This is a genomic window from Thioalkalivibrio sp. AKL9 (genome assembly GCF_000377825.1).
Lineage (GTDB): Bacteria > Pseudomonadota > Gammaproteobacteria > Ectothiorhodospirales > Ectothiorhodospiraceae > Thioalkalivibrio > Thioalkalivibrio versutus.
Genome location: NZ_KB905115.1, coordinates 1 through 57,169 on the forward strand (window position 1 = coordinate 1; position 57,169 = coordinate 57,169).

Here is a 57,169-nt window from a genome sequence, read left to right on the forward strand (position 1 = left end):
ACTCAAGAGACTGTGGTTCCAGCGCAGCCCCGAGCGGACGCACCAGGCGTGGCGGCAATGGGTGCAGCAAGCGCACGAGAGCGGAATCCAGGCCCTGCAGCGCTTCGCACGCCTGCTGGAGCCCTACCTGCCCGGCATCGTCTCGCGCTGCCGCCACCGGCTGAACACCAGCGTCGTCGAGGGCATTAACAACACGATCAAGGTCATCAAGCGTCGGGCCTATGGCTATCGCGACCAGGAATACTTCTTCCTCAAAATCCGCGCAGCCTTCCCCGGTAATGCTCGATGAACCTTATTTTTCGAGGCCGATCTCGGCGGCGCCCAGGCCGACCGTGTTGTAGCCGGAGTCGACGTACATCACTTCGCCGGTGATCCCGGAGGCAAGATCGGAGCAGAGGAAGGCGCCGGCGTTGCCGACCTGATCCGTGGTGACGTTCCGGCGCAGCGGTGCGTTGGCCTGGACGTGATCCAGGATGCGCTTGAAGTCGCCGATGCCGGAGGCCGCCAGGGTGCGGATCGGACCCGCGGAGATCGCGTTCACCCGGGTGCTTTCCGGCCCCAGGGTGTAGGCCAGGTAACGCACATTGGCCTCCAGGCTCGCCTTGGCCAGGCCCATCACGTTGTAGTTGGGCATCGAGCGCTCGGCGCCCAGATAGCTGAGGGTGAGGATGGAGGCGTCGCGGTCCTTCATCATGCCGCGCCCGGCCTTGGCCAGCGCGGCCAGGCTGTAGGAGCTGACATCGTGCGCGATGCGGAAGCCGTCGCGGGTCATGTTGTCGAGGAAGTCCCCCTCCAGCTGCTCCTTGGGCGCGAAAGCGACCGAGTGCACCAGGATGTCGACCCCGTCCCAGTAATTGTCCAGGTGCTCGAAGACCTGTTCGATCTCGCGATCGTCCTCGACGTTACAGGGCACGAGGATGTCGGAGTCGAAATCCGCAACCAGCTTCTCGACGCGATCGCGCAGGCGTTCGTTCTGGTAGGTGAAGGCGAGTTCGGCGCCCTCGCGATGCATGGCCGCGGCAATGCCGTAGGCGATGGAGCGGTTGCTGGCCACGCCGACGATCAGTGCGCGTTTGCCCTTGAGAAAACCCATGTAAAACTCCTTGATTCTGATCCGTGCCGACGCACCCGGGCGGGTCGTCTCGACGGCGCCCGACCGCGAGCGGAACCGGGGACGGACGCGACTGTCTTCGGGATCATACCGATGTGCCGCAAGTGCGGCCAGCATCCGATGAGCCGCAGGGAATGGCTTGCTATAGTGCGAACACTTGCGGTCTTCAGGGCCGCCCACCCGGCGTCCCGGAATCGGGCCTGCCGGACTGCCACCGCAGCAACCCGGAGGCCTTGTGAGTCGTCATTTTGGTTGGATCGTGACCCTGATCGTGCTGGGTATCCTGCTGTTGCTGGTGATGGTCCAGATCGACCGCCAGTGGCAACGCATGGCCTCCATGCAGAACACCATGACCGAGCAGGCCCGGGACCTCCGTGCATTGCGGCGCAGCCTGCAGGGCCTGGAATCCGACCTGGCCTCCGGGCGCTTCGCCGGGATGGATGGCGAGCGTGCCGCGCGGGCGGACGACGTTCCCTCGGCGTTCCGGCGAGCGGCGCGCGCGGCCGAGCAGGAGGACTACGCCGAGGGTGACTGGCTGGTGCAGGCCTTTGGCACGGGGCTGGCGACCATCACGCCGTATGTCTCCTCCGATGCCTATGCCTCCGAGGTGCAGAACTACGTGCTGGAGTCGCTCGTGGTGCGCGACCCGGAGACGCTGGAGTGGCAGGGGTTGCTGGCCGAATCCTGGGAGTTCGACGATACCGGTACCGAGCTGACCTTCCGCCTGCGCCCGGGGCTGCAGTTCTCCGATGGGGAGCCGCTGACGGCCGAGGATATCCGCTTCACCTTCGATTTCCTGATGACCGACGCCATCGCGGTGCCGCGGGCGAGGGCCTTCCTTGAGAAGATCGAGGCGGTCGAGGCCGTCGACGCGCGCACGGTGCGGTTCGTATTCGAGGAGCCATACTTCGACGCCATGCGGGTGGCGGGCGGCCTAGATGTCCTGCCGGAACACTTCTATGGGCGCTACCTGGAGGATCCGGAGACCTTCAACGAGTCGCGCGGCATCCTGCTGGGGTCGGGACCCTACCGCATGGAGGATCCGACCGGCTGGACCCCGGATGCCGGCCGTATCGAACTGGAGCGCAACCCGCGTTACTGGGGACCGGTGGAGCCGTCGCTGGATCGGCTGGTGTGGCGGGTCATCCAGAATGACAGTGCGCGCCTGACCACCTTCCGCAATCGCGATATCGACGTGTACGGGGCGCGTCCACGCGAATACGCCCGGCTGCGCGACGACGAGGCCCTGCGCGAGCGCGCGGATACCCACGAGTACATGAGCCCCACGGCCGGCTATTCCTACATTGCCTGGAACCAGCAGCGCGATGGCGAGCCGACGCGTTTCGCCGACCCGCGGGTGCGCAAGGCGATGAGCTACCTGACCGACGTTGACCGGCTGATCGAGGAGGTCATGCTGGGGTATGCCGAGCGCGCGATCTCTCCGTTTTCGCCGCGCAGCGATCAGCACAATCCGGATATCGATCCGATCCCCTATGATGTCGAGCGTGCCCTGGAACTGCTGGCCGAGGCCGGCTTCCGCGAACGCAATCGCGATGGCGTGCTGGTCAACGAGGACGGCGAGCCGTTCTCCTTCGAGTTGTCGTATTTCCAGGACAACGAGGACACCCGCCGCATCGCGCTGTTCCTGCGCGACCTCTTTGCGCGGGCCGGGATCGAGATGCGCCCGTCGCCGACCGAGTGGTCGGTGATGCTGGAACAAATCACCCGCCAGGATTTCGATGCCATCACCCTGGGCTGGACCAGCGGTGTGGAGGTGGATATTTACCAGATGTTCCACTCCAGTCAGGTGGTTTCCGGTGGCGACAACTTCATCCACTACCAGAATCCCGAGCTGGATGCGGTGATCGAGGCGGCGCGTGGCGAGGTGGACGAGCCCGCGCGCATGGAGCTTTGGCGCGAGGCCGAGCGCATCCTGCACGAGGACCAGCCGTATACCTTCCTGATGCGGCGCCAGACCCTGGCCTTCATCGACCGACGCATCCAGAACCTGGAGCAGACCGCGCTGGGGCTCAACCTGGGGGCGGTGCCGCTGGAGATCTACGTCCCGTTCGAATCGCAGCGGTACGGGCAGTAGCCGGCGATGCCCATGGAAGCTGAAGCGGCAGGGGAGCGCCGCACGCGATGCTGACCTACATCCTGCGCCGCATGCTCCTGATGGTGCCGACCCTGTTCGGGATCACCGTGGTCGTGTTTGCGGTGATGGCGGCCGCGCCCGGTGGGATCAGCGCCCTGACGCTGGTCGAAGGGCAGGGCCTGGAGCCCCAGGCACAGAAGGCGATGGAGGACTACTACAACCAGCTCTACGGGCTGGATCAGCCGGCCCCGGTGCAGTTCGGGCGCTGGCTGAACAACATCTCGCCGATCGGATTTGCCCAGGACGCGGACGGCTCGCTCACCGGCTGGCCACACTTCAAGGTCCCCAATCTGGGCACCAGTTTCCGCTATGGCCGGCCGGTGATCGATCTGGTGGCCGAACGCTTGCCGATCACGTTGCTGCTGAACGTACTCTCCATCCCGCTGATCTACATCGTTGCGGTTGCGGTGGGGGTTCGCGCGGCCACCCAGCATGGCCAGGCCTTCGATTCGCAGTCTGGCGTCGTGCTGCTGGCCCTGTGGTCGGTGCCCACCATGCTGGCCGGCGTGTTGCTGATCGGCTTCTTTGCCTCCGACCAGTTCTGGCAGTGGTTCCCCACCGGGGGGCTCAGCCAGCGCGCGGCGCTGGACATGACGTTCCTGCCCACGGTGGAGGTGGTCTGGGCGTTGCCGTTGTTGCTGATCCTGCCGTTTCTGGGGGTGGCGCTGGGGATCTACCTTGCGCGCTACCTGCCCGCCCGTATCCGCGGCGGAGTCGGGGCGGCACTCGGGGCCGTCTGCGGCTGGCTGATGTTCCGCGATCTGGCACCGGCCGGGATGGTCAGTACCGCAGTGGCCGTGCTTCTCGGGGGCGGAGTGGGCTGGATGATGGCGCACAGTGATTGGGGCGTCCTGCGCGGGTTTTATCTGGGCACCCTGGGGCTGGGTGCCGGGCTGGCGCTGGCGCTGGGTCTGGCGCCGGGCCATATGGTGCCGGGCTTCCTGCTGGACCGGGCCTGGCACCTGGTATTGCCAGTGCTGTGCCTGTCCTACGGCGGGCTGGCATTCCTGGCCAAGCTTTCGCGTTCGGCGGTGCTGGAGAACCTGACCTCGGATTACGCGCGTACGGCGCGCGCCAAGGGGGTGGCCGAGCACGACGTGCTGTGGCGTCACGTGTTCCGCAATTCCCTGCTGCCACTGATCACCGTGTCGGCCACGCTGCTGCCCTCGCTGCTGGCCGGCTCGGTGATCGTGGAGGCGATCTTCTCCATTGATGGCATGGGCAAGCTGGCGGTGGAAGCCGTGCAGACGCGCGACCGCGAGCTGGTGCTGTCGATCACCCTGATCTCGGGCGTGCTGACCCTGGTGGGCTATCTGCTGGCGGATCTGGCCTACGCCATCGTCGATCCGCGGGTGAGCTATGACTGAGACCGCGCACAACGCGCAGCAGGCGGAGCGCCGCAGCCGTTCCTGGGCCCGGCGCGTGGTGGGCGAGATCCTGCTGCGCTGGGGCGCCCGCCTCGGGATTGGCTGGATCGCGCTGCTGACCTTGGTCGCGGTCCTCGCGCCGGTGCTGGCGAATTCCCACCCGCTGCTGGTGCAGACTGCCGACGGCGCGTGGGCGCTGCCGTTTCTGCGCTACCTGACGGCGGCGGACGTCACCCTGTTTGGTTTGCTGGTGCTGGCACTGATCTTCTGGCGTCTGCCCGGGCGGCCATGGCGGCGCTTCGGTCTCTGGGCGGTGCTGGGCGCGGTGCTGGGCGTGGTGGCCTGGCAGACGGTGTCGCCGCCGTCGCTGGTGATTCACGAGCAGTACCGCGAGGCCGAGGTGATGGGCGAGTATCAGCGGGTAATCCGCGCGCCGATCCCGTACTCGCCGCGCGACTACCTGCGCGATTACGCCGATACCGGGCTGGAGGCCCCGCGCGAGTCCCCGGATCGGGTGCACTGGTTCGGTACGGACGATACCGGCGCCGACGTGCTCTCGCGCATGATCCACGCCACGCGCATCGCGCTCTCCATTGGCTTCATCGCGACCGGGATTGCGCTGGGGATCGGGGTGATCCTGGGTGGGCTGATGGGCTATTTCTCGGGGATCGTGGACATGATCGGGATGCGCCTGGTGGAGATCTTCGAGGCCATCCCGACGCTGTTCCTGCTGTTGACCTTCGTCGCCTTCTTCGGCCGTTCGCTGTACCTGATGATGCTGATCATCGGCCTGACCTCATGGTCCGGCTACGCCCGCTATGTGCGTGCCGAGTTCCTGCGCCTGCGTCAGCAGGACTTCGTGCAGGGGGCCATCGCCTCGGGGCTGTCGCTGCCGTCTATCCTGTTCCGGCACATGCTGCCGAACGGCATCGCCCCGATCCTGGTCGCGGCCAGTTTTGGCGTCGCCTCCGCGATCCTCGCCGAGGCGACCCTGTCGTTCCTCGGCCTCGGACTGGTGGATGACCCCTCCTGGGGCCAGATGCTGAACCAGGCGGTGCAGAGCTCCACCTTCAACTGGTGGATGGCGGCCTTCCCCGGGGGCGCGATCTTCCTGACCGTGTTTGCCTACAACCTCATCGGCGAGGCCCTGCGTGACGCAGTGGACCCGCATGCCCGCTCCGCGGCGCGCACCGCCAATCGCGATGATGGTGCGCGCCCGGCGGCCGGGGCCACCAGCGCCACCAGTGGCGGGGTGCGCTGACCATGCTGGAGGTGCGCAATCTGCAGATTCGCCACCGCGACGGCGAGGCGGCGCTGGTGGAGGATGTGAGCTTCGCCATCCGCGAGGGCGAGCTGTTTGCCCTGGTCGGGGAGTCGGGCTCCGGCAAGTCGATCACGGCGCTGGCCATCATGCGTCTGCTGGATGCGGGCTTCGAAAGGCCCTCGGGCGAGGCCTGGCTGGCCGGACGCGAAGGCCGCCAGGAGTTGCTGGGGCTTCCCAGCGCGGTGATGCAGCACGTGCGCGGCGACCGCGTCGGCATGATCTTCCAGGAGCCGATGACCTCCCTGAACCCGGTGCTGAAGGTGGGCGATCAGATCGAGGAGGTGCTGCGCCTGCATCGCCCGCAGATGAGTTCGGAGCAGCGTGCGGCGCGCACCCTCGAGGTCTTGAGCGAGGTGCAGTTGCCGAACCCCGAACAGCGCCGCGACGAGTACCCGCACAAGCTCTCCGGCGGCCAGCGCCAGCGGGTGATGATTGCCATGGCCCTGGTTGCCGAGCCGGACCTGCTGATCGCGGACGAGCCGACCACCGCGCTGGACGTCACCATTCAGGCCGAGATCCTGAAGCTGATCGACCACCTGCGCGAGAAGAACGGCATGGCGGTCCTGCTGATCACCCACGACTTCGGCGTGGTGGCCTCGGTGGCCGACCGCGTGGCGGTGATGCGCCAGGGGCGCCTGGTGGAGCAGGGGGAGTGCCTGCCGCTGTTGCGCGCTCCGCAGGACGCCTACACCCGCAAGCTGATCCAGGCGCTGCCGGAGAACCTGCCCCCGCTGCCGCCGGTGCCGGGCGCGGGGCGCGAAGCACTGTTGCAGGTGTCCGGCCTGCAGGTGCACTTCCCGGTGCTGAAGGGCCTGATGCGTCGCCAGGTGGATGTGGTGCGGGCGGTGGATGACGTCAGTTTCGAGCTGGAGAATGGCGAGGTGCTGGCGGTAGTGGGGGAGTCCGGCTGTGGCAAGACCACCCTGGGCCGCGCGATCCTGCGCCTGATCGAGCCGACCGGTGGCGAGATCCGCTACCGGGGCGAGTCGTTGACCCACATGGCACGCAAGCCGTTGCGCCGGCTGCGGCGGCACCTGCAGGTGGTGTTCCAGGACCCGGCCTCGTCGCTGAACCCGCGCCTGAACGTGCTGACGCTGCTGACCGAGCCGATGGCGGTGCACGGCATCGGCGCCAATCAGGATGAGCGGATTGCGCTGGCCGGGAAGGTGCTGGATCAGGTGGCGTTGCCGGAGGACACCCTGTGGCGCTATCCGCACGAGTTCTCCGGTGGCCAGCGCCAGCGTATCGCCATCGCGCGGGCCCTGGTGCTGGACCCGGACGTGATCATCTGCGACGAGGTGACCAGCGCGCTGGACGTATCCGTCCAGGCAGAGGTGCTGCAGATCCTGGGCCGGCTACGCGCGGAGCGACGTCTGGCGATTATCTTCATCACCCACGACATGGGCGTGGTCGAGTACTTCTCCGACCGCATGCTGGTGATGCACGACGGGCGCATGGAGGAGATCGGCGCCACCGCTGATGTGCTGGCCAATCCGCAGGCCGACTACACCCGCCACCTGCTGGATGCCGTGCCGCGCGTCTCGCGTTATCTGTAAGGCCGCCAGCGCTGTGCGGTGCACGGCCACCGTCTGGCGGTTGCGGGTCGCTCACCGTGGCGGATCCTTTCCTGGTGTTCTCTGCGTGTGTTCCGTGGCCGGTGCGGTGAACAACGGCCTTTCCGCTCTGCTGACCCGTGTGGGGTCGATCTACTTCTGGCAGGTGGGGCAGTAGCTGCTGGCGCGCTGGCCGATGCGGCGCGTGTGCAATACCTCGGCGCAGACCGGGCAAGGCTCGCCGGCCCGGCCGTAGACGCGCAGCGACTGGCGGAAGTAGCCGTGGGTACCGTCCTCGTGCAGGAAGTCGCGCAGGGTGGTCCCGCCCTGTTCAATGGCCGCCGCCAGCACCGCCTTGATGTGGATTGCCAGGCGCTCGTATTCGGCACGCGTGACACGTCCAGCCGCGCGCCCGGGCCGAACGCCGGCGAGGAACAGGGCCTCGGTGGCGTAGATGTTGCCCACTCCTACCACGATCGCCTGGTCCATGATGAAGGCCTTGACCGGGCCCCGGCGGCCGCGGCTGCGGCGGAACAGGGAGTCGCCATCGAATTCCGGGTCCAGGGGTTCCGGGCCGAGGCCGGCCAGCAAGGCGTGGGGTCCGGCGCCCTCGGGGAGCGGCAGGCAACAGCCGAAGCGGCGCGGGTCGTGCAGGCGAACCTGGTAGCCGTTGTCCAGGTGCAGGGTCAGGTGATCGTGCCGGCGCAAAGGCGTCTCGGGCGTGCAGTGGCGCAGGCTCCCGGACATCCCGAGATGCAGCAGGAGGCCGGTACGATCGGTCTCCAGCAACAGGTACTTGGCGCGCCGGGTCAGGCTGCGGACCCGGGCGCCGGCCAGTTGCTGCACCAGCTCCGGCGGCACCGGCCAGCGCAGGCGCGGCTCGCGGACCTCGAAGGCCGTGATGCGGCGCCCGGCCAGCAGGGGGGCGAGCCCGCGCCGGGTGGTCTCGACCTCGGGCAGTTCAGGCATGCACGCCCTCGATTTCCAGCAGCAGCTCGCGCCGGCAGACGTCGCCGCGGACCCACTGGACGATCGGCCCCGGATGGACGTCGTGGTAGTGCTCGGCGAGGACCGCGGCGACCTTGGGCCGGTCTTCCGGATGTCGCAGGTAGACGCGCAGCCAGGTCGGGCGTGGCAGTTCGTGGCCAGCGGTGTCATGCAGGGACCGCAAGTTGGCCAGGGTCTCGCGTGCCTGGGCGACGACGTCATCGGGGTGACGGCTTTCGTGGCCGACGATGCTGGCGGTGCCGGAGAGCAGGATGAGTGGGCCGTCCGCGGTTTCCAGCCGGGTCGCGCGGGCGAAGGTCGGGCTCTTCGGGCTGTAGCGCGCCGGGTAATGATAGGCGCTGACCTGACGCGGGTTCTCCAGGGACTCGGCCGGGGTGCGAGTGGCGATCAGGTAGATGACCAGCTGGCGCTGGTCGCTCCCGATGGCCGTGGCGGCCGGCATGCTGGCCAGCGGGATCTCCAGGGTCTCAAGCGCGGTGGCGCGGCCCATGCAGAAGGCCTGATAGCGTTCCAGCCCGTCCTCCTCGGCATGGATGTCGCCAAAGTAGTTCCATACGCGTGCCAAATGCTCGAAGCCGCGCGCTCGGCAGGCGGCCAGCAGGGCGCGGTAGGCGTGTTCGGTCTGTTCCCGGAGGCCGTTATCCGGCCCGCTCCAGGTCGCGAAGAGGACGTCCTCGTGTTCCAGCAGGCGGACGGGCCCCTCGTGGATCGGCGTTGGCGTGCCGCTGGCGGTCCAGTACTCGACATAGTGATCCGGCGCCAGGGGGTGCAGGCCCGGGCGGATCTCCAGGTGGCCGGGTCCGCTGTCGACCCCGGCGGGTTCGCGCAGCCGGATGTGCATTCCCGTTTCGGGGCCGGCGGCGGCTTCCGGCATGAGCTGGCTGCGCAGGGTAAGGGGGGGCATCTAGTTCTCCGCCAGCGAGGCGAGCAAATCTTCGGTCCAGCGTACGGCCTCCAGGTAAAGGCGGCTGGAGACCGGCGCCGGGACCGGGGCATTCGTGTTGTCCAGCGGGGGTGTCGGGCCTTCGAAGGCGGCGATGGTCGCCAGCAGCGGTGCCAGCGGTCCTGTGCCTTCCGTCAGGGCCTGTTCCATTTCGGTGGACAGGCGGAGTTCTCCCAGGATGTGTCGCAGCGGTACCCCCAGCACGCGATCCATCCCGGAGAGCATGCCGAGAGTGAAGTAGCGCTCGCACTCCTCGGGGTGGAGGCCCAGGGCGCGCGCCATCAGCATGCCCATACGGGCACGGATCATGACCTGCTCGAGCCCGTGGGTGGGATTGCCGGTACCACGCAGTACCATCAGCATCGCCAGGCGTTTGATGCGCCCCTGGCCCAGGCGCAGGATCGCGTTGTAGAGCGAATCGGTCGGGCGAGAGCCGCGATAGGCCGGGCTGTTGGCGATGCGCAGCAGCTGGATGGCGAGCCCGGGCTCGGCGGCGATCAGTTCCTCCAGCTCGGCCGGCGTCGGATCCGGCGCCTGTAGCGCGCGCAGGAGGCGCAGCAGGGCCACTTCCAGGCTCTCCAGGCGCTGTCCCTCGATTACGTGGGGGAAGGACAGGTGAAAGCCCTGGAACAGGCTGAAGCCAAGGGCCTGACAGCGCGCATAGTCCTCGGCCGTTTCGACCTTTTCGGCCAGCAGTTCCACGTCGAAGGCGCCCAGGTTGGTGACTTCCTGCTCCAGGCGCTGGCCGCCCAGGGCGAGCACATCGAGCTTGACCAGGTCGGCCAGTTCGACCAGTTCGGAATGGCTCTCCTGAAACTGGTAGTCATCCAGTGCGATGCGAAAGCCCTGGGCCTTCAGTCGGCGTACCGCGGCGATGACCTCGGCGTCGATCTCGATATCCTCGAGGATCTCCAGCACGATCTGTTCCGGAGGCAGGCTGGTGATGACCTCGTGTTCGAGAAAGCCGCGGGTGAGATTGATGAAGGCCAGGTGTTCGCCGACCAGGTGTTGGAGACCGATGTCGATGAAGGCGCTGCGCAGGAGATCGGAGGTGGCCAGGTCGCCGTCGGTGACCGAGGCGGCATCCAGATGCCCGGCGCGAAACAGGAGCTCGAAGCCGATCAGATTCTCCTGATCGTCAAAGATGGGTTGCCGGCCGACAAAAATTGGTTGCATGCTTGCGCTAGGGAAACACTGATTAATGTACACGCTCGCGCTCGAGTCGCTTTGGCGTGCGAACAAGGCGCGGTGATGGCCGTGCAGTCAGTCTGCACAAGAGGGCCGCAAGGCTGTGCGTCCGCCCGTTTTCGTCAACAACGGGCGGACCAGCCTCGGTGTTCAATCGCTTGCGGGGTTGGTGTCCCGGGTTCCCCGATCCTGCGGTGCGCCGCTTGCGGGTGGCATCACTCCCCGCTGCTCGACGCGCCGGGTCGCGGAAAACCTGAGGTACCAACGCGAGCGTGTACATTAATCAGTGTTTCCCTTGGTCAAAAACGGATGGTCGGCCACGACTGCGTGCGGCAGGCCGGCTCGGGAGGGACATAAGCACCATGGATTCGATTGATGCGCCATTTGGAGAAGTCGTGGAGTTGCGCCAGATCCTGCACGACTCGGGGGTCCCGCTGCTGCGGGTCATTATCCGCGATGGCGGGCGTTATACCAAGATCGAACTGGACCCGGCGACGGCTCACCGCTGGGGCCGCGTGATGACGCGCTGGGCGGAAACCGCCGCCGAGGGTGCCGCGACGCCAGGGGATGGCGGACAGCCGGATCCGGTCTGAGCCCGCATCAACGGGGGATATGGCTGGATGCATACGCGCTCGAGGCGATCTCGAGCGCGGACCGGGCGCGCTGAGCGAGGCGTGCCCGAGCCCCGCGAGCCGATTGCAAGTGGTAAACGGTGCGCTAACGCGAATGCGTTTGCCGGTTCGTTTCTCGCTCGCGCCAACGCAAAAAGGCCCGGAACCGCGTAGGCGGGCCGGGCCTTTTTTCGCCTGCTGTCAGGCAATCGAGCCGATAGGCGCGATTACTTGATCTTGGCTTCCTTGTACATCACGTGCTTGCGGACGACGGGATCAAACTTCTTGATCTCCATCTTCTCGGGCATGTTCCGCTTGTTCTTGGACGTGGTGTAGAAGTGCCCGGTGCCGGCGGAGGACACCAGGCGGATCTTGTCGCGTGCGGACTTGGCAGCCATCGTGAAGCCTCCTTAGACCTTTTCACCGCGGGCACGGCAGTCCGCCAGGACCGCGTCGATGCCGCGCTTGTCGATAATCCGCATGCCCTTGCAGCTAAGGCGCAGGCGTACGAAGCGGTTCTCGCTCTCCACCCAGAAACGGTGGAAATGCAGATTGGGCAGGAAGCGCCGCCGCGTCTTGCGGTGAGCGTGAGAAACGTTGTTACCGGTCGCCGGGCGTTTGCCGGTCACCTGACATACTCGGGCCATCGGGGGACTCCGGAATTTGGGTCTACCAGAAAGACGGCGGACTATAGCGTAGCCCCGGGGCGGGTGCAAGGGAGGCGCTGATCAATTCGGGAACATTCGCGGCGGTTTTGGGGCAGGACGCCGTGCCCCGAAAGGCCAATCGGTTCGAGTGTGAACGTGAACGAGCCGGTTAGCGGTTGTTTGCTCGCTTGAGGGCCGCTCCCTCATCGGTCTCCGGGCACAGGCCGGGTACGAGGCCCCGGTCGTGGGCCCAGGCGATGATCGCCTCCAGTGGCATCGGGCGGGCGATGCCGAAGCCCTGAGCCGCGTTGCATCCGTAGTCGCGCAGCCACGCCAGGGTGGCCGCGTCCTCGGCCCCCTCGGCGACCACCTTGAGGCCCAGGTCCCGGGCCAGGCTGATGCTGGCGCGAGTAATCTGCTCGTCGACCGGGTGCTCCAGCATTTGCCGTACAAAGGCCTGATCGATCTTGAGAGTCGTCACCGGCATGCGTTTGAGGTAGGCCAGCGACGAATAACCGGTGCCGAAGTCGTCGATGGCGAGTTCCAGTCCGGCCTCGGTCAGGCGACGCAGGGCCCGGATCACCTCGTCCGGGTCCGCCATCAGGGCGGTCTCGGTGAATTCGAGTTCCAGGGCGCAGGGTGGAAGCCCCGAGACGCGAACCTTCTCCAGCAGGCGATCGGCAAATCCGGGGTCGAGGAAGTTGCGCGCCGAGATGTTCACGCTGACGGGCATGTCCAGGCCTTCGGCGCGCAGGCGGGCGATGTCGGCCAGTGCGAGATCAAGGACCCGGTCGGTGAGGCTGTGGATCAGTCCGGTGCGCTCGGCCGATGGGATGAACCGGTCGGGAGCGATGCGGCCGCGAACTGGGTGTTCCCAGCGTAGCAGGGCCTCCAGGCCCATCACCTGATCGCTCGCGAGATTGACCTTCGGCTGGTAGTGCAGGCTTAGCTGGCCGTCGTCCAGTGCGCTTTGCAACTCGCCCAGGAGTTCCACGGTGTACAGGCTGTGCTCGTTGCTGCGGCGGTTGTAACTGCGGTAGCGGCGCCCCGAGTGACTGGCCTCGTGCATCGCCATCCAGGCCTTGGTCAGCAGTCGGGTGGGTTCATCCTGCTCGTGAAAGGGGAAGGAGGAGACGCCCGCGTGGGCCCCGAGATAGACCGGGATCTCGAAGACCTCGAAAGGCGTTTGCAGGCATTCGATCGCGGCGCGTGTGACGGCGAGGGTCTCTTTGCGGCTGCGGTGCGGCAGGATCAGGGCGAAGTGATCGTCGTGGATGTGGAACACGGTCGCCCCGGCGGGCTCGGCCACTGCCTGCAGGCGCTCGGCAATGGATCGCAGCAGCGGACGCTCGGCGGCGAAGCCCAGGGCGCCAATGCTGTCCGGGTAGTTGTCCATCTGCAGGCTGATGACGAACACGCGGGTGGCCGCGGCTTGCGGGGCGTCGGCCTGGTGCATCAGTTGCCGGGCGTATTGTTCCAGTGACTCGCGATTCGGCAGGCCGGTAACCGGATTGTTGTAGGCCTGTTCCAGAAGCCGTTCGGAGTGGCGGCGCAGGGTGTCGAACAGCCAGCCAGAGAATCCCCCGAGGACGATGTAGATGCCGGTGCGCGTGAGCCAGTTCAATGCGGGTTGAGCCGCCCCGGTGGCGGTATCCAGGGGCATGAACGGACCCAGGAGCAGCCCCGCCAGCAGCCCGAAGGCCAGCCCGCCCCACAGCCCGAACAGGGCGGCCCCCAGCAGCACCGGGATGAGGATGAAGTTGAGGTAGGCAGTGGAGGTGCCGCCGGTCTCGTAGCGATCAGCGCGACCAGCGCCATCAGGAGCGGGACGGCAGCGGCCCCGGCGAGTCGCCAGCCTCCGGGGATCCCCTGTGAGCGGGCATGCGACCAGGCGGAAAACGGAGGCGGCGCCATTTCGCTTCCTTCGGCTTGCGCCATTGGGTTGCCGCCTCGTTTATAGACGTTACGGTCGGGTTTTGTGTATGCGGTCCGGAATCGCCGCGTCGCGAGAAGTGGTCGCTGTTGCCGGTCGCGGGGGCTTGGTAGCATTCCTCGACCAGGGTTTCCCTGATTGTCTGGAACCTTCTACTTGGCGGAGCGGCATGGCCGATCGGCGTTTGCAGGTCTTTCTTACGGTGGCACGGTTGCTGTCCTTCACCCGCGCCGCCGAGGTGCTGCACATGACGCAGCCCGCGGTCACCTTTCAGGTGCGCCAGTTGGAGGAACAGCTGGATACCCGACTGTTCGACCGCAACCACAATCGAGTCACCCTGACCGATGCCGGACGGCTGGTACAACGATATGCCGAACGCATCTTTGACACCTATGGCGAGATGGAGGCCGCGCTGCGCGAACTGAAGGGCGCGGACGGCGGGGCGCTGGTGATCGGCGCCAGTACCACGGTGGCGGAATACATGCTGCCGGCGCTGCTGGGCGCATTCCGCCGCGAGCATCCGGATATCGGCATACGCCTGCGGGTGGGCAATACCGAGAATGTCGTGGTGATGGTCGAGGAGGGCAGTGTCGATCTCGGCATCGTCGAGGCCCCGGTGACCCACCGCAGCCTGCAGGTCCAGCCCTGTCTGGTGGACCAGCTGCGGCTGATCGTGCCGCCGGAACACGAGCTGGCCCGGCGCGACACGGTGACCGTCGCCGACTTCATCGAACGCCCATTCATATGCCGCGAGGAGGGTTCCGGGACCCGCGAGGTCATCATGGAGTACCTTGGGCGCGCCGGATACGACCGCAGCAGTCTGCGCGGCTGCATGGAACTGGGCAGCCCGGAGGCAATCAAGGGCGCGGTGGTGGCCGGCATGGGGGTCTCGGTGCTGTCCGAGGCGGTGGTGGCCAAGGAACTGGCCCTTGGCGAACTGGTGGCGTTGCCGCTGTCGCCGCCGCTGGAACGGCCGATCTCGCTGGTGCATGCGCGGCAGAAGTTCCGCGTACCCACGCTGGAGGTGCTGATGCAGTTCCTGCGCGGGTACTGCACCGGTCAGCGTCCGCTCGCCCCCGCATCAGAACTCAAACAGGATTGACGTGACATGAAGAACTACTGCGTGGTGCAGCATACCTATTCCGAGTTTCTCGGCCTGATCGAGTCGCAGCTGGAGAAGCGCGACATCGGCTTCTCCTACTACCGACCGTTCGTGGGTCAGGACCTGCCGGGCTCCGCGGCCCAGTTCGACGGGCTGTGGCTGCTGGGCGGCGCCTGGCCGACGGCGGATCACGAGGAGAATCCGCAGGTCCCGGACGAGCTGTCGCTGATCGATATCTTCCGCCGCTCGAAGCGTCCGGTGGTGGGCGTCGGTATGGGCGGGCTGCTGGTGGCCGAGCAGGCCGGTGGCACGGCGCACGAGGACCCGATGTACCGCGCCCGCTTCGTGACCGCGCACAAGACCGCGGCCGGGGAAGGCGACGCACTGGCCGAGGCCCTGGATGGCCGGCGGGTGCTGCAGCTGGTCAACGGCCGCGTCGACCTGCCGGAGGACGTGCAGCCGATCCTGGTGGACGACGACGGCGACTGGCTGGCGATCCGGCCGGACGAGCTGACCTATGGCATGCTGTTCCGACCCGAGGTGAAGCCCGGGATGCTCGAGGACATCATCATGGAGGCGCGGCACAATCCGCCGCCGAACATGGGCGAGCTCCTGGGCGAGGCGCGCATGGAATGGGGCGAGATGCAGAAGGTGACCGAAGACGTGCTGGTGGCCCTGGTGAAGACGCTGGGCCTGATGCAGGAACGCCGCAAGATGCCGGTGTTCAGCCTGAAGATCGAGGACGAGGGATGATTCCACCCCTGGGCATGGGCAACGAGGGGAGCCCGTCCGGGGGCGATCTCGGGTCGGTGCTCGGCGGTGCGCGCAAGAAAGGCCGGGAAGACCCGGCCAAGGCGATCGCCGAGATCGCCGCGCGGCTGTCGACCGAGGATCAGGCCAGCCTGCTGAAATTCGCCCGCTTTCTGGAACAGGAATCGCCGGCCCCCGCGCCGGAACCGGTCCCCGAGCCGGAGCCGATCCCGCGCCCAGAGAGCGAGTCGGTGATCAAGGCGATGCGCCGGCTTTCCGCGACCTATCCCATGCTGGATCGCTCCAAACTGCTGAACGAGACCTCGGCCCTGATGGGCCAGCACGTGATGCAGGGGCGCCCGGCGGTGGAGGTGATCGACGAGCTGGAGGGGGTCTTTCGTGCCCACTACGAGAAGGCCGTCGTCCAGGATCCGGCCCGCCAGGCGAATCCCGATAACGGAGGGGAGTCGGGGGAACCCTCGCGATGATCGATATCCTGCGCCAGTGGTACCAGCGCCATTTCACCGACCCACAGGTGGTGATCCTGGCGTTTCTGCTGCTTGTGGGATTCCTGATCATCGTCTTTGCCGGGCGCATCCTGGCGCCGCTGCTGGCCTCGCTGATCATCGCCTACCTGCTGGAGGGGGCGGTGCGCAAGCTGGTCTTTTTGCACATCCCGCGCATCCTCGCGGTCACCATCGTCCTTTTGGCCTTCCTGGCGCTGACGGTGGCGGCGCTGTTCAGCGTGGTGCCGCTGATGTCGGCCCAGGTGACCCAGCTGGTACGCGAGCTGCCGGGAATGATCTCCGAGGGCCAGAACCTGCTGCTGCAGCTGCCCGAGCGCTACCCGCAACTGATCAGTGACGATCAGGTATTCGAGCTGATGGGGGCCATCCGCGCCGAGGCGACCCTGTTGGGGCAGCGCGTGGTGTCGTTCTCCCTGTCCTCGGCGCGGCATCTGGTGGATGTGGTGATCTACCTGATCGTGGTCCCGCTGATGGTGTTCTTCATGCTGAAGGACCGCGACCTGATCCTGAACTGGATCCGTGGCTTCATGCCGCAGGACACCCACTTGGCCAGCGAGGTCTGGCGCGAGGTGAACCTGAAGATCGCCAGCTACGTGCGCGGCAAATTTATCGAGATCGTGATCGTCTGGGCGGTCACCTTCCTTACCTTCAACTGGTTCGGTCTGGAATACGCCGTACTGCTGTCGTTCATGGTCGGCATCTCGGTCATCGTCCCGTACATCGGCGCGGCCGTGGTGACCATCCCGGTGGCGGCGGTCGCATACTTCCAGTTCGGCCTGAGCTCCGAGTTCGCCTGGGTACTGATTGCCTACGGGGTGATCCAGTTCATCGACGGCAACGTGCTGGTGCCGCTGCTGTTTTCGGAGGTCGTCAACCTGCACCCGGTGGCGATCATCGCCGCGGTGTTTGTGTTCGGCGGCATCTGGGGGCTTTGGGGGGTATTCTTTGCCATCCCGCTGGCGACGCTGGTGCATGCGGTGATCAAGTCCTGGCCGCGCGCCCAGCGGCCGCCGCCGGAGTCCACTGGAGAGCCGGCGGCCGCCGCGGCCGAAGCTGCCACCAAGTAGCCCGACATCCCTGATCGCCGGCCCGCCCGTGTGCGGGTTCGGCGGTCTGCCCGTGACATCAAGAACAAGAAGAACGCATGACCGGAACCGAGATCCTGATGAATGTGACGCCCCAGGAGAGCCGAGTGGCCCTGGTGGAAAATGGCGTCCTGACCGAACTGCACCTGGAGCGCGCCCGCCGCCGCGGGATCGTGGGGAACATCTACAAGGGCCGGGTGGTGCGGGTACTGCCGGGCATGGATGCGGCCTTCGTCGATATCGGGCTGGAGCGCACGGCCTTTCTGCATGCCTCCGACGTGGCCCCGGTGGAGCGCGAGGAGCTCAATGGCAACGGCCCGTCTGCCAGCGACGCCCCTGCGGCGCCCGTGGCCGGCGGCAATGGCACCGGCACGCCGGCCCCGGTGGTGCGCGAGGGTATCCGCGAGCTGCTGCGCGAGGGGCAGGAGGTCCTGGTGCAGGCAGTCAAGGACCCGCTGGGCTCCAAGGGCGCGCGGCTTACCACCTATATCACCCTGCCGTCGCGCAATCTGGTGCTGATGCCGAACCAGTCCAATGTCGGTGTGAGTACGCGCATCGAGGACGAGGGCGTGCGCGCACGGCTGCGTGCATCCATCGAGCAGTTGCGTGACGAGCTGGCGCCGCAGCACGGCTTTATCGTGCGCACGGCCGCAGAGCTGGCCGACCACGAGGCCATGTATAACGACACGGCGTTCCTGAAGAAGGTCTGGGATACCCTGCAGGAGCAGGCTGTCGGAGCCCCGCCGGGGACCGAGGTCTACGCCGATCTGCCGCTGGTGGAGCGCATCCTGCGCGACATGGTGGGGGGCGATATCGAGCGTATCCGCATCGATTCGCGCGAGACCTATCAGAAGGTCTGCGGCTTCGTCGAGCGCTACCTGCCGGAGCTGATCGGCCGGATCGAACACTATCCGGGCGAGCGCCCGATCTTCGACCTGTTCAACGTCGAGGAGGAGATCCACCGTGCCCTAGAGCGCAAGGTGGAACTGAAATCCGGTGGCTACCTGATCTTCGACCAGACCGAGGCGATGACCACGGTGGACATCAACACCGGCGGTTTCGTCGGCCATCGCAAGCTCGAAGAGACCATCTTCAAGACCAATCTGGAGGCCGCGCAGGCGATCGGTCGCCAGCTGCGCCTGCGCAATCTCGGCGGGATCATCATTATCGATTTCATCGACATGCAGGACGACGAGCACAAGCGCCAGGTGATCCGCGCGCTGGAAAAGGCCCTGGAACGCGATCATGTGAAGACCCAGACCTGCGACGTGTCGCCGCTGGGCCTGGTGGAGATGACCCGCAAGCGCACCCGCGAGAGCCTGGAGCACCAGATGTGCGAGCCCTGCCAGGTGTGCAGCGGGCGTGGCTATCTGAAGTCGGCCGAGACGGTGTGCTACGAGCTGTTCCGCGAGATCCTGCGCGAGGTGCGTCAGTACGATGCGCGCGAGCTGCGCGTGCTGGCCTCGCAGAACGTGATCGACCTGTTGCTGGACGAGGAATCCGCCAGCCTGGCCGAGTTGCAGAGCTTTGTCGGCATTCCGATCCGCTTCCAGGTGGAGACGCTGTACACCCAGGAACAGTTCGACGTGGTCTTCGTCTGATCTACAAGTAGATTAAGTAGACAGGCACCCGGTCCCCGTCTCCGTCAGGGAGGAAGAGGCGCGAAGATGAATCGCCAGTGCGGACCCAGCACGGATACGGGTCCCGGTCGGCCGGGCGGGTCGGATTGCGCCTTCCCGGTGGAGAAATGAGACGCCTGTCACAACTCCTGAGGGTGGCGCTGGGCGCCCTCCTGGCGCTGATCATCGTGATCGTGCTGCTGCGCCTGGCGCTTCCGCACTGGGATGGCCTGCACGCCTGGGTGGAGGATACCGCCAGCGAGCAGCTCGAGCGCGAGGTCACGGCCGCAGGGATCGAGCTCGGTTGGACCGGCTGGTCGCCGGCGCTGGTGGCGCGCGATGTCCGCGTGGCGATGCCGGATGGTGAACCGGTCGCCATCGACCACCTCGGGGTCGCGCTGAGCGTCGGGGCCAGTCTGCGTAGTCGCCATCCATCCTTCACAGTGCATGTTCGGGGCGTCGAGCTGCGCTTGGTACGCCACGCCGACGGACGCTTTTCCCTGCACGGTCGCGAGCTTGGCATGGGCGAGGGCCGCTTGTTCACGCTCCCCGTGGAGCAGTGGCCGGATGTCGAGGCCGAGGCCATCCGGTTGGTCTGGGACGATCGCAGCGCCGGCCTGGAGTCCGATGCGCGACTGGACCGGGCCGCCCTGCGCACCGCGCATGACGGGTCGCTGCGGATGCACCTCGAAGGGGTGCTGGATGGCGAGGCCGCGGGCGGGCACTTCGAATTGGGGCTGAAGGCCCCCGCAGCGGATTTGCGGGATGCGCGCTTCTTCCTGCGGGCCGATGCGGTCGACCTGACCGCCTGGCAGCCGTGGCTGGCCTACCTCGGCTGGCCCGCGCCCGAGGGCACGGCCGCACTGCGTCTGTGGGGCGGACTCGACGACGGGCGCATGGCCTGGCTGCGCGGGGAGCACGAAACCACCCTCAATCTGGCCGGGGAACCGGTCGGCCCGGCCATCGGACATCGTTTCGATTGGCGGGTGCAGGAGGATCGCCACCGCTCGTCCTGGAGCGGGACCCAGCCCGGTTCCGGCGATCTGCGACTCGCCTATCGCCTGGAGGGCAAGCCGGAGGGGCTGGTGGTGGACGCGGTGGAAATGGCCGCGCGCGATCTCGAAGTGGAACCCTACGCGCCGCTGCTCACGCTGCTTCAGGATGCGGCGCCCGAGTTGGCGGAGCGGATCGCGGACCTGCATCCGCGCGGCACCCTGGACTTCGCCCGGCTGGAGGCCCGCCGCGAGGATGGCCGTCTGGAGCCTGTCTGGGCGGAGGCCGACGTGCATGACCTTGGCTGGCGCGCGGGGGATCACGGGCTTGGGGTGCAGGGTGCCTCGGGCTATATGCAATGGCGCCGTGGCGGTGTGGAACTGCTGCTGGACAGCCGCGACCTGCAGATCGACCTGCCGCGTGTGCTGGCCGATCCGGTGCCGCTGGATACGGTGCGCGGACGGCTGCGTGCCGAGCGCGATGACGCCGGACACTGGCGCCTGGCGGGCGAGGGCCTGAATGCCGCCAATGCCCATGCCGCGGTTCGCGGCCGCCTGCGGGTGCTGCTGGATGGTCACGCGGCCGGACCCCGGGTGGATATTGCGATGGACATTCTGCGTGCCGACGGTGATCACACCGCGCGCTACCTGCCGCTTTACCACCTGCCGGACAACACCTACCAGTGGCTGGTGGACAGCATCGTTACGGGCACGTCCTCCGGCGGCGGCATGGCCTATCGCGGGCGCGGGAAAGACTTCCCGTTCGCCGGCGACGAGGGTGTGTTTGATCTCTGGGCGGATGTCGAGGCGGGTATCCTCGACTATCAGGAGGGCTGGCCGCAGGCCGAGGACCTCAGTGGCCGGGTCCTGTTCCACAACGCGAGCTTCCGCGCCGAGGGTGCGCGCGGGCGCATTCTGGACACCGAGGTGCGCGCCACCCGGATCGGGATCGAGGACATGGAGCATGCGGTCCTCGAACTGGAAGGCACGGCAGAGGGCGATGCGGCGGACCTTCTGGCCTACCTGCGCCAGGCCGAGCTGCTGGAAGACGCCGCCGAACTCCGTGACCAGGCGCGGCTGGACGGGCCGACCCGGCTGGGTCTGTCGCTGAACCTCCCGCTGCAGGCGGGCCGAATGGCCGAGACCCGCGTCGCCGGTGAGCTGGACCTGCGGGGTATCCGCGCCGAGGTCTCGGGCTGGCCGACCATGCTCGAGGCCGTGGAGGGACGGGTCGAGTTCGATACTGCGGATCGCGTGACGGCCGACGGGGTCACCGCGCGGGTTCACGGCGAGACGGTGACGCTGGGGGCGGACTGGCCGCTGGATGGCGAGACGGCGCGGTTGACGGCGCGCGGTCCGCAACCCCTGGCCCCGTGGCTGGAGGACTTCCCGGAGCTTGCGCCCTATCTCGACGGCTCGGCGCACTGGGATGCCCAGCTGCGCTTGGGGCCGGCGGTGGACGGGGTTCGTCTGGAGTTGCGCTCAGACCTGGTCGGGGTCGCGATCGACTGGCCGGAGCCGATCGGCAAGTCCGCGTCTGCGGCCCGCGAGCTGGAGCTGGAGCTGCCGCTCGGGCATGACGGCGCCGGCATCGGCCACCTGACGCTGGGTCAGGTGTTGCGGGCGCACTTGCGTCTGTCGCCGGCAGCCGCGCCCGAGGACCCGGCCGTACGGGGTGCCGAGCCGCGTACGGCGGCGCGCGGGATCGGTTTGCAGGCGATGGCGCTGGAGATCGGCGCGCCGTGGGCGGGTGCCCTGGCCTTGCCGGGGGAGGGGGTCTCGGTGCGGGCGCGTCTGCCGGAGTTGGCGGTCGACCCTTGGCTCAAGGCCCTGAGCGAGGCCCCCTGGGGCGGCGATGTGAATCTGGGCGCGGCCAGCCAGAATGCCGGGGAAACCGCGGGAGCGGTCGCGTTGACCCGCCTGGAACTGGATATCCGCGACCGGATCCGCTGGGGCGAGCAGGACCTTCCCGGTGTGCGCTTTCTCGGTCGACGCGGGGATGCGGGCTGGGATCTGGAGGCCACTTCCGACTGGCTGGCGGGCGAGGCACGCTGGCGCCCGATGGGTGCGGGCGGGCACGACCGCTGGGAGGCGCACGTGCGCCACCTGGTCCTGGAGGATCTTGAGTGGGACGGCGAGCCGAACCCCGATCCCGGGGTGAAGCCCGTCGCAGTCGGGGGCTTCGAGGACCCGCGCGTGTGGCCGGCCGTGGACTTGACCCTCGACAGCCTGGCGCTGGGGGATTACCGTTTCGCGGACATCGAGCTGGGGCTGGAGCCGCAGCCGAACGGTCTGGTCGTCCGGGACCTGGAGCTGCGGACCCTGGAAGGTGACCTGCACGCAGACGCCGTCGGGGTCTGGCGGGTGACCACCGGCGGTCTGCCGGAGACGCGCCTGGACGTGAGCCTCTCCGGCGGTGACTGGGGCCGGGCGCTCGAGTCGGCGGGGTTGTCGCGTGCGATGGTCGGCGGGAGCGGTGACGGTTCGCTGTCGCTGACCTGGCCGGGGCCGCTGTATGCCCCGCGCCTCGCGCAGCTGGCGGGCTCCATGGAACTCTCCCTGGAGGACGGGCGTCTGGCGGATGTCGAGCCGGGCGCCGGCCGCCTGCTCGGCCTGGTGAGCCTGGACGTGTTGCCGCGGCGGCTGCGGCTGGATTTCCGCGACGTGTTCACCGAAGGCCTGACCTTCAGCGAACTGACCGCGGAGGCGACACTGCGCGATGGTGATCTCTACGTGCCGGCCCTGCGCATGGAAGGGCCCTCGGCGCGCGTACGCCTGAGTGGTCGCACCGGGCTGGTGGCGCGCGACTACGATCACGAGATCGTGGTGGTGCCCAGCCTGCGTACCGCGCTGCCAATCGTCGGGGCGCTGGTGGGCGGGCCGGTGACCGGGGTCGTGGTGCTGCTTGCGGAACGCGTGCTGGGGATTGGGGATCAGATAGAAGAGGCGGCCCGTGTCGAATATTCGGTGACGGGCCCCTGGGACGACCCACAGGTGCGCGTGCTGGTACAACCGGCCGCGGGAGCCGATGGGGCTGACAACGACTAACGCCGGCAGGGATCGGCGTTGCGGGTGCCATAACCGGCCCCGGTAACCAGATGATCGGAGCGACATGACTCAGGTAGCGGCCATCCAGATGGCCTCCGGACCCCAGCCCCAGGCGAACCTTCTGGAGGCAAAGCGACTGCTGCAGGAGGCCGCCGACAAGGGCGCCCGATTGGCCGTCCTGCCGGAGAACTTTGCCTTCATGGGCATGCAGGACACCGACATCCTCGGGATCGCGGAGGTGGCCGATGGTGCCGGCCCGCTGCAGGCGTTCCTTGCGGAGCAGGCCCGGCGCCTAGGGTTGTGGATTGTTGGCGGGACCATCCCGCTGCAGACCCCGGACTCCGAGCGGGTGCGTTCGGCCTGTCTGGTGTTTGACGACCGCGGGCAGCAGGTGGCGCGCTACGACAAGATCCACCTGTTCGATGTGTGCCTGCCGGACAGCACCGAGGCCTATACCGAGTCCAAGGTCTTCGAGCGGGGTGACCAGGTGGTGGTCGTCGATACGCCGGTCGGCCGCATGGGCCTGGCGATCTGCTACGACCTGCGCTTCCCCGAGCTGTTCCGGGCCCTGCTGGACCAGAATGCGGAATGGGTCGCCCTGCCGGCGGCCTTCACCGCCCAGACTGGGCAGGCGCACTGGGACGTGTTGCTGCGGGCGCGCGCAATCGAGAACCAGTACTACATGCTCTCGGCGGCCCAGGGCGGCTTCCACGTGAACGGCCGCGAAACCTACGGCCACAGTGCGCTGGTAGACCCCTGGGGTCGGGTGGTCGGTCAGTTGCAGCGCAACCCCGGGGTACTGCTGGCGAACCTGGACCCGACCCAGGCCGCGCGCATCCGGAGCAGCTTCCCGGCAGTGGACCACCGCCGCCTGCCGTGCCCTAAAACCACCTGACCCCGCACCCTGGCCTGGGTCAGGGTGGCGATATACCCGCAACGGTCGCGCGCTTGAAAGCGAACGGCGTGCCCCAAGCTCCATACTGAAGGCCGACAGCTGCTCCCCCATGATGGACACGGAACAGCGGATTTACGGAACCCGAGAGGACTTCATGATCGACCGCCTTGCGCAACAGACCCTGCTCGACCCCGCCGGCCTTGGCGAAAGCGAGCTGAGCTCCCTTCTGGGCACCACCTTCGGTCACGGTATCGATGGCGGTGACTGCTACTTCCAGTTCTCCAGCCAGGAGGGCTGGTCGCTGGAGGACGGCATCGTGAAATCCGCCAGCTTCAACATCGAACGCGGCGTTGGCATCCGTGTGGTGCGCGGCGAGCAGACCGGGTTCGCCTACTCCGACGACATCGCGATGCCGGCCATGCTGGAGGCCGCGAAGACCGCGCGCAGCATTGCCAGTGCCGGGCAGAGCGGGCGCATTGCGGTTGCCTCGCGCGCGTCCTCGCGGCCGGCGCTGTACGCCCCCGACAATCCGCTCGATTCGCTGGGCGAGCAGGCCAAGATCGACCTCCTGAAGGAGGTGGATGCCGTCGCCCGCGCCGACGATTCCCGCGTGACCCAGGTGATGTGTTCGCTGGCCGGGGTGCACGAGGTGGTGCTGGTACTGAATGCCCGCGGCGAGATGACCACCGACGTGCGCCCGCTGGTGCGCCTGAACGTCCAGGTGATCGTCGAGCAGGGCGGGCGCCGCGAATCCGGCACCTCCGGAGGCGGCGGTCGTCACGGCTACCAGTACTTCCGCGAGGATGGCCGCGCCGCCGGTTATGCCCGCGAGGCGGTGCGCCAGGCCCTGGTGAATCTCGATGCGCGCGACGCGCCGGCCGGCAGCATGAAGGTGGTGCTCGGGCCCGGTTGGCCGGGCATCCTGTTGCACGAGGCGATCGGCCATGGGTTGGAGGGCGACTTCAACCGCAAGGGGACCTCGGCCTTCTCCGGACGCATCGGCGAGCAGGTGGCGGCCAAGGGCATCACCATCGTCGACGACGGCACCCTGGAGGGCCGCCGCGGCTCGTTGAACGTGGACGACGAAGGCAATCCGACTCAGCAGACCGTGCTGATCGAGGACGGCGTGCTGCGCGGCTACATGCAGGACGAGATGAATGCCCGCCTGATGGGTACGCAGTCCACCGGCAATGGCCGCCGCGAGTCCTACGCCCGGCTGCCGATGCCGCGCATGACCAATACCTACATGCTGGGCGGCGACGCCGATCCGGAAGAGATCCTGGCCTCGGTGGACGACGGCCTGTATGCGGTCAACTTCGGTGGTGGGCAGGTGGATATCACCTCCGGCAAGTTCGTGTTCTCCGCCTCGGAGGCCTACCGGGTGGAGAAGGGCAAGGTGACGTACCCGGTCAAGGGTGCGACCCTGATTGGCAATGGCCCGGATGTCCTGACCCGGGTGTCGATGATCGGGAACGACATGAAGCTCGATTCCGGCGTCGGCACCTGCGGCAAGGAGGGCCAGGGCGTGCCGGTCGGCGTGGGACAGCCCACGCTGCGTATTGACGGCATGACCGTGGGCGGTACCCAGGCAGCCTGAGGGCTGCGGGGCCGATGCAACCAAGGAGGCACAGATGAATCTCGATTTTCTCGAACAGGAACGTTCCCTGCCGGAAGGGCATGGCCACGACAAGATCGTCCAGTGGCATGTCTTTCGCGCGCGCGACAAGGCCGAGCAGTTCGCCCACCACGTGGAGCTGAGCGAAGGCCAGGACTTGGTGGGTGGCTGGACGCGTGACAGCGTCGGCATGCTCTACTGGGTCGGTGTGCACGTCGACGACCTGGAGCGCTGGGGTAACGCCGGCGCGGTCCACAAGCACGGCGCCCGGGTCGACTAGTCATCCCTTCCCCGGGCCATCCGGCCCGGGGTGTCCTTGTATCGCCCCCAGATCAGTCATCGAGTAGCGGAACCCTGCATGAGTACATCTCCCGAACGCGCCATCCCGGAACCCGTGTCCCAGGAAGACGGGGTCCAGGCCCTGTCCCATTCGCCGGACTCCCTGCAGACGAGGGTTCAGCGCACGCTGGAGGCCGCGCGCGAGCGCGGTGCCTCGGACGTCCAGGCCGTGGTCAGTCACAGCGTCGGGCTGGAGTTGGGGGTGCGCAAGGGCGAGATCGAAACCCTGGAGCACGAGCGTGACCAGAGTCTTTCGCTGATCGTCTATTTCGGCCAGTCCAAGGGGGCCGCCTCTACCACCGATTTCAGTGACCAGGCCCTGATCGACACCGTCGAGGCGGCCTGTCGCATCGCCCGCTACACCGAGCCGGACCCGTACGCCGGGATGCCCGATCCCGCGTTCAAGGCGAGCGAGTGGGACGACCTTGACCTGGATCACCCCTGGGGCTGCAGCGCCGCCGAGGCGACCGAGTTGGCCCGTACCATCGAGGCCGCCGGCTTCGCGGCGGATGAACGGATCGAGAACTCCGAGGGTGCCAGCGTCAGCACGCGGCGGGCCATTGCGTTTCTCGGCGACAGCCAGGGGTTCATGGGCGGCTATCGCAGCACTCGGCACTCCCTGTCCTGCGCGCTGGTGGCGCGCGACGCAGCAGGCATGCAGCGCGACTACGCCTATACCGTCGCACGCCACGCGGAGGATCTGACCGCCGCCGAGCAGGTCGGGCGCGAGGCCGCCGAGCGCACCGTGCGCCGGCTGGGCGGGCGCAAGCTGTCGACCCGCAACTGCCCGGTGCTGTTTGCCCCGGAGATGGCGCGCACCCTGATTGGCAGTTTCACCCGTGCGATCGCCGGTCCGTCCCAGTACCGCGAGAGCTCGTTCCTGCTGAACGCCATCGGCGAGAACGTGTTCCCCGCGTGGATGCAGATCGAGGAACGCCCGCAGACGCCGCGCGCGCTGGGTAGCGCCCCGTTCGACGGGGAGGGCGTGCGCACCCGCAACCGCCCGCTGATCGCCGACGGCGTGCTGCAGAGCTATACCCTCGACAGCTACGCCGCGCGGCGTCTGGGCCTCGAGGCCACTGGCAACGCCGGGGGTGCGCGCAACGTGACCGTGGCCCCGGGCGACAAGGACTTCGCGGCCCTGCTGGCCGAGATGGGGACCGGTTTCCTGGTCACCGAGCTGATTGGCCAGGGCGTGAATCCGGTGACCGGCGACTATTCCCGCGGGGCCGCCGGCTTCTGGGTGGAAAACGGCGAGCTGCAGTTCCCGGTGGAGGAGATCACCATCGCCGGCAACCTGAAGGACATGTTTCAGCGGATGGCGGCCGTGGGCACCGACGTCGACCGCCGCGGCAACATCCACACCGGTTCCATCCTGATCGAATCCATGACGGTGGCCGGCGACTGATCCTGGGCGGTGAGTCCAGGTTCGGGACCATTTCCGGCTGGCCGTGCCGGGCAGGGTGGGGGTCCCCCGGCAGGGTTTTGCAAACGGGGCTTGCCCTGCGGGCCCAGGCAACCGCCGGGGGTGCGGCGGGGGATCCCCTGGCCTGGCACCGGGCCCTGTATATCGGCGCTTTTTTTGTGATTAACTAGGCATCCTCACGCGTCTGGGCGCCTTGTTGAAGCTTCTTTCGCTATTTCATCCACGTGCCCATGCAAGCGGCCGGTATTCGTTCGCCGCCCTGGTGCTCATGCTGGGCGTGCTGCTGTCGCTGCTGGCGGCGGTGCAGGTCAAGCAGTTGCTGGATGGCGAGGCGGTCGATCGGTTTGCCTTCGCCGCCGATCAGGTCACGATCCGCATCGAGGAACGCCTGGATGCCTATGCCCTGGTTCTGCGCGGGGCGGCCGGGCTGTTCGATGCCTCCGACGCGGTCACGCGGACGGAATGGCGCGATTACGTGCGCAAGTTGCGCGTCTCCGACACCCTTGAAAGGGTGCTGGGGATCGGCTTTACACGCCTCCTGCGGCCCGACGAGCTCGAGTCCCATATCGCAGAGATTCGCGCCGAAGGGTATCCGGATTACACCGTGCATCCCCCGGGCCCGCGCGATATCTACACCTCCATCGTGTTTCTCGAACCGTTTGATGCCCGTAATCAGCGGGCCTTCGGCTATGACATGTTCTCCGAGTCAGTGCGCCGCGAGGCGATGATTCAGGCCCGCGACACCGGTCGCGCCGCGTTGTCCGGTCGGGTGCAGTTGTTGCAGGAGACCGGGGACGATGTGCAGGCCGGAACCCTGATGTATGTACCGGTCTATCGCGTGGAGATGCCGACCAGCACGCGGGCGCAGCGTGCGGAGGCCCTGAAAGGCTGGACCTACAGTCCCTACCGCATGACGGATCTGATGACCGGCATCCTCGGCGACTGGGAGGTGATGAAAGGCGAGGCCGTGGGGTTGCGCATCTATGACGGCCCCGAGGTGGATTCGGAGGGGTTGCTATTCAGCAACAGCGAGATCGACTCCGGGGCGCCCAGCCGGTTTGCCCAGTCCCGGGAGGTCAAATTCAACGGGCGCATCTGGTCCCTGCAGTTCGATCATCAGAGTTCGCAGGAAGCGGTGGCCTATACCACCGCCTGGGCGACGCTGGGCGCGGGGCTGTTGCTGAGCGGCCTGCTGTTCGGATTGATCCTGTCCATCTCCGGCACCCGGGTGCGGGCGGAGCAGATTGCTGCCCGCCTGACCGAAGAACTCAGGGAGCAGGGAGAGCAGCTGCGCCAGAGCGAATACCGCTGGCGCTTTGCCATCGCGGGCTCCGGCGGTGGCCTCTGGGACTGGGACATCGCACAGGACACGATGTACTTCTCCCCCCGCTGGGCGGAGATCATGGGGGTGGAAGAGTCCGCCCTCGGGACCTCCCTGGACGAGTGGGAAAGACGCGTCCATCCGGATGATCGTGTGGCTGCGACGTCTGCATTGCGGGACTATCTCGAGGGTCGCCGGGCGCGTTACGTGAACGAGTACCGGATGCAGCACGAGGATGGCCGCTGGATCTGGGTTCAGGACCGTGGAATCGTCGTCAGCCGTGCCGAGGATGGGCGTCCGTTGCGCATGATCGGTACCGATACCGACATCACCGAGCGCAAGAATGACGAACTGGCGCTGCGAGCCGCGCACGCCGAATCCCAGCGTTTCCGCGCCGCACTGGATTACGTGTCCTCCTACATCTACATGAAGGACACAGAGGGCCGCTACACCTTTGCCAACCACGCCGGCCTGGAGCTGTTCGGTGTGACCCCGGAGGATCTGCCCGGCAGTGACGACAACCGGTTCTTTCCCCCGGAAACCGTGCGCCGGTTGCACAAGATCGACCGCCGGGTGCTCTCCGGTGAGCAGACGACCGAGGAGGTCGAAGTCGTCGATCCTGCCGGTCAACGCCGGGTTTACCTGGAGATCAAGGCCCCGATTCGGGACGAGATCGATCCGGAACGGATCGTCGGGCTGCTGGGCATCTCGACCGATATCACCACCCTCAAGGATCACGAGCGACAGCTGGAACGGATCGCGCATTACGATCCGTTGACCGGCCTGCCCAATCGCGTACTCCTGGCGGATCGTCTGCATCAGGCCATGGCACATTCGCAACGCCATGGCGAGCGCCTGGCGGTGGTCTACCTGGACCTGGACGGATTCAAGGCCATCAACGACACCCATGGGCACGCCGCCGGGGACCGCATGCTGGTGGAGCTTGCGGCGCGCATGAAGGGCGTGATGCGCGCCGAGGACACGCTTTCACGCCTGGGGGGTGACGAGTTCGTCGCGGTCCTGGTGGATGTGGACAGTGTCTACGCCTGCGGGCCCTTGCTGAAACGTCTGCTCGGGGCTGCCTCGGAGCCGGTACGCATCGACGACGACCGGCTTCAGGTGTCCGCCAGTCTGGGGGTGACCTTCTACCCCGAGGCCGGCCAGGACCTGGAGGCCGACCAGTTGTTGCGCCAGGCCGATCAGGCAATGTATCAGGCCAAGCTGGCCGGCAAGGGGCGTTTTCACGTGTTCGATGCCGAGCGCGACCGGACGGCCCGCAGCCATCACGAGACCATCGAGGACATCCGTCGCGCCCTGGGGGACGAGGAGTTCGTGCTGCACTATCAGCCCAAGGTGAACATGCGCACGGGCGAGGTGATCGGGGTCGAGGCCCTGATCCGCTGGCAGCACCCCGAGCATGGCCTGTTGCCGCCTGCCCGCTTCCTGCCCGAAATCGAGAATCACCCCCTGTCCGTCGAGCTGGGGGAGTGGGTCATCGAGCGGGCCCTGAAACAGATGGAAGAGTGGGGGGCCGAGGACGGCCCGGCCCTGGAGGTCAGTGTCAACGTGGCGGCCTTCCAGCTGCGCCAGAGTGACTTTGTCGAACGCCTGCAGCTGCTCCTGGAGGCGCATCCGGAAATCGCGCCCCGGCGTCTCGAGCTGGAGGTCCTGGAGACCAGTGCACTGGGCGACATGGTCGAGGTGACCCGGCGTCTCGAGGGCTGCCGTGCATTGGGTGTCGCCGTGTCGCTGGACGATTTTGGTACCGGCTACGCCTCGCTGACCTACCTCAAGCGTCTGCCTGCGGGGACCGTGAAGGTCGATCAGAGCTTCGTGCGCGATATCCTGGAGGACCCGGAGGATCTGGCCATCCTGAACGGGGTGATGAGTCTGGCCGAGGCCTTCGGACGCCGGGTCATCGCCGAGGGTGTCGAGACCCTTGAGCATGGCGACATGCTGCTGTACCTCGGCTGTGACCTGGCCCAGGGCTACGGTATTGCTCGTCCTATGCCGGCGGATCGGATCCCGGGCTGGGTGAGCGACTGGCGGCCGGCGGCGCACTGGGCAGGGCTCTCCCGCATTGGTCGCGAGGACATGCCGCTGATGTATGCCTCTGTTGCCCATCGCGCCTGGGTCATGCGGGTGGAGGCCTACCTTCGCGGCCAGAGCCCGCAACCACCGCCGCTCGCCGAGGACCGGGAGGGATTGGTACACAGCCTGGAGCATTCAGGGCTGCTTTCCCCGGCCGACCTCGCGACCCTGTTCCAGCGGCATCAGGAGATCCACGAACTGGTCGGGGAGCTGGTGCGACTCCGCGAACGGGGTCAAGGGGAACGCGCGCTTGTTCGGTTGGACGAGCTGCATGCGCAGCGTGATGGTTTGCTGGATACGCTCTCGGGGCACCTGGGTTCGGCGCGTACATCGTAGCCCCGGGTGCTGGGTGCTGGCGGCGGGCTGGCCGGCAGAAAAGGTCGACCACGGAGCGGCTCGCCCGGCGGCCAATGGCGGGCTTACAGTGAGGGAGCAAGAGCGTGGCAGGCAGGAGGGGGATGGATCATTCAGGCGCATCCAGGGGGGCGGAGCGAGGGTCGCGCGGCGCTTGCTGGAATGTTGAGCCGCAAGCGTCGGGCTGCGCGGAGCGTAGCCCTGTGGGAGTACAGCGGTGAACTTCTTCGCGCAGCAGGAGCAGACGCAGCGCAGGACCCGCTGGTTGCTGGCGCTGTTTGCCCTGGCCGTGCTGGTGATCGTCGGGGCTCTGGGCTTGATCGTCTGGGCCATGGGGGGCGGCACCGCGGCCATGGCCTGGGCCATGGGGATCACCGCGGGGCTGATCGTCCTTGCGAGCCTCTACCGCGCCTGGCGGCTGCGTGATGGCGGTGGCCGCCTGATCGCGCTGGAAATGGGGGGCGTCCGGGTTGAAGGCCATCCCGCGGACCCGCAACAGCGGCAGCTGCGCAACGTGGTCGAGGAGATGGCCATTGCTTCCGGGGTGCCGGTACCCGAGATCTACGTGCTGGAGCAGGATCTGGGCATCAACGCCTTCGCCGCCGGCTTTGCGTCGAACGATGCGGTGATCGCCGTGACCCGCGGTGCGCTGGACAGCCTGGAGCGCGCCGAGCTGAAGGGTGTGGTCGCGCACGAATTCGGGCATATCCTCAATGGGGACATGCGTCTCAACATGCGCCTGATCGGAATCCTCTACGGGATCGAGATCCTGGCGCTGCTGGGGCAGGGCGGGCTGGCGCGGCGCCGGCGTCGACACAGGGGCGATATGGCCGACACCGGGGTGGGCGTGCTCAGCGTGACCCTGATCGTGGTGGGCTATGTCGGGCTGGCCCTGGCGCGCTGGATCCGGGCCGGCATCTCGCGCCAGCGCGAATACCTCGCGGATGCCCATGCCGTGCAGTTCACCCGCGAGCCGGACGGCCTGGCCGGTGCGCTGAAGAAGGTCGCGGCCCGCTATGCCGGGTTGAACGGCAATACCGAGGAGATCACTCACATGCTGTTCGCTAGCGACGCGATCGGCCAGATCTTCGAGACCCATCCACCCCTGCTGGATCGTATCCGCACCTTGCAGCCGCATTTCGAGCCCCGGGATCTTCAGCGCCTGCGCGATCAGCTGAATGCCCGGGTGCGGCAGCGGGTGCACGAGCGCGCCGTGGACGGCATGCAGCGCGAACGCGAGGGGCGCCTGCCGGGTGCCGAGGCCGTGGGGGATGCCCTCGGCGGCCACCCGGCACTGACCCATATTCTCGGTGCCGGCATGTTGCTTGCTGCGATTCCGGGGCCGCTGGCCTGGGCCGCGCGCTCGGATGCGCGGGCGATCGAGGTGGTCTTGTATCTCCTGTTGCATGCGGACCTGGATGTGCGCGAGCGGCAGCTGATGATGATTGCCGAGGCGTTGGGGGAGGCGCGCGGAGAGGCCGTTCGTCGTTTGCAGACAGCGGAACCTGCGCTGCGCGAGGACCTGCGCCTGCCGCTTCTGGAGCTGGGATTCCCGATGCTGCGGCGGCTTTCAGCCGAGGAGCGCACGCGCCTGCAGGGGCTGGTCGAGCGGCTGATTCATGCCGATGGCCGGGTGGCAGTATTCGAGTATGCCCTTGGGCGCATGCTGAGCCGCCAGCTGCGGGATGTGCAGGATCCTGCCGCGGCGGCCCGCCCCAGGACTGCCACGCTGGACGCCCACAAGGAGAGCGCGCATTACCTGCTGGCGGTGCTGGCCCACCATGGCCATCCGGACGACCCGGCGGCGGCGCGGGCCGCGCTGACCGCCGGGATTGGCAGCCTGGACGGGGCGCTGCCGCTGGCGGTGGAGATCCCCGAGGCCCTGACCGGGGCGGCCGGTGCGCGCGCATGGGCGAATGTGCTGGACCGCGTGCTGGAACAGCTGGATACCCTGCGCATGCGCGACAAGGACTCGCTGATACGGGCGATGGTGACCACCGTCAGCCATGGCGGTCAGGTGGTGCCGGCCGAGGTCGAGCTGCTGCGAGTGATGGCGGCGTCGCTGCACGTCCCGCTGCCGCTGGAAACGGAGGGGGTGTTTGATGGTTTGGCGTAGGGGGCGGCCTGCGCATGAGGGTGCGGCCGGTGTCCCCCGAGGCGCGTTGGTTCTGGCCGAAAATGCCTTGAAACCGCTTCCACGTGGGAAATAAGAACCTGAATCCAAATTAAAATCCGACTCAAGCGGCGGATAACAAACGATTTTCCGGGCGCACATCAAGAAAATCCGAAAAAACACTTTCAATCGAGAGTGGTTTGGGAGGACAATGGCCGCGAGGTAACGGTAACAGGCTCCATGCAGCACCAGGCGACACCCCCAAAAGGGGCGTTAAGATTCGCAGTTCCGGTCCCGGTTGGTTTGGGGCCGCGTAGAATCACGATCAAGTTCCATCGTCGTTCGGTTGCCCTCCAGTCTCTCCTCCCCTCGAAAACCCAATCTATTATGAACAAGCAGAGGTAACCGAAATGGCTACAGGTACAGTGAAGTGGTTTAGCGACGAAAAAGGCTTTGGCTTTATTACCCCGTCTGATGGCTCCAAGGACGTCTTCGTCCATCACAGCGCCATCCAGGGTAGCGGCTTCAAGTCGCTGGCAGAAGGCCAGAGCGTCTCGTTTGACGTCGAGCAGGGCCAGAAGGGCCCGGCCGCCGCGAACGTCGAAGCTCAGTAAGACAACCCCGGCGCGCAAGCGCCAGGTTGAGAGAGCCCCGCCTAGTGCGGGGCTTTTTTTGTGGTGCGCCAGGCATGGCGCGTAGCGTCGTTTAGGCGCTATCCGGCTAGCCGTGGTGGCTGGCTGGATGACTCGGGGTGAGAGTCCCCTATGGACCCTGATAGTGGGAACCGCTAGCTGAACAGCTAGGGTGTCCGCCGCGAGGAACGGTATGGCGGGTCGGAAGCCCAAAGACTGTCGAAGCGCTCACAGCACACAGGCGGCGGGGGAATTCATTGGAGCGAAGCTCAACCCAATAATGGGAGGCAAGAACCGCTGTGGTACGGATCCGTTTGCCCGGTGGTGTGAGAGGACGCGGGAGGCAACTCCCCCTCCTGCTCGATTGCGATCAGGGCGCGCGGAGCGGGATGTCCCCTGCGGTTCCAAATCGCGAGTGAGCGTGCACCTTATACGCCGTTTGGCGTGACGAAGCCCCCGTGACGTGGTTCCGAGACGCCGATGAATGCAAGCGATCGTGTTGGCTCCCGGATCAGAAGATCATCTCGATCCCGAGGCCCAGGGCCCAGGCCTTGCGCCGGTCCGGATCGCGATCGCCGCGGGGCCAGAAATGCCCGAGTATGACCTCGCCGATCAGCCAGTCGCGGTAGACGGGCTGGCGATAGATCCCGCGCAGGCCATATTCACGCACCTTCACCGGTCGGGCGGTTTCGCCATTCGCCAGCACCTCCAGCGAGATCTCCCGCTCCGGTCCGAAGGTCTGGAACACCCCCATGGCGGTGGACCAGGCCGCTCCACGTGTCTCCGAGCTGACGGTCGCGGAATTGCGCCAGCGAAACGCGCGGCGCTCGGTGAGTGCATGGGCCAGGTCGAGCGAGCTGGTTGCCCCGATACCGTCGCCGGTGGACACGAACAGGGTCTCGCGAAAATCCAGCGTGGTGGCGTCGGTCGGCCAGAAGATCCGGCGATAACGGGCCTGGGCATACGGCTTGTAGCCGCCGCGGATGCCGAGACGCAGGTCGACATGTTCGCGTAGGTGATAGCCGAGCCCGCCGAAATAGGTCTGGTCCGCGTCACGGTCCTCCGGCAGCAGGAGCTGCGCGCGCGAGAAAGTCTCCGGCTGGTCCTGCACCAGTTCGTCCTCCGCGCCGCGGCCGACGAACAGATAGACCCGTTCGTTCACGTTGGGCATGGTCACGTCCAGCCGGAACCGCGTGGAGGCCTTGAACCCCTTGTCCTCGCGGTGGAGCCCGCCGATCTGGATGCGACCACCCGCCTCGCCGCCGCTGTCGTCGAACGGCTTGTCACCGAACCAGCCATCCACGTTGCGGACCAGCCAGTAGGTCAGGTCGCGCGTGCCCTCGCGTGTCTGGTGCAGCCACTGCTGACCGGATTCCCCGGCGCCGATGTCCTCGCTGGCGTGTGCCGTCACGCAGAGCAGAAGTATCAGGACTAGGACCAGGACCGGAGATCGGCGCATGCGGTAAACGTCGGCTTGAAGGGTAGGGACGAGGGCGCTCGGGTATTGGACCGCGCGCAGCATTGCCGATCATTCTACGACCAATCCGCGCCCTGGTTGGCATGCATGGACCGCGGTGGATGGGGAGAATGGCCTGGGAGTGCGCGCCGTACGATCACTCCATGGGGCGGTTGGAGTGATGTTGTGTTCCGAGGCGGCGTCGCTGCGTGGATGCAAGACCGATTCGGCTGGCCGGTCCGATGGCCACTGTGCACGCCGAAGAGGCGCCCTCGCGAGCACCTTTCCGGGCACGAGACGCCGATAACGCTGGAACGCGGGCTGGCGTGATCGACTATCGCATCTGCCCGGCCGGCGCCGCTCGTCGCGGCTACGCCCCGGAGGACTTCCACGGCTTCGCGAGCGTCGTCCCGATGGCCGATGCCGAAATCGTCCGTCTGCAACAGCAGGAGGGCTACGGGTACATGCGTTAGGGCGACGCTGGCCCTTGTCCACGCCCGCGTCGGCGCTCCATGTGTTGCGCAGGGTGGACGCGGTTCTTCCGGCCGGTTGCCACCCGTGGTGCGTAACTCCGGATCGATGAACGCGGGGCATCAACCCCGCAAGTCGTTGAATGCCCGGCTTCGGCCAATGTTCCCACTGACGTCGCTGCGGTTCGCGACGAAAGCTCGGCTACACTGAGCTCACCACGCCTTGTCAGCACGACAGATCGATTCGAGGGCGACCGCGGATGTGGGGCCGCGTGTCCCCGGCGTACCAGAAGGGTATTCGATGACGGACGATAGAACGGCGAGGGAAGGATTTCTGCACGAGTTGGCGCAGACCAGCGTGCTCGCGGAGATCTGGCAGCATTTTCCGGAGAACATGTTCCTGATTCGGGTCGAAGGCCCGGATTTCGTGGTCGAGGCATCCAACGCGAAGATGCAACAGCTGTTCGCGCAGGATTGTACCGGCCGGCGCCTGCACGACATCCTGCCGTGGCCGGTCGCAGAGCAGGTGGTCGCACATTACCGCGACTGCCTGCGCCAGGATGCGCCCCTGCGCTACGAGGAACATGCGGCCTTTCGCGGTGGCGATGGCGTCGAAAAGGAAGGGCGCTGGCTCACCCTGCTGTTGCCCGTGCATGACACGCAGGGTGCGATCACGCACTTGTTCGGAATCTCCCAGGATGTCACCGAGTTGCGCCTGGCGCGTGAGGATCTGGAGCGCTACAGCCACAACCTGGAGGCCGTGGTCGAGGAGCGCACGCAGGCCCTGAACCAGGCCAACCGCGAGTTCGAGGAGGCCAATCGGCGGCTGGAAAAGCTCGCGTCCTGCGACCCCCTCACCGGGGTTGGCAATCGCCGGCACTTTCAGGCACGGGCCGAGAGCGAGATGGAGCGCGCCCGCCGCCACGGCAGTCCCCTATCGCTGTTGATGTTCGATCTCGACGGCTTCAAGCGGATCAACGATGAAGTGGGACACGCGGCCGGCGACGCCATGCTGAAGCGGGTCACCGCCACCGCGCAGGCAACCCTGCGCGACGCGGACCTGCTCGGACGCTATGGCGGGGACGAATTCGTCGTCCTGCTCCCGGACACCCGCCTGGCAGACGCCCGGCGGATGGCCGAGCGCCTGCAGGCGCGGGTGCAGGAACAGGCAGACATCTCCATCAGTGTCGGCGCGGCCGGCTTTCTCGCCGACGACACCCATCTCGAGCACCTCGTCCAGCGTGCGGATACCGAGCTCCTGGCCGCCAAGCGTACCCGGGCTGAACGCTAGCCCAGGACTACAGGGTGGCTTCAGGCCAGGTCAGAGACCGAAGATTTCGGACTTGAGGTTCCACTTGGAGGCGAGGGTCTCGGTCGCGTTGAGGAACTCCTCGGCGCGGGCCGGGTGGTTCCATTGGCCCTTGGCGATCCAGGCTAGGGCGGTGTCGCGGTCGGGGGCCAGCGACAGGATGTGGATCAGTTCGCCAGCGTCGGCGCCGATCACCTCGCCGCCCAGCAGGGCCCCGGTGTCCATGTCGCCGATCAGGCGCACGAAGCCCTCGGGCTCGTCCTGGCCCAGGGCGCGTGGGGAGGTCTCGAAGGCGGCAAAGCCGACCGCCGGCTCCAGTTCATCGTCCTCGGCATCGTCCTCGTCCATGCCCAGACGCGCCATCTCGACGGCGGAGTAGATCGCGATCGGGACGAAGCGCTCGTCCTGTTCGCGGGTGTTGCCGTTCTGGATGTTCTCGACCGCGATGGTCGCGTCGGCCAGGGCGTGGTTGGCGGTCTGCCACTCGCTGGCGACATCGCCGATGACGTAGATGTTGTCGACGTCGGTCTGCAGGGTGGGGCGGCGCTGGACGAAGCCGCGGCGGTCGGTCTTCACCCCGATCGCATCCAGGTTCAGGCCTTCGGTGTGCGGGGTGCGGCCAGTGCCGAGCAGGACCCAGTCGACCTCGAAGGTGTTGCCTTCGCTGTCGGTGATGGTGACGCCGTCGTCGGACATCTCGACCTTCTCGTAGCCTTTGACGCGGGTGGGCTCGACGCCGTCCTCGGCCAGGCGTTCCTTCAGCGTGCCCAGCGCCTGGGGGCTGAATTTCTGGCCGGACAGCGGCTTCGAGCGGCTCAGCCAGGTCACGTCCTTGCCGAGGTGGTGAAAGATCCAGGCGAACTCGGTGGCGACCACGCCGGAGCCGATGATGGCGACGCGCTGGCCGGCCGGCGGCTTGTCGTCGAACAGCATGTCGGTGGTGAGGACGCGACCGGGCGCCGCCTCGAAGGGCGCGGGGACGCTGGCGGTGGCACCGGTGGCGATGATGGTGTGCCGGGCCTGCACGGTCTCGGTGCCATCGTCGGTCACGACCTCCAGGGTCTCGGCGTCGCGGAAGCTCGCGGCTCCGTGGCGGTACTGGATCTTCAGGTGCTTCATGTAGCCCAGGTAGGAGTTGCGCACCTCGGTGACCACGTCCTTCTGGTGGTCCCAGGCCTTGCCCATGTCGGCGCTGAGACTGCCGCTGATGCCGCGGCCGGCGAAGTGGCGCTGGGCGGCAACGGTGCGTGCGGTGTGGTACCAGTCCTTCTTGGGCACGCAGCCGCGGTTGAGGCAGCAGCCGCCCCAGTCGGCCTTCTCGATGATGACGACGTTCAGTCCGCGCAGGGCGCCCAGGACGGCGGCACGATAGCCCCCGGGGCCACTGCCGATGATGGCCAGGTCAAAGGTTTCGCTCATGGTGGTTACTCGTCGGTCAGATCAATGATCGGGTCGTGCCATTCCAGCTGCGTGAGGTTCAGCTCGAACACGCGGCCGTCGGCCTCGTAGTCGAAGCGCACCGGCACATGGCGCAGCTCGCGGGCGAACCAGGCGGACAGGGCGACATCGCTGTCGTCCGTGCGGCGATCGATGCGGATGGTCTCGACCCGGCCGATCGGGGAGTCCATGGTCTCGCGCCCGGCGTACTCGAAGCGGTATTCGCGCAGGCGGTCGCGTTCCAGGGCCTGGATGGTTTCGCGGTCGCCTTCGCTGGACAGGGCCCCACTCTCCAGGCGTTGCATCATCAGATACAGCGAGCCGAGGAAGTCCAGGGTCTGCGGCGGCACCTCGAGATCGAAGCGTTCGCCGTTGATGGTGCCGATCGCGCGGTTGGTCTCCCAGTCGAAGCGGGTCTCGACCTTGCGTTCGCGGCGCGGGGTGATCTGCTGGCTGCGCGATTGCACCAGCTGCAAATCGCCGCTTCGGCTGTTCATCAGGGCCTCGCGGCTCAGCTCGAAACGCCCGAGGATGCGCAGGAAACCGGAGACATGGGCGTCCATCGCCATGCGGGTCTGCACGTCTTCGTGATTGAGCGTGATGCGCGCCTTGAGCGTGTTGCCCATGGCGTTGGCCTCGTAACTGGCGGTGTACGGCGGGATCGGGCTCAGGTCACGCTCCGCGGCCGCGGGGGCGGCCAGCAGGGCCAGCAGCAGGGTGATTGCGAGTCGGAACATGGGGGTTCTAGCCGACCGGGTGCGGTGGGCGGCTCCGGGCGTCAGGGCCTGAAACATCGTGGGTGTCCTCGTCGAGTTGCAGCGGCGCCTCAAGCGGCGAGCCGTCGGCCTGCAGGATCCGCCCGGACCACTGAATTTCACCTGAACACACCCGGCGCACGGCCTCGGGGTACAGCCGGTGCTCGGCCCGTTGCACGCGGGCGGCCAGGGTGTCGGGCGTGTCGTTGGGGTCGACCGGCACGCGGGCCTGCATGATGACCGGGCCGCCGTCCAGCTCCGGGGTGACAAAGTGCACGCTGGCGCCGTGTTCGGGCTCGCCATCGGCCAGGGCGCGGGCATGGGTATCCAGACCGCGATACTTCGGCAGCAGCGACGGGTGAATGTTCAGCATCCGGCCGGTGAAGCGGTCCACAAAACCGGGGGTCAGGATGCGCATGAAGCCGGCCAGGATGACCAGGTCGGGGGCATAGTCCTCGATGGCGGTGGCCAGGTCGGCGTCAAAGGCCTCGCGCGAGGGGTAGTCGCGGTGGTTCAGTACCCGGTGCGGGATGTGATGCTGTTCGGCAAAGCCCAGCCCGGCGGCATCCGGGCGGTTGCTGATGACGCCGACGACCTGCGCCGGGATGCGGTCCTGCTCGCAGGCCTCGATCAGGGCGCCGAGGTTGCTGCCGCGCCCGGAGATCAGCACCACCAGGCGCTTCGGGGTCGCGGCCGATTGCCCGGCGGGGACGCTCATGCGGCGGCGTATGAGACGCTTGGCTGGTAGTCGTCGCGCTCCTGGATCACGCCGATCGGCCAGCTGCGGATGCCGGCTCGGGCCAGCTGCGAGCTGGCGGCCTCGACCCGGTCCTCGGGGAGGATCACGGTCATGCCGATGCCGCAATTGAAGGTGCGCAGCATCTCCTCGTCGGCGATGTCGCCGGCCTGCTGCAGCCACTGGAAAACCGGCGGGCGCGCCCAGCTGTCCGGGTCGATGCGCGCCCCCAGGGTATCCGGCAGCACGCGCGGAATATTCTCGGTCAGACCACCGCCGGTGATATGCGCCATCGCGTGCACCGGGAACTGCTGCAGCAGCTCCAGCAGCGGGCGCACGTAGATTCGGGTGGGGGCCATCAGCGCCTCGCCGAGGGTGACCCCGTCGGCGCCCGGCAACGGGGCGTCCAGGCCGGCGCCGGAGTGTTCCAGGACGCGGCGGATCAGGGAATAGCCGTTGGAGTGGGGCCCGCTGGCCTCCAGGCCCAGGACCACATCGCCCGCAGTAACCCGGCTGCCGTCGATCAGGGCGGCCTTCTCGGCGATCCCGACCGCGAAGCCGGCGACGTCGTAGTCCTCGCCCTGGTACATCCCGGGCATCTCGGCCGTCTCGCCGCCGATCAGCGCACAACCGGCCTGTTCGCAGCCCTCGGCGATGCCAGTGACCACGTCGGCGGCGATGTCCACGTCCAGGTGGCCGGTGGCGTAGTAGTCGAGGAAGAACAGCGGCTCGGCGCCCTGGACCACGATGTCGTTCACGCACATCGCGACCAGGTCGATGCCGATGCTGTCGTGACGACCGGTCTCCTGGGCCAGGCGCAGCTTGGTGCCGACGCCGTCGGTGCCGGAGACCAGAACCGGCTGCTTGTAGCGATCCATCGGCAGCTCGAACAGGGCGCCGAAGCCCCCCAGTCCGGCCATGACGCCGGGACGCCGGGTGCGCGCCGCATGCGGCTTGATGCGTTCGACCAGCTCGGCGCCGGCCTCGATGTCGACACCGGCCTCGCGGTAGGTCAGGCCTGAACGGGATTCGGACATGGGTTCCCCGATGTTTGACGACCGCGCGCCGTGGCGGTCTCGCAGAACCCGGCATGGTAGCGAGCCGGGTGCGGGCGTGCAAAGAAGACGGTCCGGCGCGGGCCGCATTGGGCCGCTTTCCTCAGGGGCTTCGGCGCGGTGGGCTGTGGTATTTTGTGGCGCTTGTCGAACAATTGAACGCAACCATGTCACTGCACCCCCGAACGCATTCGCGCCTGGCTATCCTGCTGGGTCTTTTCCTCCTCGTGCTGGCCCCGGCGGCCGCGGTCGAAGGCCCGGTGGTGGTGAAGGTCACGGCCGAGGACGAGTCCGCGGCCCTGGAGCAGGGCCTGGAACAGGCGCTGGTGCGTCTGGCCGGGCTGCGCTCGGAGCCGGTACTGGAACTGGTCGAGGCGTTGCTGGACGCGCGTGACGACGCGGGCTGGATCGCGGCCCTGGAGCGCCGGCAGCAGGTCGAGGACGATTCCTACCGCCTGGAGTTCGACCGCTTCCGTCTGCGCACCGCGCTGCGCGATGCCGGGGTGCCATCCGTGCTCGGGGAGCGTCCGGGGCTGCTGGTCTGGGCCGTCCATGAGCGGGGCGGGCAGCGCGACCTGCTCGGGGATGCCGTGGACGGTCCGGGCATTCTCTCCGCGCTGGGGGATCTGGCCGCGGCGCGTGACATGCCGCTGTTGTTCCCCCTGGGCGACCTTCAGGACCGCCGCGCGGCCCAGCCGTCCGACATCGTCGGCGGCGTGACCGAGCCGCTGGTGGAGGCGGCGCGTCGCTACGACGCCGATGGCGTCGTGCTGCTGCATGTGCGCGAGACCACGAGCGGGGCGGAGGCGCGGGCGATTGCCGTGCACGATGGCCGCGAATATCGCAGCGCGGCGAGCGGGGAGAATCCCGGTACTGCGGCGCACGACGCGGTGGCGCGAGGGCTGGATCAGGTGGCCGAACGCCTGGCGCGGGTGGCGGCCGAGCCGGAATGGCTGCGTCTGGGCTTTGCCGGGGTTCAGGGCTATGGGGCCTTCGAGCGCCTGCGCGCCGAGCTGACGCGGTTGCAGGCGGTGGAGGCCGCGCGTCTGGATTCCCTGGCCGGCGATAGCGTGGTGCTGCAGGTCCGTACTGGACTCGAGCAGGACGATCTGATCGATCTGCTGCGTGGCTCCGGCTTCGCGCGGGCCGAGACGCCCGAGGACGCCGCCGGTGCCGATGCCTGGCTGGACCGGCGCTAATCCGCGCCGGTCTCGGTTCGCGCCCACTTTCATCGAATGTTCCCTCGCCACCAGATCCCCAACGCCGTCACCATTGGAAGGATCGCGCTGATTCCGCCGATCGTGTGGTTGTTGGCGCTGGAGTACTACGTGGTGGCGGTGGTGCTGCTGACGATCGCCGGGCTGAGTGATGCCCTGGATGGCTGGCTGGTGCGGCGCTACGGCTGGCACACGCGGCTCGGGGCCTGGCTGGACCCGGCAGCGGACAAGCTGCTGATGCTGGGGGTCTACGTCGCGGTGACGCTGTCCGGGCTACTGCCGTTGTGGCTGCTGGTGCTGGTGGTCGGGCGGGATGTCTGGCTGACCGTGGGCTCCGCGCTGTACCGGGTGTTCGTGGGCCCGCTGGCCATCCGGCCGCTACTGATCAGCAAGGTGAACACCTTTTTGCAGATTACGCTGGTGCTGGTCGCCATCGTGAAGGTCGGTCTGCTGGCGCTGGATCCGATCTGGGTGCAACTGCTGGTGATCGTCGTGGCCTTCACCACCGTGGCCAGCGGGCTGGCCTATACCGTGCAATGGGGGTTTTATGCCTGGCGTCACCTGCACGGACACACGAATCCGGCAGGGACCTCGGGGAGGACGCCATGAATCCGGATACCCGCGACCATGTCTGGCCGCTTTCGGCCGCCCCGCTGGCTGCCCTGGTTGGGCTGCTGGTCCTTGGCGGAGCGCTGTACCTGCTGGCGCCCATCCTCACGCCCTTCGTCGCAGCCCTGCTGATCGGCTACCTGTTCAACCCGCTGGTGACCCGGCTGGTTGCGCGCACGGGGCGTTCGCGCACCCTGGCGACCGTCGTGATCTTCCTGCTGGTGATGCTGGGGTTGGCGGCGCTGATCCTGATCCTGATCCCGCTGGCGATCGCCCAGTTCGAGCGGCTTACGCTGGCGATGCCGCAGATCCTCGGCTGGTTCGACGATCAGGTGCGCCCGTGGCTGGAGGATCTGGCCGGGGATTCCCTGCCGCCGCTGGATGCCAGCGCGCTGCAGGGGCTGGTGGCCGACCACTGGCGCGAGGCCGGCGGGCTGGCCGGGGGCGTGCTGCAATGGATCGGCAGCTCGACCGGCGCGCTGGTGCTGGGGGTGCTCAACGTGGTGTTGATCCCGGTGGTGAGCTTCTATCTGCTGCGCGACTGGCCGCGGCTGCTGGACGGCCTGCGGGATCTACTGCCGCAGGCCTGGCGCCCGGCGGTGCTGACCTTCGCCGCGGAGTCGGACGAGACCCTGGGGGCCTTCCTGCGCGGGCAGTTGCTGGTGATGCTGGCGCTGGGCCTGTTCTACGCCGTCACCTTGACCGTGGTGGGCGTGGAGATGGGGCTGGCGATCGGCCTGATCGCGGGGCTGGTGAGCTTCATTCCCTACGTCGGCGTGATCGTTGGCGTGTTGCTGGCCACCGCCGCGGCGCTGGTGCAGGGCGACGGCTGGAGCCTGCTGCTGATCGTGCTGGTGATCTTCGCCATTGCCCAGGTGCTGGAGTCCATGGTCCTGACGCCCTGGCTGGTGGGGGACCGCACCGGGCTGCACCCGGTCGCGGTGATCTTTGCCGTGCTGGCGGGCGGCCAGCTGTTCGGGTTCTTCGGCGTGCTGCTGGCGTTGCCGGTGGCGGCGGTCCTGGCCGTGGGTGTGCGCCATACCCTGGCGCACTACCGGCGGCTGAATGCCGGGGATGCGCCCGCGGATGCGGATACAGGGGGCGGAGGCTCATGACGACGGGGCAGGGGGGCAATGCTGCGCCGCAGCGCCAGCTCCCGCTGGATTTGCGCCTGCGCGACGCCTCGCGCTTTGCCAGCTTCTATCCGGGCGGCAACCGCCTCGCGCGGGACGCGGTGGAGGCCCTCTCGATCGGGACCGGGATGACCGAGCCACAGATTCTGTTGCACGGCCCGGCGGGCCTGGGCAAGACCCATCTGCTGCAGGCCGCCTGCCATCAGGGCCACGAACGCGGCGAGCCCGTGGCCTATCTGCCGCTGGCCGAACTGGTGACCGCGCCGCCGCTGGCGGTGCTGGATGGGCTGGAGCGCGCCCGCCTGGTTGCGCTGGACGATCTCGACGCGGTGGTCGGGCAGGGCGACTGGGACGAGGCCCTGTTCGGGCTGCTGAATCGACTTCGCGATGGCGGCTGCCGGGTGCTGCTGGCAGCCGCGCACGCGCCGGACGGGCTGGACAGTCGCCTGCCGGATCTGACCTCGCGCCTCGCCTGGGGGCCGGTGTTCCGCATACAGGCGCCGGAGGAGGAGGATCTCAAACGCATCCTCGCCCAGCGCGCGGTGCTGCGCGGGCTGGAGCTGCCGGAGGCGGTGGCCGAATACCTGCTGCGCCACTACCGCCGCGACCTGGTGGCGCTACTGGAGCTGCTGGACCGCCTGGACCTGGCCGCCCTGGCCGAGCAGCGGCGCCTGACCATCCCCTTCGTCCGCGACCAGCTCGCGCGTTTGTGATCGTCACCCCGAAGCGCACGCAGAAGGGCAAGGGCGATTCACAGGCAGAAGGGACGGGCAGAAGAGCGGAATTAGTTGGTTGGAGTCGATCGCCCGGAACGCCATCGCGGTGTGCAGTGCCCCACCGATGCCCGTCATCCCGGACACCGCGCAGCGGTGATCCGGGATCTGCCCACGGTGGTTTTCCTGCGCCAGAGATCCCGGCTCTGCGCTGCGCTCCGGCCGGGATGACGGGCAACGGAGGCGGCAGCTCCGAAGGTTTTTGCGCCCGTGGCACCCCACCCAGAACCGTCCCTATTTCCTGTGACTTGCCGTTGACCTTGCCCTTCTTCGTGCGCTTCGTGGTGGATGGAAAAGTCAGGAAGCCATCTGGCGGGCGCGGCGGGCGTCCAGCTTGACGTAGAGCAGGCAGCCGGCGAACCAGGCGAGGCTGGCGGTGGTCATCAGCACACCGTAGAGCCGGGCGTCCGCCGCGGCGGCCAGCGTGATACCGAGGGTGATGTAGGCCAGCGCCAGCAGGCTGGACCAGGCGTGGGTGTAGCGGCGTCCGTGCAGCATGCCGCGCAGCGGGAACATCAGCGGCAGGACCAGCACGACCAGCGCCACGGCGATCGGAACGATCTCCGGCGGGTCGATCCAGGTCGTCCAGATCAGGATCACGCCCAGCAGGCCGAAGTAGGCGATCAGCGCCAGCGCGCGGGCCGCGAGGATCATGCGTCGTCTCCGGCCTGGAGCCGCAGGGCAATGCGGCCGACGCGTTCGCCCAGCGCGCCGGCAATGCGCTGCTCGTCGCGCGTGACCGGGTGTTCGCCCTGTCCCCCCGCGACGTGGCTAGCGCCATAGGGCGAGCCGCCGCTCGTGGTGGTGCTCAGTTCCGGCACGGTGTAGGGCACGCCCACCCACAGCATCCCCTGGTGGATGAGCGGCATGCCCATGGTCAGCAGGGTGGTCTCCTGCCCGCCATGCTGGGTAGCGGTGCTGGTGAACAGCCCGAACGGCCGATCCACCAGCCCGCCGCTCGCCCAGAGACCGCTGGTGCCATCAAGGAAGTGTTTCAGCGGCGCGGCCATGTTGCCGAAGCGGGTGGGCGACCCCATCACCAGCCCGGCGCATTCTTCGAGGTCGCGGGTCTCCGCGTAGGGCGGGCCGTCGGCGGGGACCGCCGGGGCGTCGCCGGTGATGTTAGTGCTCACCGGCGGTACGGTGCGCACGCGGGCGACCGCACCGGCGCGCTCCACGCCACTGGCCACGTGGCGGGCCAGTTCTGCCGTCGCCCCATAACGGCTGTAGTACAGCACGAGGATCTCGGGGGCGGCGCTCACGACAGGATCTCCAGGACCTGTTCCGGCGGGCGCCCGATACGGGCGTCGTCGCCGTGGACGAGGATGGGGCGCTCGATCAGTTTCGGATGCTGGACCATGGTCTGGATCAGCGCTTCGTCGTCCATCTCGGCATCCTTCAGGCCCAGCTCGCGGTATTCCGCCTCGCCGGTGCGCAGAAGGTCGCGTGGCGCAATGCCGAGCTTGTCCACGATCGCGCGCAGGGTGGCCGCGTCCGGCGGGGTCTTCAGGTATTCGACGATCTGCGGTTCCACGCCCTGTTCGCGCAGCAGCGCCAGGGTCGCACGCGACTTGCTGCAGCGCGGGTTGTGGTACAGCGTAGGGGCATCGGACATGAATCCACTCCGGAGGACAACAAATGACGGAGACCAATGATAACCATGCCCGCCGCTGGCGTGTGAGCGGCCAGGTACAGGGCGTGTTCTTCCGCGCGGCCACCCGCGACGAGGCGCAACGCCTGCACCTGACCGGTTATGCCCGCAACCAACCGGACGGCAGCGTGGAGGTGCTGGCCGTGGGTCCGCGCAATGCACTGGACGCGCTGGAGGAGTGGCTGGCGGACGGCCCGCGTATGGCGCGGGTCGACGCGGTGGAGGCCGAGGAGTTGCCGCCGCCCGACCCGGCGCCGGGAGACTTCTCCACCGGTTGACCCGATGGCGCGTCAGTAGCGCCGCAGCGGGCGGCCCGGTGGCGGAATGACCTGGACGAAGGCACGCACGTCGCGCAGCCGGTGTGGCCCGTCCGAACGAATGCGGGACTCGGCCCCCTGCATCCAGTCGCCGTCCCAGGCGACGCGTGCGGCCCCGGTGCGGGAATGGCGCGGCAGGTCGATCAGCAAGAGGCCGTCTTCATAGGCGACGTCGAGCTCGCTGCGATAGCGCTCGGCGTGGACCTCGATGCTGCGGGTCTCGCCAGTGGCAAGGGTAAAGCTTGTCGGCTCCAGCGCCCGTTCGCGCCCGCCGATACGCAGGGTCCCGCCGCGCAGGCTGACGCGGATCAGGTCCCCCGGCAGTCCCGCATCGCCGCTGCGGATCGCGGCGACCTGCGCCGCCCGTTCGGCCGCCAGCGCCGCCTCCTGCTCGGCCTCCGCCTGCAGGCGCGCCTCGCGCGCCTTCTGCACCGATTCCCAGGCGCGGATGGCCTCGACACGCTCGGCCTCGCCCATCGTGTCCCACTGTTCCTCGCTTACCCCGTAGATCCGCGGGCTGCAGGCGGCCAGAAGCAGCACCATGGATGCGGCTGCCAAGGGGAGCATTCGATGAAGGGTTTCGGCCATATCGGGTTCCGGTGCAGGGGCGCTGCCGCCAGTCTCTCCGTCCAGGCTGTATCGGGGCTGAACCGGGCTCAGAAGATCAGGTTGATCACGAGCAGCGAGACGACCATGAAGAGCACGGTCATCAGGGAGCCGGCGCGCAGGTAGTCGGCCACGCGGTAGCCGCCGGGGTCCATGATCAGGGCGTTGACCTGGTGGGTGGGCAGGATGAACGAGTTGGAGGCGGCGATCGCGACGATCAGTGCAAAGACCCGCGGATCGGCGTCGATGCCCATGCCCTGGGCGACGCTCGCGAAGCTGACCGCCAGCGGCACCAGCAGCACGGTGGCGCCGACATTCGACATCACCAGCGTGAAGAAGGTGGTCAACAGGAAGACCGCGACCTGCAATACCCAGACCGGCATCCCCTCCAGCTGCTGCATGCCGTTGGTCGCGATCCACTCCCCGGCGCCGGAGTTCTCCACCGCAAGCCCCAGCGGGATCAGCGAGGCCAGCAGAAACACCGTCTTCCAGCTGATGCCGCGATAGGCCTCGTCCATGCTGATGACGCCGCTGAAAATCATCCCCAGTGCGCCGCCCAGCAGGGCCAGCGCCAGCGGCAGGTCGGTGAACAGCACGAGCCCCAGCCCCAGCGCGAGCGACCCGAGCGCAGCCAGCGGCCGGTGGGTCTTCGAGGCCTCCTGCTTGCGCCGCGGATAGCGGCTGGTCACCACCACGAAGTCGCGGTTGTCCTCCAGCGCCTGCAGGTGCTCCCATGGGGTATGCACCACCAGCGTGTCACCGGCCTTCAGCGGGGTGTCCGGGACCTCTTCGATGATCAGGTCGTCGCCGCGCTGGATGCGCAGGACCGAGATGCCGTAGGTGCGGCGCATGCCCTTGTCGCGCACGGTCTGTCCGATCAGCTCCGAGCCGGGCGGCACGATGACCTCGGCGATCCCGCCATGGCGGGCCGACAGCACGCGCGCAAACACATCCAGCTCGTCCTTGAGGACGGTCCCGGTACTGTCGCAGGTCTTCTCGATGGTGGTGACCGGTCCGAGGATGGCCAGGTGCGCCCCGTGCTTCAGTTCCACGTCGCGGTTGGGCTCGATGCGGGTCTCGTCATCGCTGGTCACGCCGACGACGTGTACGCCAAAGGCCGCTTCGAAATCGCCCACCGTGCGTCCGGCCAGCGAGCTGTCCTCGCCCAGGCGCGCCTCGCGCACGCCGAAGTCCATGCCATAGACCTCGCGGAACCAGGCGGAAGTGGTCTGCACCCGGCTCTCGTCCGGGTCTTCCGTCTGCGGATCGCGGGCGGGCAGAACCCATTTCCCGAGCACCGCGAAGTACAGGATCAGGGTGGCCAGCAGAGCCAGCCCGATGGGCGTCACGTCGAAGAGGCCAAAGCCCTCGACATCCCCGGGTAGCAGGTCGTTGAGCAGGATCAACGGGCTGGAGGCGACCAGTGTGAGTGTGCCCCCGACGATCGCGGCAAAACCCATCGGCATCAGCAGGCGCGAGCGCGGGATGCGGGCGGCAGCACCAATGCGATTGATCACCGGCATGAACAGCGCGGCCGCGCCGATGTTCTGCATGAAGCTGGTCACGATGCCCACGGCGCCCGAGGTGGTCGCCATCACCCGGCGTTCCGTCTTCCCACCAAACCGCAGGATCAGGTCCGCCAGGCGGTTCATCACTCCGGAGCGGTCCAGCCCCGTGCCGATGATCATCACCGCGATGATCGCGATGACCGCGTTCGAGGCAAAGCCGGAGAAGAGCGCCTCGCCCTCGACGATCGGCGCGACCCCCGGCACCAGCGCGACCATCCCCAGCAGGAACAGCACACTCAGCGCCGCGAGGTCGATCCGGATCACCTCGGTCACGAACAGCAGGATCGTCAGCCCCAGCAGGCCGAACACGATCCCCATCTCCAGCGTGAACGCTATGTGTTCCATTGCACCCGGCGCTTGCCGCGCGTGGCGGCGTTTCGGATCAGCACATCATGAACCGCAGACAAAGCGCGTGCCTCATCCCCGCAGGCGTTCGCGCAGGGTGTCGATCAGGTTGTCGAGCGGCAGGTGTTCGGCCTCGGGGGCGCGGCGGTCCTGGTACTCGAGTTCGCCGGCGTCCAGGCCGCGTTCGCCAATGACGATGCGGTGCGGGATGCCGATCAGCTCCATGTCGGCGAACATCACGCCGGGGCGCTGTCCGCGGTCGTCCAGCAGGACCTCGAAGCCGGCTGCCTGCAGGTCGTCGTGGAGCTTCTCCGCTGCCTCGCGCACGCGCTGGGATTTCTTCGCGCCGATCGGGCACAGCGCGATATCGAAGGGCGCGATGGCGGTGGGCCAGCAGATGCCGCGCTCGTCGGAGTTCTGCTCGATGGCCGCCGCCACGACGCGCGAGACGCCGATGCCATAGCAGCCCATGGTCACGACCTGTTCGCGGCCGTCCTCGTCCAGCACGCGGGCGCCCAGGGCCTGGCTGTACTTGTCGCCCAGCTGGAAGATGTGGCCGACCTCGATGCCGCGACGGATTTCGATGGGACCGGAGCCGTCGGGGGCCGGTTCGCCCTCGGTGATGTTGCGCAGGTCCGCGCTCTCCGGTTGCGGCAGGTCGCGGCCCCAGTTCACGCCGGTCAGGTGATGGCCGTCTTCGTTGGCGCCGACCACGAAGTCGGCCATGCCCAGCATCGCCTGGTCGGCCAGCACCGGGATCGGGCTGCCCACCGGGCCCAGCGAGCCGGGGTCGGCGCCGAATGCGGTGCGGATCTCGGCCGCCTCGGCCATGCGCAGCGGTTCGGCGATCCAGGGGTGCTTCTCGGCCTTGACCGCGTTCAGTTCGTGGTCGCCGCGCAGCACGATGGCGACCAGGTCGGCGTCGATCTCTTCGGAGGCGGCGACCACCAGGGTCTTTACCGTCTGCTCGGTCGGGATGTTCAGGAACCCCGCCAGCTCGTCGATGGTGTGCACGTCGGGTGTGGCGATCTTCGCCATCTCCGTGCCGGGTGCCGGGGCCGGGTCCGGCTGAGGGCAGGGGGCCAGTTCGACGTTGGCGGCGAAGCCGGCCGGGGAGAAGGCGATGGCGTCCTCGCCGGAGCTGGCGAGGACGTGAAATTCGTGCGACGCATTGCCGCCGATGGCGCCGGTGTCGGCCTCCACCGCGCGGAAGTCCAGCCCGCAGCGTTCGAAGATGCGGGTGTAGGCGGCGTGCATCTGGCGGTAGGTCTCGGCCAGCGAGTCGCCGTCGATGTGGAACGAGTAGGCGTCCTTCATCAGGAACTCGCGCGCGCGCATGATCCCGAAGCGCGGGCGGCGCTCGTCGCGGAACTTGGTCTGGATCTGGTAGTAGTTGATCGGCAGCTGGCGGTAGCTGCGGACCTCGCGGCGTACCAGGTCCGTGATGACCTCCTCGTGGGTCGGGCCGAAGCAGAAGTCGCGGTCGTGGCGGTCCTTCAGGCGCAGCAGCTCGGCGCCGTAGAAGTCCCAGCGCCCGGATTCCTGCCACAGCTCGGCGGGCTGCACCGCCGGCATCAGCACCTCCAGCGCCCCGGCGCGGTTCATTTCCTCGCGCACGATGCCCTCGACCCGGCGCAGCACGCGCAGCCCCAGTGGCAGCCAGGTGTACAGCCCGGAGGCCAGCCGGCGGATGTAGCCGGCGCGCAGCATCAGCTGGTGGGAGATGATCTCGGCGTCGGCCGGGGTTTCCTTCAGGGTGTTCAGCGGGAATTGCGAGACGCGCATCGGGGGCAGTCCGTGGTTGATGGCTGGAAAGGGTTCAGAACGTGGTGCCGTTGGTGCCCCAGAAGTGGCGCGGGGCATCGGCGAATTCGATATAGACGCGGGCGGGTTCGATACCCAGCTCAGCCTGCAGGGCGTCGCACAGCTTGCGCGACAGCTCGCGGGTCAGGCCCTCGGGCAGGCCGATGCTCTTGAGCTCGCAGTAGGCGAGCGCATCGGTACTGCCGCCAAAGCACATGGCCGGGTTATGCGTGCAGGCCACCATCACGTAGCCCTCGGGCTTGCCCAGCCAGTCGGCGACCTGCGCGGACAGGCGCTGGCTGAGGCCGGTGGCATCGTCCGGCAGGGCGGTATTGGTCTCGACTCGCAGCAGCGGCATGGCGTCCTCCAGATCTTGTGTGGTTCCCGGATCGGTCGCCATGATACGGGGAGCGCGGGTGCGCTGCAGCGTCCCGGCGAGTCGCCGGGGTGGGTGAAACCCTTGTCAGGGTGGCTATACTCGCTGCGAGGGAGCGGACCGGTCGCGGGAGGATGCGCCCGGATTGCGTTCAGCATCAGGAAATAATAAATTAGAAAAAGCTAATATATGGAGCCGGGACAAGTGCGAGACGGCCCATCCCCGGCGACCTCACCAAGCAAGGAAAGACCCCATGACACGAATCCGGATGCGCCACACCCTGTGGGCCCTGCTGCTGTTGCCGTTTGCGGCCCAGGCGGAGCTGCCGTTCGACACGGCCACCGCGGAACGCCAGACGATTGCCCAGGAACGCATCCTGGATGGCCGCGTCGAGGCGGTGCAGCGGTCCACGATCTCCGCCCAGACGTCCGGGCGCATCCGCGAGATCTACGTGGACGTGGATGACTTCGTCGAGGTCGACGAGCTCCTGGTTCGGGTCAGCGATACCGAGCAGCAGGCTCGTGTGAGCCAGGCAGAGGGCGATCTGGCCGACGCCCGCGCCCGCTTCAACGAGGCGCGTTCGGAGTTCGACCGGATTGAGGATGTGTTCGAGCGGGGGGTGGTCTCGCGCTCCGAGTTCGACCGCGCCGAGGCCGCGCTGGGTTCGGCGCGTGCCCGCCTGCGCTCGGCCGAAGGTCGGGTCGAGGAGGCCCGCGAGCAGCTCGGCTACACCGAGGTGTATGCGCCGTATTCCGGGATCGTCACCGAGCGTCATGTCGAGGTCGGCGAATCGGTCAGCCCGGGTTCACCGCTGCTGTCCGGGATCAGCCTGGATCAGTTGCGCGTTGCCGTGGATGTGCCGCAGCGCCTGATCCACAACGTGCGCGAGCGGCGCAGTGCCGAGGTCCTGCTGAACGGGGACCGGGTGGCGGCCGAGAGCCTGACTATCTTCCCCTATGCCGACCCGGCCAGCTCCACCTTCCGGATTCGCGTGAACCTGCCGGAGCAGCAGGACCTGGGCCTTTTCCCCGGCATGTTCGTGAAGACCGCCTTCGTGGTGGAGGACGTTGAACGCCTGCTGGTGCCGGTGGAGGCCGTGGTCTATCGCAGCGAGGTTATTGCCGTGTACGTCGTCGATGAGGACGATCGGGTCGCGTTCCGCCAGGTGCGGGTCGGGCGCCAGCATGACGGCATGATCGAGATCCTCGGCGGTCTGGACGACGATGAACGCGTGGCGCTGGATCCGGTGCATGCGCAGATCTATCTGAAGGAACATCAGCAGGTGAACCGATGAGCGATGCCGGCACGGAGGGGGCGTCCGAGCGCATGGGGATCTCCGGGCGCATTGCCAAGGCCTTCCTGACTACCCAGATCACCCCGCTGCTGGCCCTGATCGGTCTGCTGCTGGGGTTGTTCGCGATCCTGGTCACGCCGCGCGAGGAAGAGCCGCAGATCAACGTGACCATGGCCGATGTGTTCATCCCGTTCCCGGGGGCGAGCGCGCAGGAGGTGGCCCAGCTGGTGGCCACGCCGGCCGAACAGGTGCTCTCGGAGATCGAGGGCATCGACGACATCTATTCGACCTCGCGCCCGAACATGGCGCAGATCACCATCCAGTTCGAGGTCGGCGAGGATCGCACCGCGGCACTGGTGCGCCTGTACAACCAGGTGTTCTCCAACCAGGACTGGTTGCCCCAGGGGCTGGGGGTCGGCGAGCCGATCATCAAGCCGATGGGGATCGACGACGTGCCGATCGTCAACGTGACCCTGTGGACCGAGGATCCCGAGCGCGGCGGGCACGACCTGCTGCGTGTGGCGCACGGCATCGAGGCCGAGCTCAAGCGCGTGCCGGGCACCCGCGACATCTACACCGTCGGTGGGCCGGATCACGTGGTGCATGTGCGCTTCAAGCCGGAGACCCTGGCGGCCCACAACCTGTCGGTGGACGACCTGCGCGACAGCCTTCAGGCCTCGAACTTCTCGCGCGATGCTGGCCGGCTGTACCAGGACGACGAGGAAATCCTGATCCAGGCCGGCGACTTCATCACCGAGCCCGAGGCGTTCGCCAGCCTGGTGGTCGGGATGCACGAGGATCGCCCGGTCTACCTGTCGGATGTTGCCGAGGTGGTACAGGGTCCGGCCTATGCCACCGAGCATGTGCGCTTTGCCCATGGCGCCGCCGCGGGGGATCGCGCGCGCCTGGGTGATAGCCATCCGGCGGTCACGGTGGCGATCGCGAAGCAGCCGGGGACCAATGCCCCGGATATCGCCGATGCCCTGGTCGAGCGGCTGGAGCAGTTGCGCGGGACCTACATCCCGGACGGCATCGAGACGACCATTACCCGCAATTACGGCCAGACCGCGGACGACAAGGCCAACACGCTGATCCAGAAGCTGATCCTGGCAACCGCCTCGGTGGTCATCCTGGTGTGGATCGCGCTGGGCTGGCGCGAGGCGTTTATCGTTGGCGTGGCGGTGGTGATCACCCTGGCGATCACGCTGTTTGCCTCCTGGGCCTACGGCTTCACACTTAACCGGGTGTCGCTGTTCGCGCTGATCTTCTCCATCGGGATACTGGTGGATGACGCCATCGTCGTGGTCGAGAACATCCACCGGCACATGGCCAAGGGCGGCAAGAAGTTCATCGAGGCGATTCCGCTCGCGGTGGACGAGGTGGGCGGACCGACGATCCTCGCGACCTTTGCGGTGATTGCGGCACTGTTGCCGATGGCCTTCGTGACCGGCCTGATGGGCCCGTACATGAGCCCGATCCCGATCAACGCCTCGATGGGGATGATCATCTCGCTGGCGGTGGCCTACGTAGTCACGCCCTGGCTGACCTACAAGGTCCTGCGTCGCCAGGCCGAGAAGCATGAGCATGCCGCGCCGGCCAGTGGTGGTCATGGCGCGGAGGGCGAGAGCGCCTCGGCCGGGCTGATGAAGCTCTTCAACACCCTGCTGCTGCCCTTCCTTGGTACTGGCGGACGCAAGAAGGTCAACCGCCTGGCGCTGTGGGTGGGCACCCTGGTGCTGATTCTGGCCTCGGTGTCGCTGGCGTACTTCCAGCTGGTGGTCATGAAGATGCTGCCGTTCGACGACAAGTCGGAGTTCCAGGTGGTGCTGGACATGCCGGAAGGGACCAGCCTGGAACGGACCTCCCGCGTGCTGGCGGAGATGGGGGACTACCTGAAGACGGTCCCCGAGGTGCACAACGTGCAGACCTACGCGGGCACCGCGGCGCCGATCAACTTCAACGGCCTGGTGCGTCAGTACTACCTGCGCGAGGGCTCGCACGTCGGCGACATTCAGGTGAACCTGGTCGATTCCTACGAGCGCGATCGCAAGAGCCACGCGGTGGCCCTCGGCGTGCGCGAGGCGATCAACGCGATCGCCGATCGGCATGGCGCGGCGGTCAAGGTGGTCGAGGTCCCGCCGGGGCCGCCGGTGATGTCGCCGATCGTCGCCGAGATCTACGGACCGGACTACGACGGCCAGATCGAGATCGCCCGGCAGGTGCGCGAGCGTTTCGAGAACACCGATGGCCTTACCGATATCGACGACTCGGTCGAGTATCCCGGGCAGAAGAAGATCCTGCAGGTCGACCGCGAACGCGCCGCGCGCCTGGGTGTGTCGCAACAGGCGGTGGTGCAGGCGATCGAGACCGCCCTGTCGGGTGAGGACGTGACCTACCTCTACGGCTCCAACGTAAAGTACGCGGTGCCCGTGCGCCTGGAGTTCGAGCAGGCCGAGAAGGGCAGCCTGGACCCGGTGCTCGGGCTCAAGGTGCGCTCGCGCGACGGCACGCTGGTGCCGCTGTCCGAGGTCGTCAATGTCGTCGACTCGAGTCTCGAGCACTCGATCCACCACAAGAACCTGCTGCCGGTGGTCTACGTGATGGGCGACCTGGCCGGTGGGCTGGATAGCCCGCTGTACGGCATATTCGACATGTTCTTCGGCCTGCGCGACCAGCCCATGGCCTACGACGAGCCGCTGGAGCAGCTGTTTATCAGTCAGCCGGACAATCCCTACAACTTCTCGCTGAAGTGGGATGGCGAGTGGCAGGTGACCTACGAGACCTTCCGCGACATGGGGATCGCCTACTCGGTGGGGCTGCTCCTGATCTACCTGCTGGTGGTGGCGCAGTTCCGCTCGTACATGGTGCCGCTGATCATCATGGCGCCGATCCCGCTGACCGTAATCGGGGTGATGCCGGGGCATGCCTTCATGGATGCCTTCTTCATGGACGCCAAGTTCACCGCAACCTCGATGATCGGGATGATCGCGCTGGCCGGGATCATCGTGCGCAACTCCATCCTGCTGGTGGACTTCATCAACGAGGAGATTCGCCGCGGCGTGGATGTGATCGAGGCGGTGGTGCACGCCGGTGCGGTGCGCGCCAAGCCGATCGTGCTGACCGGCCTGGCGGCGATGGTCGGGGCCGGGTTCATCCTCGACGACCCGATCTTCTCCGGCCTGGCGATCTCGCTGATCTTCGGCGTGTTCGTCTCCACGCTGCTGACGCTGGTGATCATCCCGGTGCTGTACTACCTGTACGTGCGCACCCGGGTCGACCTGATCCGCGCCCAGACGGCGTAAGCCAAACCGGCCATCGCGAGGAGCGCAGCGACGTGGCGATCTACACGGCCGGCCCCGGCGCCGGCTAGGGCGAACGTCGGGGGGTTCGTCCGGAGATTACTCGCTGCGCTCGCCCTTCGGGCCGGCCTGCGGCCGTTCAACGCGCTTCGCGCTTTTGTGCCACGGCCCCTTCGGGGCCTCGCAATGACGTGACTGGAGTCCGGCGTTTTCGCCATCGGTGCGTGACCGGCTACAATCGGCGCCATCTAACCGAATGGGAGTCGCTCGATGGATGTCGAGATGGGAGAGAACGGCCTGAATGTCCTCGGAATCAGCCGTGAGCAGTGCGCCACCCTGGTCGAGGTGCTGAAAGCCAGCGAGGACCAGCGCTTCATGGACGACCCCGAACTGCGCAAGCTGTTCAAGCTGCTGGCCGTACTGCAGAGCGATCTGTGGGACGACATGACCGCCGGGGAATTCGACTTTACCCCCTACAAGAAACAGTAGCGTTCACTGGCGTCGCTCCAGGCGCCTGCACCGGAGCCGTCCATGCCCGACAATGAATCCCGCCGGCCGTCCAATTTCGTGATCGGCAATATCTTCCTTGGTGCTGCCGCCATCATGCTGTTTTTCTTCGTGACGCTCTGGGAGGTCCTCGGGGTGTTCGCGCTGCTCATGTGGATGGGGCTGGCCGCCATCGGGGTCTACTTCATCGTGAAAGACAAGGACATCAACCCGGGCGGCCCGCCGAACTGACCCGTTGCATTCGTTACAGCCAACGGCCGTGAACCCGGCCCCGGCATCGCCGGGGCTGGCGCGTTTGCGGGGCGAGTTTCTCGAGTCCCTGGCCCAGCGGGTTGCGGAACTGGAGCGGCTGTCCCGGGCCCTCGACGGTTCGGCCCAGGATGGCGACCGGCTGACCACGCTGTACCGCGAGGCCCAGACCCTGGCGCAGGCCGCCCAGATTTTCGATATCGGATTGATTCGCGCGGTGGCTGAATCGCTGTGTGCCGCCCTGGCCGGCGTTCGTCGTGCCCCGGCCGGGCCGGATCGCGACCTGATCCATGCCGGGGTTCGGCGCCTCGCGATGAGTGTTGAGGCCTACCGGCAGCGTGCGCGTCCGGTCGCGCAGGCCCGCATGCAGCCCTTGGGCGGGCGCCCGGCCGAAACGCGGGTGTGCCTGATCGACGACGGTGGCGAGGCCGGCGACGAGATCGCTCGCATGCTCG

49 protein-coding genes and 1 pseudogene (1 of these 50 cut by a window edge) are annotated in these 57,169 nt (G+C 67.4%); 31 read left to right on the plus strand and 19 right to left on the minus strand.

The annotated features are described in order from the left end of the window. Nucleotides 1-289: transposase (locus D573_RS0111435; RefSeq protein WP_018939206.1), on the plus strand; the 289-nt coding region annotated here is incomplete at its 5' end. Nucleotides 290-292: 3 nt separating this feature from the next. Here the strand turns inward: D573_RS0111435 and D573_RS0111440 are convergent. Further along, complete coding sequence (locus D573_RS0111440) at nt 293-1,093, minus strand: enoyl-ACP reductase (protein WP_018938774.1); 801 nt, start codon at nt 1,091-1,093, stop codon at nt 293-295. A 253-nt stretch (nt 1,094-1,346) separates the two neighbouring features. Between D573_RS0111440 and D573_RS0111445 the strand changes: the two genes are divergently transcribed. Genes D573_RS0111445 through D573_RS0111460 form a run of 4 tightly spaced genes read left to right on the plus strand, consistent with a single transcriptional unit; the run spans nt 1,347 to nt 7,513 of the window. Next, nucleotides 1,347-3,206, plus strand: a complete 1,860-nt coding sequence (locus D573_RS0111445) for a peptide-binding protein (RefSeq protein ID WP_018938773.1) — start codon at nt 1,347-1,349, stop codon at nt 3,204-3,206. A gap of 47 nt (nt 3,207-3,253) precedes the next feature. Continuing rightward, nucleotides 3,254-4,633, plus strand: coding sequence for an ABC transporter permease (locus D573_RS0111450; protein ID WP_018143944.1), 1,380 nt, complete (start codon nt 3,254-3,256; stop codon nt 4,631-4,633). Next, nucleotides 4,626-5,894, plus strand: coding sequence for an ABC transporter permease (locus D573_RS0111455; protein WP_018938772.1), 1,269 nt, complete (start codon nt 4,626-4,628; stop codon nt 5,892-5,894). Before D573_RS0111450 ends, D573_RS0111455 begins: the two co-directional genes overlap by 8 nt. Nucleotides 5,895-5,896: 2 nt before the next feature. Then, nucleotides 5,897-7,513 (plus strand): ABC transporter ATP-binding protein, encoded by a 1,617-nt coding sequence (locus D573_RS0111460; RefSeq protein ID WP_018938771.1) that lies wholly within the window; start codon nt 5,897-5,899, stop codon nt 7,511-7,513. Nucleotides 7,514-7,663: 150 nt separating this feature from the next. On the opposite strand, the gene mutM is transcribed toward D573_RS0111460, so the two are convergent. The 3 genes from mutM to D573_RS0111475 are packed head-to-tail and all read right to left on the minus strand — an operon-like array spanning nt 7,664 to nt 10,637. Then, on the minus strand, nt 7,664-8,479 hold the full coding sequence (mutM, locus tag D573_RS0111465) for a bifunctional DNA-formamidopyrimidine glycosylase/DNA-(apurinic or apyrimidinic site) lyase (protein ID WP_018938770.1): 816 nt from the start codon (nt 8,477-8,479) through the stop codon (nt 7,664-7,666). After that, entirely contained in the window at nt 8,472-9,422 is a 951-nt protein-coding gene (locus D573_RS0111470; protein WP_018938769.1) for a hypothetical protein, read from the minus strand. The genes mutM and D573_RS0111470 overlap by 8 nt, the downstream gene beginning before the upstream one ends. After that, nucleotides 9,423-10,637 carry an EAL and HDOD domain-containing protein gene (locus D573_RS0111475; RefSeq protein WP_018938768.1) on the minus strand — a complete coding sequence of 405 codons (1,215 nt, stop codon included), beginning with the start codon at nt 10,635-10,637 and terminating at the stop codon, nt 9,423-9,425. 374 nt (nt 10,638-11,011) lie between these two features. Between D573_RS0111475 and D573_RS0111480 the strand changes: the two genes are divergently transcribed. Then, the gene (locus D573_RS0111480) at nt 11,012-11,242 is read left to right on the plus strand and encodes a hypothetical protein (RefSeq protein ID WP_018143938.1); all 231 of its coding nucleotides are present in this window, start codon (nt 11,012-11,014) and stop codon (nt 11,240-11,242) included. Between the two features lie 245 nt (nt 11,243-11,487). Here the strand turns inward: D573_RS0111480 and rpmG are convergent, their stop codons facing one another. The 3 genes and pseudogenes from rpmG to D573_RS0111495 form a co-directional block, all read right to left on the minus strand. Continuing rightward, nucleotides 11,488-11,658 (minus strand): 50S ribosomal protein L33, encoded by a 171-nt coding sequence (rpmG, locus tag D573_RS0111485; RefSeq protein WP_017941410.1) that lies wholly within the window; start codon nt 11,656-11,658, stop codon nt 11,488-11,490. 12 nt (nt 11,659-11,670) lie between these two features. Beyond that, the gene (gene rpmB / locus D573_RS0111490) at nt 11,671-11,907 is read right to left on the minus strand and encodes a 50S ribosomal protein L28 (protein ID WP_018143937.1); all 237 of its coding nucleotides are present in this window, start codon (nt 11,905-11,907) and stop codon (nt 11,671-11,673) included. Between the two features lie 169 nt (nt 11,908-12,076). Next, nucleotides 12,077-13,821, minus strand: a pseudogene (locus D573_RS0111495) (putative bifunctional diguanylate cyclase/phosphodiesterase). A 188-nt stretch (nt 13,822-14,009) separates the two neighbouring features. Here D573_RS0111495 and D573_RS0111500 point away from each other — a divergent pair. The 13 genes from D573_RS0111500 (at nt 14,010) to D573_RS0111560 (ending at nt 33,731) form a co-directional block, all read left to right on the plus strand. Continuing rightward, a complete protein-coding gene (locus D573_RS0111500) occupies nt 14,010-14,942 on the plus strand; it encodes a LysR family transcriptional regulator (protein WP_018143935.1) in 933 nt (310 codons plus the stop codon). A 6-nt stretch (nt 14,943-14,948) separates the two neighbouring features. After that, complete coding sequence (locus tag D573_RS0111505) at nt 14,949-15,695, plus strand: type 1 glutamine amidotransferase (protein WP_018143934.1); 747 nt, start codon at nt 14,949-14,951, stop codon at nt 15,693-15,695. After that, entirely contained in the window at nt 15,692-16,180 is a 489-nt protein-coding gene (locus D573_RS0111510; RefSeq protein WP_018176059.1) for a hypothetical protein, read from the plus strand. Before D573_RS0111505 ends, D573_RS0111510 begins: the two co-directional genes overlap by 4 nt. Then, nucleotides 16,177-17,286: an AI-2E family transporter gene (locus D573_RS0111515; protein WP_018176058.1), complete on the plus strand. Its 1,110-nt coding sequence runs from the start codon at nt 16,177-16,179 to the stop codon at nt 17,284-17,286. Before D573_RS0111510 ends, D573_RS0111515 begins: the two co-directional genes overlap by 4 nt. A gap of 77 nt (nt 17,287-17,363) precedes the next feature. Continuing rightward, a complete protein-coding gene (locus D573_RS0111520) occupies nt 17,364-18,905 on the plus strand; it encodes an Rne/Rng family ribonuclease (RefSeq protein ID WP_018143931.1) in 1,542 nt (513 codons plus the stop codon). 146 nt (nt 18,906-19,051) lie between these two features. After that, entirely contained in the window at nt 19,052-22,963 is a 3,912-nt protein-coding gene (locus D573_RS0111525; protein ID WP_038039857.1) for a YhdP family protein, read from the plus strand. A 64-nt stretch (nt 22,964-23,027) separates the two neighbouring features. Further along, a complete protein-coding gene (locus D573_RS0111530) occupies nt 23,028-23,858 on the plus strand; it encodes a carbon-nitrogen hydrolase family protein (protein ID WP_018176056.1) in 831 nt (276 codons plus the stop codon). Nucleotides 23,859-24,012: 154 nt separating this feature from the next. Beyond that, on the plus strand, nt 24,013-25,455 hold the full coding sequence (gene tldD, locus D573_RS0111535) for a metalloprotease TldD (RefSeq protein WP_026287981.1): 1,443 nt from the start codon (nt 24,013-24,015) through the stop codon (nt 25,453-25,455). Between the two features lie 34 nt (nt 25,456-25,489). Then, nucleotides 25,490-25,753, plus strand: a complete 264-nt coding sequence (locus D573_RS0111540) for a hypothetical protein (RefSeq protein WP_018143927.1) — start codon at nt 25,490-25,492, stop codon at nt 25,751-25,753. A 78-nt stretch (nt 25,754-25,831) separates the two neighbouring features. After that, nucleotides 25,832-27,220, plus strand: coding sequence for a metalloprotease PmbA (pmbA, locus tag D573_RS0111545; RefSeq protein ID WP_018938765.1), 1,389 nt, complete (start codon nt 25,832-25,834; stop codon nt 27,218-27,220). Between the two features lie 286 nt (nt 27,221-27,506). Further along, on the plus strand, nt 27,507-30,986 hold the full coding sequence (locus D573_RS0111550; RefSeq protein ID WP_018938764.1) for an EAL domain-containing protein: 3,480 nt from the start codon (nt 27,507-27,509) through the stop codon (nt 30,984-30,986). A gap of 235 nt (nt 30,987-31,221) precedes the next feature. After that, nucleotides 31,222-33,120: a M48 family metalloprotease gene (locus tag D573_RS0111555; RefSeq protein ID WP_018938763.1), complete on the plus strand. Its 1,899-nt coding sequence runs from the start codon at nt 31,222-31,224 to the stop codon at nt 33,118-33,120. A gap of 407 nt (nt 33,121-33,527) precedes the next feature. Further along, nucleotides 33,528-33,731, plus strand: coding sequence for a cold-shock protein (locus tag D573_RS0111560; protein ID WP_018143924.1), 204 nt, complete (start codon nt 33,528-33,530; stop codon nt 33,729-33,731). Nucleotides 33,732-34,260: 529 nt separating this feature from the next. On the opposite strand, the gene D573_RS0111565 is transcribed toward D573_RS0111560, so the two are convergent. Further along, complete coding sequence (locus tag D573_RS0111565) at nt 34,261-35,271, minus strand: hypothetical protein (RefSeq protein ID WP_018938762.1); 1,011 nt, start codon at nt 35,269-35,271, stop codon at nt 34,261-34,263. 260 nt (nt 35,272-35,531) lie between these two features. Here D573_RS0111565 and D573_RS14600 point away from each other — a divergent pair, with 260 nt between their 5' ends. Both D573_RS14600 and D573_RS0111575 read left to right on the plus strand, forming a co-directional pair. Further along, nucleotides 35,532-35,678, plus strand: coding sequence for a hypothetical protein (locus D573_RS14600; protein ID WP_018176051.1), 147 nt, complete (start codon nt 35,532-35,534; stop codon nt 35,676-35,678). 340 nt (nt 35,679-36,018) lie between these two features. Further along, a complete protein-coding gene (locus D573_RS0111575) occupies nt 36,019-36,966 on the plus strand; it encodes a GGDEF domain-containing protein (RefSeq protein WP_018938761.1) in 948 nt (315 codons plus the stop codon). 30 nt (nt 36,967-36,996) lie between these two features. Here the strand turns inward: D573_RS0111575 and D573_RS0111580 are convergent, their stop codons facing one another. The 4 genes from D573_RS0111580 to purM are packed head-to-tail and all read right to left on the minus strand — an operon-like array spanning nt 36,997 to nt 40,949. Next, nucleotides 36,997-38,403 (minus strand): NAD(P)/FAD-dependent oxidoreductase, encoded by a 1,407-nt coding sequence (locus D573_RS0111580; protein WP_018938760.1) that lies wholly within the window; start codon nt 38,401-38,403, stop codon nt 36,997-36,999. Nucleotides 38,404-38,408: 5 nt separating this feature from the next. Further along, nucleotides 38,409-39,158, minus strand: coding sequence for a DUF3108 domain-containing protein (locus D573_RS0111585; protein WP_018938759.1), 750 nt, complete (start codon nt 39,156-39,158; stop codon nt 38,409-38,411). Between the two features lie 7 nt (nt 39,159-39,165). Then, entirely contained in the window at nt 39,166-39,894 is a 729-nt protein-coding gene (gene purN / locus D573_RS0111590) for a phosphoribosylglycinamide formyltransferase (RefSeq protein WP_018649763.1), read from the minus strand. Continuing rightward, nucleotides 39,891-40,949 (minus strand): phosphoribosylformylglycinamidine cyclo-ligase, encoded by a 1,059-nt coding sequence (gene purM / locus D573_RS0111595; protein WP_018938758.1) that lies wholly within the window; start codon nt 40,947-40,949, stop codon nt 39,891-39,893. The genes purN and purM overlap by 4 nt, the downstream gene beginning before the upstream one ends. Nucleotides 40,950-41,134: 185 nt before the next feature. On the opposite strand from purM, the gene D573_RS0111600 reads away from it, so the two are divergent. Genes D573_RS0111600 through hda form a run of 4 tightly spaced genes read left to right on the plus strand, consistent with a single transcriptional unit; the run spans nt 41,135 to nt 44,639 of the window. Further along, nucleotides 41,135-42,166: a DUF2066 domain-containing protein gene (locus D573_RS0111600; RefSeq protein WP_018938757.1), complete on the plus strand. Its 1,032-nt coding sequence runs from the start codon at nt 41,135-41,137 to the stop codon at nt 42,164-42,166. Nucleotides 42,167-42,202: 36 nt separating this feature from the next. Continuing rightward, nucleotides 42,203-42,793: a CDP-alcohol phosphatidyltransferase family protein gene (locus D573_RS0111605; protein ID WP_018168483.1), complete on the plus strand. Its 591-nt coding sequence runs from the start codon at nt 42,203-42,205 to the stop codon at nt 42,791-42,793. Beyond that, on the plus strand, nt 42,790-43,908 hold the full coding sequence (locus tag D573_RS0111610) for an AI-2E family transporter (RefSeq protein ID WP_018938755.1): 1,119 nt from the start codon (nt 42,790-42,792) through the stop codon (nt 43,906-43,908). Before D573_RS0111605 ends, D573_RS0111610 begins: the two co-directional genes overlap by 4 nt. Beyond that, on the plus strand, nt 43,905-44,639 hold the full coding sequence (hda, locus tag D573_RS0111615) for a DnaA regulatory inactivator Hda (RefSeq protein WP_018938754.1): 735 nt from the start codon (nt 43,905-43,907) through the stop codon (nt 44,637-44,639). The genes D573_RS0111610 and hda overlap by 4 nt, the downstream gene beginning before the upstream one ends. A 357-nt stretch (nt 44,640-44,996) precedes the next feature. Here hda and D573_RS0111620 read toward each other — a convergent pair whose 3' ends face one another. From D573_RS0111620 to arsC, 3 genes are read right to left on the minus strand one after another with little or no spacing between them, the layout of a single operon-like run. Further along, complete coding sequence (locus tag D573_RS0111620; protein ID WP_018143910.1) at nt 44,997-45,353, minus strand: DUF2069 domain-containing protein; 357 nt, start codon at nt 45,351-45,353, stop codon at nt 44,997-44,999. Further along, a complete protein-coding gene (wrbA, locus tag D573_RS0111625) occupies nt 45,350-45,961 on the minus strand; it encodes an NAD(P)H:quinone oxidoreductase (protein ID WP_018938753.1) in 612 nt (203 codons plus the stop codon). The genes D573_RS0111620 and wrbA overlap by 4 nt, the downstream gene beginning before the upstream one ends. Then, nucleotides 45,958-46,314 carry an arsenate reductase (glutaredoxin) gene (gene arsC / locus D573_RS0111630; protein WP_018143908.1) on the minus strand — a complete coding sequence of 119 codons (357 nt, stop codon included), beginning with the start codon at nt 46,312-46,314 and terminating at the stop codon, nt 45,958-45,960. The genes wrbA and arsC overlap by 4 nt, the downstream gene beginning before the upstream one ends. A gap of 23 nt (nt 46,315-46,337) precedes the next feature. Here arsC and D573_RS0111635 point away from each other — a divergent pair, with 23 nt between their 5' ends. Continuing rightward, the gene (locus D573_RS0111635) at nt 46,338-46,628 is read left to right on the plus strand and encodes an acylphosphatase (RefSeq protein ID WP_018938752.1); all 291 of its coding nucleotides are present in this window, start codon (nt 46,338-46,340) and stop codon (nt 46,626-46,628) included. 12 nt (nt 46,629-46,640) lie between these two features. Here the strand turns inward: D573_RS0111635 and D573_RS0111640 are convergent, their stop codons facing one another. The 4 genes from D573_RS0111640 to D573_RS0111655 all read right to left on the minus strand — a co-directional run bounded on the left by D573_RS0111640 (nt 46,641) and on the right by D573_RS0111655 (nt 51,347). Then, entirely contained in the window at nt 46,641-47,255 is a 615-nt protein-coding gene (locus D573_RS0111640; protein ID WP_018938751.1) for a hypothetical protein, read from the minus strand. Nucleotides 47,256-47,323: 68 nt separating this feature from the next. Further along, on the minus strand, nt 47,324-49,186 hold the full coding sequence (locus D573_RS0111645; protein ID WP_026287980.1) for an SLC13 family permease: 1,863 nt from the start codon (nt 49,184-49,186) through the stop codon (nt 47,324-47,326). Between the two features lie 72 nt (nt 49,187-49,258). Next, entirely contained in the window at nt 49,259-50,971 is a 1,713-nt protein-coding gene (locus tag D573_RS0111650) for a proline--tRNA ligase (RefSeq protein ID WP_018938749.1), read from the minus strand. A gap of 34 nt (nt 50,972-51,005) precedes the next feature. Then, nucleotides 51,006-51,347 carry a phenylpyruvate tautomerase MIF-related protein gene (locus tag D573_RS0111655; RefSeq protein WP_018649775.1) on the minus strand — a complete coding sequence of 114 codons (342 nt, stop codon included), beginning with the start codon at nt 51,345-51,347 and terminating at the stop codon, nt 51,006-51,008. 286 nt (nt 51,348-51,633) lie between these two features. Between D573_RS0111655 and D573_RS0111660 the strand changes: the two genes are divergently transcribed. From D573_RS0111660 to D573_RS0111680, 5 genes are all read left to right on the plus strand, one after another. Then, nucleotides 51,634-52,659 carry an efflux RND transporter periplasmic adaptor subunit gene (locus D573_RS0111660; RefSeq protein WP_018938748.1) on the plus strand — a complete coding sequence of 342 codons (1,026 nt, stop codon included), beginning with the start codon at nt 51,634-51,636 and terminating at the stop codon, nt 52,657-52,659. Further along, the gene (locus D573_RS0111665) at nt 52,656-55,961 is read left to right on the plus strand and encodes an efflux RND transporter permease subunit (RefSeq protein WP_018938747.1); all 3,306 of its coding nucleotides are present in this window, start codon (nt 52,656-52,658) and stop codon (nt 55,959-55,961) included. Before D573_RS0111660 ends, D573_RS0111665 begins: the two co-directional genes overlap by 4 nt. Nucleotides 55,962-56,228: 267 nt before the next feature. Further along, nucleotides 56,229-56,447: a hypothetical protein gene (locus D573_RS0111670; RefSeq protein ID WP_018938746.1), complete on the plus strand. Its 219-nt coding sequence runs from the start codon at nt 56,229-56,231 to the stop codon at nt 56,445-56,447. A 42-nt stretch (nt 56,448-56,489) separates the two neighbouring features. Beyond that, nucleotides 56,490-56,696, plus strand: coding sequence for a hypothetical protein (locus D573_RS0111675; protein ID WP_018176042.1), 207 nt, complete (start codon nt 56,490-56,492; stop codon nt 56,694-56,696). Nucleotides 56,697-56,724: 28 nt separating this feature from the next. Then, a protein-coding gene (locus D573_RS0111680) for a PAS domain-containing protein (RefSeq protein ID WP_018938745.1) crosses the window boundary here: on the plus strand, nt 56,725-57,169 show its beginning. Its footprint extends 3,347 nt past the window's final position; only the first 445 of its 3,792 coding nucleotides appear in the window; it begins with the start codon at nt 56,725-56,727; its stop codon lies beyond the right edge, outside the window.

Bases quoted from the DNA above. Each gene is read 5' to 3' on its own strand.
- D573_RS0111440 (WP_018938774.1), bottom strand. From the start codon at position 1,093: ATGGGTTTTCTCAAGGGCAAACGCGCACTGATCGTCGGCGTGGCCAGC.
- D573_RS0111450 (WP_018143944.1), top strand. From the start codon at position 3,254: ATGCTGACCTACATCCTGCGCCGCATGCTCCTGATGGTGCCGACCCTG.
- D573_RS0111455 (WP_018938772.1), top strand. From the start codon at position 4,626: ATGACTGAGACCGCGCACAACGCGCAGCAGGCGGAGCGCCGCAGCCGT.
- D573_RS0111460 (WP_018938771.1), top strand. From the start codon at position 5,897: ATGCTGGAGGTGCGCAATCTGCAGATTCGCCACCGCGACGGCGAGGCG.
- mutM (WP_018938770.1), bottom strand. From the start codon at position 8,479: ATGCCTGAACTGCCCGAGGTCGAGACCACCCGGCGCGGGCTCGCCCCC.
- D573_RS0111470 (WP_018938769.1), bottom strand. From the start codon at position 9,422: ATGCCCCCCCTTACCCTGCGCAGCCAGCTCATGCCGGAAGCCGCCGCC.
- D573_RS0111475 (WP_018938768.1), bottom strand. From the start codon at position 10,637: ATGCAACCAATTTTTGTCGGCCGGCAACCCATCTTTGACGATCAGGAG.
- D573_RS0111480 (WP_018143938.1), top strand. From the start codon at position 11,012: ATGGATTCGATTGATGCGCCATTTGGAGAAGTCGTGGAGTTGCGCCAG.
- rpmG (WP_017941410.1), bottom strand. From the start codon at position 11,658: ATGGCTGCCAAGTCCGCACGCGACAAGATCCGCCTGGTGTCCTCCGCC.
- rpmB (WP_018143937.1), bottom strand. From the start codon at position 11,907: ATGGCCCGAGTATGTCAGGTGACCGGCAAACGCCCGGCGACCGGTAAC.
- D573_RS0111500 (WP_018143935.1), top strand. From the start codon at position 14,010: ATGGCCGATCGGCGTTTGCAGGTCTTTCTTACGGTGGCACGGTTGCTG.
- D573_RS0111505 (WP_018143934.1), top strand. From the start codon at position 14,949: ATGAAGAACTACTGCGTGGTGCAGCATACCTATTCCGAGTTTCTCGGC.
- D573_RS0111510 (WP_018176059.1), top strand. From the start codon at position 15,692: ATGATTCCACCCCTGGGCATGGGCAACGAGGGGAGCCCGTCCGGGGGC.
- D573_RS0111515 (WP_018176058.1), top strand. From the start codon at position 16,177: ATGATCGATATCCTGCGCCAGTGGTACCAGCGCCATTTCACCGACCCA.
- D573_RS0111520 (WP_018143931.1), top strand. From the start codon at position 17,364: ATGACCGGAACCGAGATCCTGATGAATGTGACGCCCCAGGAGAGCCGA.
- D573_RS0111525 (WP_038039857.1), top strand. From the start codon at position 19,052: ATGAGACGCCTGTCACAACTCCTGAGGGTGGCGCTGGGCGCCCTCCTG.
- D573_RS0111530 (WP_018176056.1), top strand. From the start codon at position 23,028: ATGACTCAGGTAGCGGCCATCCAGATGGCCTCCGGACCCCAGCCCCAG.
- tldD (WP_026287981.1), top strand. From the start codon at position 24,013: ATGATCGACCGCCTTGCGCAACAGACCCTGCTCGACCCCGCCGGCCTT.
- D573_RS0111540 (WP_018143927.1), top strand. From the start codon at position 25,490: ATGAATCTCGATTTTCTCGAACAGGAACGTTCCCTGCCGGAAGGGCAT.
- pmbA (WP_018938765.1), top strand. From the start codon at position 25,832: ATGAGTACATCTCCCGAACGCGCCATCCCGGAACCCGTGTCCCAGGAA.
- D573_RS0111550 (WP_018938764.1), top strand. From the start codon at position 27,507: ATGCTGGGCGTGCTGCTGTCGCTGCTGGCGGCGGTGCAGGTCAAGCAG.
- D573_RS0111560 (WP_018143924.1), top strand. From the start codon at position 33,528: ATGGCTACAGGTACAGTGAAGTGGTTTAGCGACGAAAAAGGCTTTGGC.
- D573_RS0111565 (WP_018938762.1), bottom strand. From the start codon at position 35,271: ATGCTGCGCGCGGTCCAATACCCGAGCGCCCTCGTCCCTACCCTTCAA.
- D573_RS0111580 (WP_018938760.1), bottom strand. From the start codon at position 38,403: ATGAGCGAAACCTTTGACCTGGCCATCATCGGCAGTGGCCCCGGGGGC.
- D573_RS0111585 (WP_018938759.1), bottom strand. From the start codon at position 39,158: ATGTTCCGACTCGCAATCACCCTGCTGCTGGCCCTGCTGGCCGCCCCC.
- purN (WP_018649763.1), bottom strand. From the start codon at position 39,894: ATGAGCGTCCCCGCCGGGCAATCGGCCGCGACCCCGAAGCGCCTGGTG.
- purM (WP_018938758.1), bottom strand. From the start codon at position 40,949: ATGTCCGAATCCCGTTCAGGCCTGACCTACCGCGAGGCCGGTGTCGAC.
- D573_RS0111600 (WP_018938757.1), top strand. From the start codon at position 41,135: ATGTCACTGCACCCCCGAACGCATTCGCGCCTGGCTATCCTGCTGGGT.
- D573_RS0111605 (WP_018168483.1), top strand. From the start codon at position 42,203: ATGTTCCCTCGCCACCAGATCCCCAACGCCGTCACCATTGGAAGGATC.
- D573_RS0111610 (WP_018938755.1), top strand. From the start codon at position 42,790: ATGAATCCGGATACCCGCGACCATGTCTGGCCGCTTTCGGCCGCCCCG.
- hda (WP_018938754.1), top strand. From the start codon at position 43,905: ATGACGACGGGGCAGGGGGGCAATGCTGCGCCGCAGCGCCAGCTCCCG.
- D573_RS0111620 (WP_018143910.1), bottom strand. From the start codon at position 45,353: ATGATCCTCGCGGCCCGCGCGCTGGCGCTGATCGCCTACTTCGGCCTG.
- arsC (WP_018143908.1), bottom strand. From the start codon at position 46,314: ATGTCCGATGCCCCTACGCTGTACCACAACCCGCGCTGCAGCAAGTCG.
- D573_RS0111635 (WP_018938752.1), top strand. From the start codon at position 46,338: ATGACGGAGACCAATGATAACCATGCCCGCCGCTGGCGTGTGAGCGGC.
- D573_RS0111640 (WP_018938751.1), bottom strand. From the start codon at position 47,255: ATGGCCGAAACCCTTCATCGAATGCTCCCCTTGGCAGCCGCATCCATG.
- D573_RS0111645 (WP_026287980.1), bottom strand. From the start codon at position 49,186: ATGGAACACATAGCGTTCACGCTGGAGATGGGGATCGTGTTCGGCCTG.
- D573_RS0111650 (WP_018938749.1), bottom strand. From the start codon at position 50,971: ATGCGCGTCTCGCAATTCCCGCTGAACACCCTGAAGGAAACCCCGGCC.
- D573_RS0111655 (WP_018649775.1), bottom strand. From the start codon at position 51,347: ATGCCGCTGCTGCGAGTCGAGACCAATACCGCCCTGCCGGACGATGCC.
- D573_RS0111660 (WP_018938748.1), top strand. From the start codon at position 51,634: ATGCGCCACACCCTGTGGGCCCTGCTGCTGTTGCCGTTTGCGGCCCAG.
- D573_RS0111665 (WP_018938747.1), top strand. From the start codon at position 52,656: ATGAGCGATGCCGGCACGGAGGGGGCGTCCGAGCGCATGGGGATCTCC.
- D573_RS0111670 (WP_018938746.1), top strand. From the start codon at position 56,229: ATGGATGTCGAGATGGGAGAGAACGGCCTGAATGTCCTCGGAATCAGC.
- D573_RS0111675 (WP_018176042.1), top strand. From the start codon at position 56,490: ATGCCCGACAATGAATCCCGCCGGCCGTCCAATTTCGTGATCGGCAAT.